This window comes from Rhizobium sp. AN6A, assembly GCF_900215635.1.
Classification (GTDB): domain Bacteria; phylum Pseudomonadota; class Alphaproteobacteria; order Rhizobiales; family Rhizobiaceae; genus Agrobacterium; species Agrobacterium tumefaciens.
Map to the genome: position 1 here is coordinate 1,400,560 of NZ_OCNC01000004.1, position 56,337 is coordinate 1,456,896.

The window sequence follows — 56,337 nt, forward strand, 5'->3', positions numbered from 1 at the left end:
GATGGATCTGGTTCTGACCGGCCGGATGATGGATGCGGCCGAGGCAGAGCGCGCCGGCCTCGTTTCGCGGATTGTCCCCGCGGCAAATCTCATGGACGAGGCGGTGGATGCCGCCACGCGCATCGCCTCGCTGTCGCGCGCTTCCGTTCTCATGGCCAAGGAAAGCGTCAATCGCTCCTTCGAGGTTCCTCTTTCGGAAGGGCTGAGATATGAAAGGCGATCCTTTCAGTCGCTCTTTGCAACAGCGGATCAGAAGGAGGGCATGGCGGCCTTCGTTGAAAAGCGCAAACCCGCTTTCCGGAATCGCTAAGGATTCGGAATATCGGCGTTTTCCGCCATTTGCGCGTTGACGGGCGTACGCTTTAGCGGTATATGCCCGCCCACGGTTAAGGAAAGCCATCCGGCTTGTCCGAAATTACTCCCGCATTCTTGGGTTAAGTGAGGTCTTCGAACGACCCGATCCTCTGGTTGCGGAATTTGGTTTGAATTCGAAGAGAGGCATACATGGCCAATACAACTTCGGCGAAAAAGGCGACCCGCAAGATCGCTCGCCGTACCGCAGTCAACAAGGCTCGCCGTTCGCGCGTTCGCGGCTTCATCCGCAAGGTCGAGGAAGCAATTGCTTCGGGCGATCTGGCAGTAGCCACCGAAGCTCTGAAGGCAGCTCAGCCTGAGATCCAGCGCGCAGCGACGCGTGGCGTTCTGCACGGCAACACGGCATCCCGTAAGGTGTCGCGTCTTGCCCAGCGCGTTAAGGCTCTTTCCGCCTAATCCGGCTAATCACAATTAACTATTCAAAAAGCCTGGTCTTTTGACCGGGCTTTTTGTGATTCTAACCCTCCGTTAATCATTCCTGCCGTAACGTGACAAACGCGTGTCAGATGAGCGACAAGAAAAACTGAATAAAAACAATGGATTGGCGGAGGTCTCCCGAAAAATGGGAAGCTTTCTCTACGGAAGTCGCAGCCAGTTTTGAGTCAAGAAGATTTTTATTTTTTTGCCAAAACGGGCTATCGAAAAATGCCAAAATTGAATCTCATTGATTCATAAGCGATTCTGCTTCGGACCTTGCCGGTGATGCAAAACGACCATTGCGAGTCAATGGTCGATCTGAGTTTTTGCAGAAAAAACGCCATTGATCTCTCCCCACGATCCTGCCTAAATGCATTTCAACAAGGGGTGCGGATCTCAGTCCACAGATTATCTCGATGATCGTATCGACGATATTCACCTTCTTGCTGGCGGGTCTTTCGAGGTCCGTTTTCTCAGGTCATTGAGCTTTTTGTGCCGTTTCGGTCTCGGAACGGGCGGAGCTTTTTGTCCTTAAGAATGCGCCTTACAGTTGTAGCGAAAGGAGCGTTTTTAGCGTGTCGCAGGCCTCTCCATGAAGGGGAGGGAAATGGGATAACCGGCTCGCAAACAAGTAGTAGTCTTTGACGCTCTTTCGAGGGGAGTGCTGGAGGCGGGAAATAATACGAGGGGGATCTCTGGCGATCGTTTTTTGATCGTCAGGCTATGATTGGCAATTTGAAAGGCGGCAATATGCAATTGAATTTGGCGATGGGTGCGGTGGCCGATGGGGACCGCGCACCACAGGCTCGTGATGCAGCTTGCTCAGAAGCGGCAGGGGATAAATCGGCAATGAAGCACGATGCGCTGTTTGAACGTTTTAGCGCGCGGCTGAAGGCACAGGTTGGTCCCGAGGTCTATGCAAGCTGGTTTGCACGGCTCAAACTCCACACCGTTTCGAAAAGCGTCGTCCGTTTTACCGTTCCGACGACCTTTCTGAAGTCCTGGATCAACAACCGTTATATGGATCTGATCACCAGTCTCGTCCAAAGCGAGGATCCGGACGTGCTGAAGGTGGAAATTCTTGTCCGCTCCGCCAGCCGCCCGGCCCGCCCCGCGCAGGTCGAGGAACGGGTGCAGCCCGTTCAGGACATGGGCGCTGTTGCGCGCAACAAGTCCTTCATTCCGTCGCAGCCGGCGACAGCACCTTCTGCACAGCCTGCGGCGGCGCAGGCGACGCTGCGGCAGGGTAGCTCCGGGCCGCTGTTCGGTTCGCCGCTCGATACACGTTTCACCTTTGACACTTTTGTCGAGGGCTCGTCCAACCGCGTCGCGCTTGCGGCGGCAAAGACGATCGCTGAAGCGGGTGCCGGTGCTGTGCGCTTCAATCCGCTGTTCATTCATGCGGGTGTCGGGCTTGGCAAGACACACCTTCTGCAGGCGATTGCCAATGCTGCTATCGACAGCCCGCGCAACCCGCGTGTGGTCTATCTGACGGCCGAATATTTCATGTGGCGTTTTGCGACCGCGATCCGCGACAATGATGCGCTGACGCTGAAGGACACACTGCGCAATATCGACCTTCTCGTCATCGACGACATGCAGTTCCTGCAGGGCAAGATGATCCAGCACGAATTCTGCCACCTGTTGAACATGCTGCTCGACAGCGCCAAGCAGGTTGTCGTGGCCGCTGACCGCGCGCCGTGGGAGCTGGAATCGCTTGATCCGCGTGTCCGTTCGCGCCTTCAGGGTGGCATGGCCATCGAGATCGAAGGTCCCGATTACGACATGCGCTACGAAATGCTCAACCGTCGCATGGGTTCTGCGCGTCAGGACGATCCGTCTTTCGAGATTTCGGACGAAATCCTGACCCACGTGGCCAAAAGCGTGACGGCGAGCGGACGCGAGCTTGAAGGCGCCTTCAACCAGCTGATGTTCCGGCGCTCTTTCGAGCCGAACCTCTCGGTTGACCGTGTCGATGAGCTGCTGTCGCACCTCGTCGGCAGTGGGGAGGCCAAGCGCGTCCGTATCGAGGATATTCAGCGCATCGTGGCCAGACATTATAATGTGTCGCGGCAGGAGCTGGTTTCCAATCGTCGCACCCGCGTCATCGTCAAGCCGCGCCAGATCGCCATGTATCTGGCGAAGATGCTGACACCGCGCTCATTTCCCGAGATCGGTCGCCGTTTCGGCGGTCGCGACCACACCACGGTTCTTCACGCGGTGCGCAAGATCGAGGATCTGATTTCTGGCGACACCAAGCTCGGCCACGAGGTTGAGCTGCTGAAGCGCCTGATCAACGAAAACAACGCATGAAAAAAGCGGCCTTCGGGCCGCTTTTTTATTGGTTTCTCGGTTGTTGATTGGCTCAGGACCAGCCAGTGCTGCCGGTCAGCAGGCGAGATCGGCGACCACGGCATCCAGAATAAGCATGCCGGAAGGGGTGCAGCGCAGGCGGGAATTGCCGATGCGTTCCACGAAGCCGTGTTGCAGGAGGAATTCCTCTTTCTCCGGGTCGAGTTCGCGGCCGGAAAGATCGCTCCAGCGAGCAAGATCGATGCCTTCGCGCAGGCGAAGACCCATCAATAGCAATTCGTCTGCCTGTTCGTCGACGCCGAGAAGCTCCTGATCGACCATGCCGTGGCCCTCGCGCTCGACGGTCTCGAGCCAGGTTTCCGGATGGCGCTCGGTGACGGTGGCGAGCTTGGAGGCGCCATTGGTCAGGCGTCCATGCGCACCGGGGCCAATACCTGCATAATCGCCATAACGCCAATAGGTCAGGTTATGGCGGCTTTCCGCACCGGGGCGGGCGTGATTGGAAACCTCGTACGCCGGCATGCCGTAACGCTCGGTGATTTCCTGTGTCGCTTCATAAAGCACCGCCGAATGCTCGCCATCCGGTACGATCAGCTTGCCAGCCTTGTGCAGCCCGTAGAACGGCGTGCCTTCCTCGATAGTGAGCTGATAGAGCGACAGATGGTCGACGGCGTAGGAGACGGCTTCCTTCAGCTCAGCGTCCCATTCGGCCACCGTCTGGTTCGGGCGGGCGTAAATGAGATCGAAGGACATGCGCGGAAAAATCTCCCGCGCCAGCCGGATGGCTTTCAGCGCATCGGCAACATCATGTAGACGGCCAAGGAACTTCAGGTCCCGGTCGTTCAGCGCCTGAACGCCGAGCGAGACGCGGTTGACGCCGGCTGCCCGGTAACCGCGAAACCGCTCCGCCTCGACGCTTGAAGGATTGGCCTCCATGGTGATCTCGATACCATCAGGCACATGCCAGAAGCGCGAAACGCCATCAAGAAGCGCGCCGACGGTCTGCGGGTCCATCAGCGAAGGTGTGCCGCCGCCCATGAAAATGCTGGTGACGACACGCGGACCGCTGAGCGCTCGCATCTTTGCCATTTCGCTGAGGAACGCAGCAGTGAACCGTTCCTGATCCACCGGGCGATGGCGGACATGGCTGTTGAAATCGCAATAGGGGCATTTGGCCGCACAGAAGGGCCAGTGCAGATAGATCCCGAAACCGGGATCGCCCGTATCCGGCAGAAGCGACGCGCCAGGGGCAGAAAGTTGGTGCTCCCCGGTCATCGGGTTCATGCCTCCAGGCAGGTTTCTACGAATTTTTTAAAGGCGCGGGCACGGTGGGAGAGCGCAAACGCATCGCCGTGCTTCCAGCCGTGTTTTTCGTCTGCGGTCATTTCACCGAATGTGGTGTCGTAACCTTCCGGTTTGAAGATGGGGTCATAGCCGAAACCGCTCGTTCCGCGCGGGGGCCACGCCACCGTGCCCTCCACCTCGCCGCGAAAATATTCGACATGCCCGTCCGGCCAAGCAAGGCACAGCACGCTGACGAAGCGGCCCGTGCGGTCTTCCGGCTTCGTTGCACCGCGTTCGGCAAGCGCATCCTCGACCTTCTGCATGGCCATGGCGAAGTCGCGCGTACCGTCAGCCGTTTCCGCCCAATTGGCGGTGTAAACGCCCGGCGCGCCATCCAGCGCATCGATCACCAGACCGGAATCGTCAGACAGAGCCGGCAGGCCGGACGCCTTCGCAGACGCAAGCGCCTTGATGGCAGCATTTTCCTCAAAGGTGGTGCCTGTCTCGTCCGGCTCCACGAAGTTCAGCTCCGCAGCCGATTTGGCTGAAAAGCCGAAAGGCCCGATCAGGTCGGCGATTTCGGCGATCTTGCCCTTGTTGTGGCTGGCGACGACGATCGTTCTGGTATCGAGCTTGCGCATGACGTTTTCCTGTCGGCTCAGGCGATTGCCTGTTTCTGAAGGGCGACCAGTTCGCTGCATCCGGCCTTTGCAAGACCGAGCAGCGTCAGGAACTCCTCTTCGGAGAAGGGGGCGCCTTCCGCGGTTCCCTGCACCTCGACGATGCCGCCGGAGCCGGTGATGACGAAATTCGCATCGGTCTCGGCGGAGGAATCCTCGAGATAATCGAGATCGATGACGGGCTGTTTTGCAAAGATGCCGCAGGAGATCGCGGCGATATGGTCTTTCAGGACCTTCTCGACCTTGATCATGTTGCGGGTTTCCATCCACTTCAGGCAATCATGCAGGGCGATCCATGCGCCGGTGATGGAAGCCGTGCGCGTGCCGCCATCGGCCTGAATGACGTCGCAGTCGATGCTGATCTGGCGCTCGCCGAGCGCCTGCAGGTCGACCACTGCACGCAGCGAGCGGCCGATGAGGCGCTGGATTTCCTGCGTGCGTCCGCCCTGCTTGCCAGCTGAGGCCTCGCGTTTCATGCGTTCGTGGGTGGAACGCGGCAGCATGCCGTATTCGGCAGTGACCCAGCCCTTGCCGCTGTTGCGCAGCCACGGCGGCGTCTTTTCCTCAAGGCTTGCGGTGACGAGCACATGCGTATCGCCGAATTTGACCAGACAGGAACCTTCGGCATGTTTCGAGAAATTGCGCTCGAAGGAAACCTTGCGCATCTGATCGGTTTTTCTGCCTGAAGGCCGCATATGATCCACTCTCCATGTTGGTTCCTGCCTTCTAAGGTGCGCCCCGGGCTTTTGCAAAGCCAATTTCCATTTTGCCGCAGCGGTGCAACGCATTATATTGGTAAGGACAAGGTTTTTACGATAAAGAACGGATGATATGGGCTTTTCCGCACCGCTTTCAAAAGATCAGGCATCGTTGCTGGATGAACGGTCGCGGGAGATTTTCCGGCGCATCGTCGAAGGCTATCTCGACACCGGCGAACCCTTGGGGTCGCGCAGCCTGTCGCGGCTGTTGCCGATGTCGCTTTCACCGGCCTCCGTTCGCAACGTCATGAGCGATCTCGAGGAACTGGGTCTCATCTATTCGCCGCACATCAGCGCCGGTCGACTGCCCACCCAGACGGGGCTGCGCTTTTTCGTGGACGCATTCATGCAGGTGGGCGATCTGCCCGCCGACGAGAGAGCCAGCATCGACCGCCAGATCGGTCCGGTCGCCGGCCACGAGCAATCGCTGGAAGGGTTGCTGACAGAGGCAAGCCGCATGCTTTCAGGCATGTCGCGCGGTGCGGGCCTGGTGCTGACGGCCAAGAGCGACGTCATTCTCAAGCATGTTGAATTCATCCGGCTGGAGCCCACCAAGGCGCTTGCCGTGCTGGTAGGGGACCACAATCAGGTCGAAAACCGTATCATCGAATTGCCGGCCGGCATTTCGTCATCGCAATTGACCGAGGCGGCGAATTTCATCAATGCCCATCTTTCCGGGCAGACGCTGCAGGAACTGCGGGGCCAGTTTCAGACGCAGCGTGCCGAATTGCAGTCGGAACTCGGCACGCTCGCGCAGGACCTCATCGAACGTGGTCTCGCCATATGGGCGGGCGACAATGAAGAGGGTAAGCTCGGCCGCCTCATTGTGCGCGGACGCTCCAACCTGCTGGAAGGTCTGGCCGGTGAGGAAGATATCGATCGTGTGCGCCTGCTGTTCGACGATCTGGAACGCAAGGAAAATCTCATCGAGATCCTCAACCTTGCAGAAAGTGGCTCAGGTGTCAGGATTTTCATTGGCTCGGAAAACAAGCTCTTCTCGCTGTCAGGCTCGTCACTGATCGTGGCACCTTATCGGGATGAGGAAAATCGCGTTGTGGGTGCGGTCGGCGTCATCGGTCCCACGAGGCTCAATTACGCCCGTATCGTGCCTATGGTGGACTACACCGCACAAATTATGGCCCGCCTTTCCCGAAAGCAGAGATAGGACAAGCCCGCAAGGTTAGAGAATGCGGCAAGCTTTTCGCCGCAAGCCTTGATTTTTGCCCTTCAAACCTCGATATCGGGCGCAACCAACAATATTCAAATCTGGAGAACGTCATGACCGACGATACGAAAAAGCCCGGACCTGACGCGGACGTCGCCGAAGAGTTTGTCGAACCCGCATTTACAGGGGAAGAGACGGCGGAAGCTGCCGAGCCCGATCCGATCGAACTGCTCAGGGCCGAAAATGCCGATCTGCGCGACAAGTTCCTGCGTCTTGCAGCAGAAATGGACAATCTTCGTCGCCGCACCGAGCGCGAAGTCAAGGATGCGAAGGCCTATTCTCTCGCCGCTTTCGCGCGCGACATGCTTGCCGTTTCCGACAATCTTCGCCGCGCTCTTGAAGCCATTCCGGACGAACTCAAGACCAACGGCGAAGCCGGTCTCAACGGCCTGATCGAAGGTGTCGAGATGACAGAGCGCTCGATGCTCTCGACGCTGGAGCGCCATGGCGTCAAAAAGATCGATGCGGAAGGCCAGAAATTCGATCCGAATTTCCACCAGGCGATGTTCGAAATTCCGAACACGGCGGTTCCGAACAACACGGTACTGCAGGTGGTTCAGGCCGGTTTCACCATCGGTGACCGGGTGCTGCGCCCCGCCATGGTTGGCGTCTCCAAGGGTGGCCCGAAGGTGGAGACCGCCGCAACGCCCGAGCCGGGCACCGCCTCCGTCAATGAGAAGGATGCGTGAGGCATTCTCTCACCTAAAGCGCGTCCAGATGTAAAACCGGGACGCGCTTTTGTTTGAAATGCTCCAATAAAAAACGCGCCTCAAGGGCGCGTTTTTTTGTCCATGGAAAGGACCGTCGGCAGCCTTTGATCAGGCAGCGGTCGCCTGCTCCTGATTGAGGAAGGCGTAAATTGCCGTGTCGGAATCGGTGGCGCGCAGCTTGGCCACCAGCTCGGGGTCGCGCAAAGCTCGGGCAATTCTCGACAGCGCCTTCAGGTGATCCGCGCCGGCGCCTTCGGGTGCAAGCAGCAGGAAAACCAGATCTACCGGCTGGTCATCCAGCGCCTCGAAATCAACAGGTGTTTCAAGACGTGCGAAGACGCCGGTGATCTGATGGATGCTGCTCAGCTTGCCATGCGGAATGGCAATGCCGTGCCCCACACCGGTGGAGCCGAGTTTCTCACGCTGGAGGATGACGTCGAAAACTTCCCGTTCCGAGACTCCGGTAATTCTGGCTGCCTTTGCGGCCAGCTCCTGAAGCAATTGCTTTTTGGAATTCACCTTGAGGGCGGGAATAATCGCATCTTGTTGCAGCAAATCTGCCAACGCCATTCTCTTTTTCCTTCATGCCATCGAGACGATGCAGGAGGCAGATACGCTTTCGCGCTCTGCCTCCCATGTCTTGTCAGACTGTTCAGCTCTTGATCGTTTCCGCGTCGATCCAGCCAATATTGCCGTCATGTCGTCGGTAGACGATGTTGAGATATTCCTTGCCGGGGCTGCGGAACAGCAGAACCGGTTCGTCCGTCATGTCGAGCGCCATCACGGCGCTGGCGACGGACATCGTCTTTATCTGTTTCGAACTTTCCGCAACGATCGTGGGTGCGTAGTCTTCCGGAACCTCGTGGTCCTCATCGGGGACAGCATCCATTACCGTATAGGCGATTTCCGACATCGCGCCGTTCACCGCGGAACCATTGTGGTGATGGTCCTTCAGCTTCCGTTTGTAGCGACGCAGGCGCTTCTCGATACGCTCGGCGGCGGCATCGAAACTCGCTTGCGGATCATTTGCCTGACCCGCCGCATGCAATACAACGCCCGTATCGAGATGCAGTTTGCAATCGGCTGCAAAACGCGATCCGGACTTCTCTACGGTCACTTGGCCTGAATACCCCCCATCGAAGTATTTGGTAACTGCCAGACCTATATTGTCCTCAATCCGCTGCCGGAAAGATTCGCCGATCTCCATATGTTTACCAGATACACGCACACTCATGGAAAATTTCCTTTTTGTAGTGATTTGCGAGTACCAGCTTACGTCAAGCCGCGCGCGCATCCAAGCGTTTCGAAGGCCTTTAAAAGCCCCCATTCGAATTTTACGCCCATGGACGGTGGAGGTGAATCCGTTACAAATGACCTTGCTTACGTGTGCGGCGGGCTTCTAGCCCTTGCCGTAGCAAGAGTCAATGGTGCGGCTGGAAAGCCCTGAAAACGTGACCAGCGCCACCGCTCAGAACGCCGACAGTCTGGCCAGGGCCTTCTTCTCGCGCCGTCTCTGAACGGAGGATGGGATGTTCATCGCCTCGCGATATTTGGCCACGGTGCGGCGGGCAAGATCGATACCACTCTTTTTCAGATTATCGACGATATCGTCATCGGAAAGCACTGCGTCGGCGGCCTCCTGCGCGATCATCGCCTTGATGCGATGACGCACCGCTTCTGCCGAATGGCTGTCACCGCCTTCCACCGAACTGATGGAAACACTGAAGAAATATTTCAGCTCGAACAGGCCGCGCGGCGTCAGCATGTATTTTTTCGACGTCACCCGGCTGACGGTGGATTCGTGCATCTTGATGGCGTCGGCCACCGTCTTGAGGTTCAGCGGGCGCAGGTGATCCACGCCATTGACGAGAAAGGCGTCCTGCTGGCGCACGATTTCGGTCGCCACCTTCATGATCGTTCTGGCGCGCTGGTCGAGGCTGCGGGTCAGCCAATGGGCCGTCTGCATGCATTCGGAAAGGAAATCCTGATCCTCTCCCTCGCGCGACTTGTGCCTTGAAACCTCTGCGAAATAGGTCTGGTTGATGAGCACGCGCGGCAGGGTCTCGGGGTTGATTTCCACAAGCCAGCCGCCGGCAGAGGAGGGGCGAATGATGATATCAGGAACGATTGTCTCGGAAACGGTCGAATCGTAACCAGCGCCCGGACGCGGATTGAGCGTGCGGATTTCCGCCAGCATGTCGAGAAGGTCTTCCTCATCCACGCCGCAGAGCTTTTTTAGAGAAGCGAAATCCCGTTTCGCCAGAAGCTCCAGATTGTCGATAAAAGCCCGCATTGCCGGATCAAGCCTGTCCTTCTGGGCAAGCTGGATCGCCAGACATTCGCTCAGCGAGCGGGAAAACACGCCGGGAGGATCAAAGCCCTGAAGCGTCTCCAGAATGCGCTCCACTGCCGAAGGCGCCGCCCCCAGCCGTTCAGCGACGTCTTCGACAGCATCTACGGCGATATATCCGGTCTCGTCGAGCTGGCCGATCAGCGCATCGGCGATCATCCTGTCTTCCACAGAGGATATGGCGAGAGGCAATTGCTGATTGAGATGGTCGCTGAGGGTCTGTTTCGCGGCAACGAAGTCGTCGAGATCGTAACTTTCGCCGGACTCCTGCCCGGGCATGGATTTCCACTGCCCCGCCAGTTCGGGTGCGTCGGGCTTTCTGGGTTCGGTATCGTCGGGAAAGACATTTTCGAAGCTGGTGTCGAGCTGCTCGCCGAGATTTGCCGCGCGGTCGCCGTACCAGTCGTCGCTGTCGGCCGTTACCGGCGCAGACTTGTCGGACCCTTCGCTGTCGGCATCGCCGAAATTCTCCGCATCAACAGGGCTATCGCTGCTCAAATCGCCGTCGTTTGCCGCAATTTCGAGCAAAGGATTGCGCTCCACCTCCTGCGCGATGAACTGCGTCAGTTCGAAATGCGTCATCTGAAGCAGCTGGATGGACTGCATCAGTTGCGGTGTCATCACGAGAGACTGGTTTTGACGCAGCAAAAGGCTGGCAGATAATGCCATGGCGGACGCGAAACTCCCCTTACAGCTTCTTCGTCGCCACAAATTTCATAAATTTTGCGCAGGCAACGAAACTTGGCCCAAAAATTGCTTTTTTATTATGTTTGGTCAAGCGTCACTGCGGGGCGCGATGAAGAATCTTTCGCGCCCGGGAGCTTAAAGGCTGAAATTATTGCCGAGATAGAGCCGGCGCACATCCGGATTGTTGACGATATCGTCCGCACGGCCATGGGTCAGAACCTCACCGGCATGGATGATATAGGCGCGGTCGATGAGGCCTAGCGTTTCGCGAACATTGTGGTCGGTGATGAGAACGCCGATCCCGCGTGCGGTCAAATGTCTGACGAGGTTCTGAATGTCGCTGACGGAGATCGGATCGACGCCGGCAAAAGGTTCGTCCAGAAGCATGAAGGTCGGATCGGTCGCGAGAGCACGGGCGATTTCCAGACGGCGACGTTCGCCGCCCGACAGCGCGACAGCGGGCGATTTGCGCAGCTGCGCAATGTGGAACTCTTCCAGCAACTCATCGAGCTTGCGGCTGCGCTTGGCGCTGTCAGGTTCGTGCACTTCCAGCACGGCGCGGATGTTTTCCTCGACTGTCAGTCCGCGGAAAATGGAGGCTTCCTGCGGCAGATAGCCGACACCGAGGCGGGCACGCCTGTACATCGGCATGGTAGTGACGTCGTTGCCGTTGATGGCGATCTTGCCGCTATCGACAGGTACGAGGCCCGTGATCATGTAGAAACAGGTGGTTTTGCCCGCGCCATTCGGGCCAAGCAGCCCCACGGCTTCACCACGGCGCACGACCAGCGAAACGCCGTTGACAACCCGGCGCGTATTATAGGTCTTCGTCAGACCATGCGCGATCAGGGTGCCGTCATAGCGAGCCTTGTCGGCCTGCGACGCAGCGTCCACAGGTCGGTCGCGCCCACCGCCAAATATTTTTGAGATCGAGGCTATCTTCACGAGGTGAGACTACTGTTTCTTCTGCTGCGATTTCGGATCGAGCATGATCCGGACAGGGCCGCCGCAGCTTTCGAGCTTTGCCTGCCCTGAATTCATCAGAACAGTGAGCTTGCAGCCGGTGAAGACATTCGCGCCCTCGGACAGCACAACCTGCTTGCCGGTCAGAATGAAGGTCTGCGCCGCCATGTCGAATTCGCCGTGATCGGCCGTGGCCTTCTGCGTCTCGGACGTCAGGTAGACGTTATTGTCGACGAAGATTTTTTCGATGTTGGCGTCACCGCTGGTGAGCGAGGAACCTTCACCCTTGTAATTGACCGTCATCTTGCCGGCCTGAAGGGTGGTGGTGCCCTGCACAACTTTTACGTTACCTGTGAAATAGGCCTTGCGCTCTTGGTCCCGAATCTCGAGCTGATCGCTTTCGATAGCGATCGGCTGGTCGCCGGAGAGCTTGACGCCTGTCATGTTGCTGGTGGTGTTCTGAGCGAAAGCCACGGTTGCAAGACAGGAAAAAGCAAAAGCTGCGACTGTAACGCCTGCGGATTTGCCAAGGGAAACGGGACGGGAAATTTGCATCATCTGGACCGGGCTCTCACTTGCCTTCATTCTTGATATTGGATGCAGCGATACGTGCGCGTACCTGCCCCGAAAATGTAATAGTCTTGCCATTATCCGCGATATCAATCGATTGCGCAACAATGGCGCCGTCGTTTGTTTTGATCGAAACCGGCTCTTTGCTGCTCATTTTTCCAGCCTTCAGATCGACATCCGCAGATTGGAACTTCGCTTGTATGCCATTGCTGAGATTGATGTCAAAAGGGGCGGTCATCTTCAGCGTGTTGGTGGCCCGGTCGAAAATGCCTTCCTTGGCGATCACCTGGGCGACGCTGTCGTTCACAGGCACCGCAGCCAGAACCCTTTCGAGCGTCATGAGGTTGGGGTTGGCGATGTCCTGCAACGCACGGTCTGCGTTCATGGAGTAGTCGATCCCCTTCTCGTTGCGGCCCGCAACGGCCGGCTTTTCCATCACGATCTTGCCGTCTTCGATCCTTGCGCTTTCAAGCGAGACCTCTTCGGGCGCCCAGGTGCGAATGAGCGAAACGGCGACGAAGGCAAACGAGATGATCGCCGCACCGAGCGGCAGAATGATTTTCAGCCGCTTCACGCGCGCGGAATGCCTCAGCGCGCGCTCGTAAGCGCCGTTCTGGTCATTGGGCAGCGGAAACGCTGGCGCGGGTTGGCGGAGTCTTTCGAGCATAAGAGTGGGTCCGGAAAACTTCCTAGGCGCCACTTTGGCGCGCAACTGAAGCTTATATGTTTATCTTGATGTCTTTGGCATGAGTGCTGTGTCCTGCCAATATGGTTTTTGTCTGGAAAGGTGCAAGGGAAATGCGAATTTAATCGTAATTCTGGTTTCCTTATTGTTTCCTTGCGGCTTCGCGCTAGAAGAACCATATGGCCATGATGCTTACATTACGCTTCAAATGCCGGAAGGCAGGGGTTTTCGATGGATAATATGGCGATAGCGGATCGCAGACAATTGCGCCGCAAGCTGACTTTCTGGCGGATTGCCGCTGTTTTTCTGTTTATCGCCGGCATTTTCGGCCTCTACCGGTTTTTATGGGCCGCCCCGCAACAAAGCGAGAGACCCCATATTGCCCGTGTCCAGATCTCCGGGCTGATCCAGGACAATACCGAACTTCTGGAGCGGCTCGACAAGATTGCCAAGAGCGACAATGTCAAAGGGCTGATCGTGTCGATTTCATCGCCCGGTGGCACCACCTATGGCGGCGAGCGCATCTTCAAGGCCATTCGCGGCGTTGCGGAAAAGAAGCCGGTGGTGTCCGATGTCCGCACGCTTGCCGCCTCCGCTGGATATATGATCGCATCTGCAGGTGACGTCATCGTCGCTGGCGAAACCTCGATCACCGGCTCGATCGGCGTGATCTTTCAATATCCCCAGATCGGCCAGCTGATGGATAAGCTCGGCGTCTCGCTGCAGGAAATAAAGTCCTCTCCGATGAAGGCGGAGCCTTCGCCTTTCCATGAGGCGCCCGAAGAGGCGAAGACGATGATCCGTTCCATGGTGATGGACAGCTACGGCTGGTTCGTCGACCTTGTGGCCGATCGCCGCAAATTGCCGCGCGAGGATGTGTTGAAACTGGCGGACGGATCGATTTTCACGGGCAGACAGGCGCTCGCCAACAAGCTGGTCGACACGCTTGGCGGCGAAAAGGAAATTCGCGGCTATTTCGAAACGCGCGGTGTTGCCAAGGATCTGCCGATCGTGGAATGGCGCGCACCGTCTTCCAGTTCGCCTTTTTCGCTTTTCAGTGTTGCGCAAATAGCGAAGCTTCTGGGATATGACGATTTAATTCCGTTTGCGGGCTCCGGTCAGCTCGGTGCGGACAAGTTGTTTCTTGACGGTCTTGTTTCCGTTTGGCAGGTTGAGCCGCATTAAAAATCCAATTCTTTCAGGGGGCAACCGTGATCAAGTCTGAACTGGTGCAGATCGTTGCTGCGCGTAACCCGCACCTTTATCACCGTGACGTGGAAAATATCGTCAATGCGGTGCTGGATGAAATCACCGATGCCTTGGCAGCGGGAAATCGCGTCGAGCTTCGTGGTTTCGGCGCATTTTCGGTGAAAAACCGTCCTTCGCGATCCGGTCGGAACCCGCGTACGGGTGAATCGGTTTTCGTCGAGGAAAAATGGGTGCCTTTCTTCAAGACGGGCAAGGAACTGCGTGAGCGCCTGAACCCCGGTATGGGTGACGAAGAGGACGATTGATCGTTCTCACCCGCCGCGCCGGAAACGGAGTCGGCGGAATGCACGCCGCGATGGAGTAATGTCGGATGTCGAAAAAAATCATCAACCTCATCATCCTGCTTCCGCTGGCGATTATCCTCGTCATCCTGTGCGTGGCCAATCGTCAGTCCGTGACACTCGCGCTCAATCCGTTCCGACCGGAGGATGGTGTACTTTCCTTCACCGCGCCGTTTTTCGTGTTCCTGTTTCTGGCCGTCATTTTCGGTGTGCTTCTGGGATCTTCCGCCACATGGTTTGCGCAGGGCAAGCATCGCAAGCGCGCCCGGATCGAGGCGAAGGAAGCCGTTCGCTGGCATGACGAGGCGAACCGGCACAAAGCGGCAACAGCCGCGCAGCTTCCGAATGCGGGCCAACTCCCGGCAAAGTGATGGTGCCGACATTCGTTGCGGCTCTAGTCGAGCGACGCTTGGAATGCTATTTGCTGGCGCGATAAGACGCGGGCAGAAGCGGAAAGATTTCCATTGAAGAAAAAAGACAGCCGGCCGGGCAATCGCGTGCGTGCCGGGAGCGAGAAAAAACAGGTTCATGCCGCAAAGTCGGCACGGCGGACGGACGCGGCACCGAAAAAGCGCGAGCCGGACGCGGTGCGTAGCGCGCCGAAACCTGCGCCGAGGGAAAAGATAGCCCCAGTACCGGCCGTTGAGCAGGTGCCTGCGCGGCCCCTCAAGCATCGCACCGGCGAGCGTCCCGCAGAACAGGTTCCGGTTATTCTGGAATCGAGTGGCGCGGGTGATTTTCATCTCATCGACAGCGGCAATGGCCTGAAGCTTGAACAATACGGCGAATATCGCGTTGTCCGTCCCGAGGCACAGGCTCTCTGGCAGCCGTCGGTTCCCGACCGCGTATGGCAGAATGCCGACGCCATTTTTACCGGCGACACGGATGAGGACGGCATGGGCCGTTGGCGTTTTCCAAAGGCAGCACTCGGCGAAACCTGGCCCCTGTCGCTGCTCGGCGTCGAATTTCTCGGTCGTTTCACCGCCTTCCGGCATGTCGGCGTCTTCCCGGAGCAGATCGTCCACTGGGAATGGCTGAAACATGCCGTCGAAACGGCTGACCGGCCGCTGAAAGTCCTGAACCTGTTTGGTTACACCGGCGTCGCTTCGCTGGTCGCCGCTGCTGCAGGCGCTGAAGTGACCCATGTCGACGCCTCCAAGAAAGCGATCGGCTGGGCAAAGGAGAACCAGGCGCTTGCCGGGCTCGAACAGACGCCGATCCGCTGGATTTGCGAAGACGCGATGAAGTTCATCCAGCGCGAGGAGCGTCGCGGCAGCACCTACGACATCATTCTCACCGACCCGCCGAAATTCGGCCGCGGCACCCATGGTGAAATCTGGCAGTTGTTCGACCATCTTCCGTTGATGCTGGATATCTGCCGGGAAATCCTGTCGCCCAAAGCGCTCGGTCTGGTGCTGACGGCCTATTCTATCAGGGCCAGCTTCTATTCGATGCATGAATTGATGCGCGAAATCATGCGCGGCGCCGGTGGCGTCGTTGCCTCCGGCGAGCTCGTCATTCGCGAGGCCGGGCTTGATGGCAAGACGCCGGGCCGGGTGCTTTCCACATCGCTGTTCAGCCGCTGGGAGCCGAAATGACGAACGACATGCGCGAAAACACGACGCGCCGGGTTGGCCAGGTGAAGGAAGTCACCAGCCTTGCCAATCCTATCATCAAGGATATCAAGGCGCTTACCCAGAAAAAGGGCAGGGAAGAGACCGGCACCTTCATGGCGGAAGGCTTGAAGCTGGTTATCGACGCGCTCGAACTGGGCTGGACCATCCGCACCCTGGTTTACGCCAAGGCGGCCAAGGGCAAGCCGCTGGTGGAGCAGGCGGCGGTAAAAACGGTCGCTTCCGGCGGGCTGGTGCTCGAAGTCAGCGAAAAAGTCATCGCCTCGATCACCCGCCGCGACAATCCGCAAATGGTCGTTGGCATCTTTGACCAGAGATGGAAGCCATTGAAGGATATCCGTCCGGAAAAAGGCGAGACCTATATCGCGCTCGATCGGGTGCGTGATCCCGGCAATCTCGGCACCATCATCCGCACGGCGGATGCGGCGGGTGCCTCAGGCGTCATTCTGGTCGGCGATTGCACCGATCCGTTTTCGCTGGAAACGGTGCGTGCGACCATGGGTTCGGTCTTCGCTACGCCCGTTGCCCGCGCCTCGGTTGAGGAATTCCTCTCATGGAAAAAATCGGCGAATGTCAGTGTCGTTGCCACCCATCTTGCCGGGTCCGTGGATTATCGAAAAATCGATTATGCCGGAAAGCCCGTCGTGCTTTTGATGGGTAACGAGCAATCCGGCCTGCCACCTGAACTGGCTGGCAAGGCAGACCAACTGGCGCGCATTCCCCAACAGGGCCGTGCCGATAGTCTCAATCTCGCCATCGCAACCGCTGTCATGCTTTTCGAGGCGCGGCGACATCTCCTCGAACTGGCACCGGTGAAGTAATGGCCAAAGCGGCGTTGTTTTCGAAATTTGGCCCGGCTTTCGCGCTTATCGTTGCTGCTCTTGTGCTGGACCAAATCGTCAAGCAACTGGTCGAGACCTATCTGCCGTTGCAGGAGATGGTGCCGGTCATTCCGTTCCTGGCGCTTTACCGCACCTATAATCTCGGTGTGGCGTTTTCGATGCTGGCGGACATGCACGGCTGGTTCATCGTCAGCATGCGGCTCGTCATCGTGGTCTTCGTGCTGTGGCTCTGGCGCAAGACGGCGGCGGACCGGACTTTTGCCCATCTTGGCTTCGCCTTCATCATCGCTGGCGCGGCCGGCAATCTTCTCGACCGCTTTTTCTACGGTCACGTCATCGACTACATCCTGTTTCACACCGATACATGGTCGTTCGCGGTCTTCAATCTGGCCGACACTTTCATAACCATCGGTGCCGGTTGCGTCATTCTCGATGAGTTTCTGCACGCCCGGGCGGCTAAAAAGTAAAATTTTAGCGTTTGAGCCAAACATATCAAAACCGCTGCCGTGGTAGCGGTTGTGCATGAGCGAACTGGCACGACTGCGGGAAAAATTATCAGATGGCCTCGCCGCCACCCCGGCGCAGCCGGCGGATCGCATCGACACGACATCTCACCATGTCGGTGCGGAGCGCGGGATAGATGGCAGATCGATCACGCTATACGTTGCCGCGTCATTGTCGGTGGGTGCCTTCTCCGCGGCCTTGATCGCGCTTGCGGTGCCTTATGCGGTCACCGTCGCCTTGGCATCCTTCTTTGGTGCGGTGCTGGTCGGTCTCCTGTCCTACGCCATGTTCGGCAAATCCTTCCAGTATTCCGACAAGCTATCTGCAGATGATCTGGATGTACGGCTACGCCAAACTCAAAACCGATCGCTGATTGCCGAGATCCAGGAGGCCATGGGCGATATCATCGTCATCCGCAATATGGATCGGCGCATCGTCGAGGCGAATGCGGTTTTTCGTGAAGTGACGGGCTGCTCGACCCCCGAAGGGCTGATCTGTGAGGAAATCGGCATCGCTTTCCGGCCGGGCGACAAGGCCCACGCTTATGATGTGGAAATCGCGACCCCGTTCGGTCAGCGCATTTTCTCCTGGCACGATGTCGTCACCCGCGATCTGGCAAGCAGTCGTCTTCTCATCAGCAGCATCGCGAGAGATGTCACCGAGGAGCGACTGGCACTCGGCGAGCGGGAAGACGCCCGGTTACGCGCTGAAAAGGCCGATGCCGAAAAGGCAAGGCTGCTTGCCACGGTTAGCCACGAGATCCGCCTGCCGCTTTCCGGCATGCTTGGCATGAACCATCTTTTGTCGCAGACGAAGCTCAACCAGGAGCAACGTAATTATCTCGACGGCATGAAGCAGTCCGGTCAGTCGCTGGTACAGCTGGTCGAGGACCTGCTGGATTATTCGACCATGGAGGCGGGCCGTTTCAAACTCAATCCGCGTGCGGAAAACCTGCGCCGGCTGATCGAGAGCATTGTCGAGATGCTGGCGCATCGTGCCCACGAAAAGGGCATCGAAATCACCTCCTTCGTCACGCCGGATGTGCCCGATTATCTGGATTTCGATCCGGCAAGGCTGCGTCAGGTTCTGTTCAACCTCCTCGGCAATGCCGTCAAATTCACGCAGGTGGGTGGGGTCGTCATCCGGGCGCGCATGGTTGAAGGCGAATTGCATATCACCGTCGAGGACACCGGCCCCGGCATGAGCCAAGCGGAACAGGCCCGTATCTTTGGCGAATTCGAACAGGCAGGCCCGATGTCGCAGCAAAGTGGGGGAACAGGGCTTGGGCTTGCGATTTCCGCCCGCATCGTGCGGGAATTCGGCGGCAGCCTCACGGTCTTCAGCCGCAAGGGTGAGGGCAGCACCTTCACGCTGGCATTCCGTCCGGGCAGTTCGTCCACCGGCACGCCGGACCCGGACCGGCGCCATTGCCTGCAGCATACCAATGTCCTGCTGATCGCGCCGAGGGGCGTGGCAGCGGCGGTGACGATGGAGGCGATCGAGGCTTTCGGCGGTAAATGCGCTCTTATCCACGAACCGGAGGATTTGGAAAGGCTGCACGATAAAGCTGCCGATCTCACCGATATCATTGTCGACAAGCGTATTTCACCTCTGTTCAGAGACGCGCTAAGGGACTGGCCGCAACAGAATGTCCGCCGCACGTTGCTGGTCAGTCCCGAAGAGCGGGCGTCGACCATGCATGTGTCCTTCGACGCCTGGTTGATACGGCCGCTGCGCGAAAAGTCCCTGATTGACGTCCTCTGCGGCCGTCTGCGCGGCATAGAACGGCGCGATGCCATCAACGACAACCATCCGGATGTGGGGTTTTCTTCACGGGTGACGGAGGGGGTAAGCGGCATCGATATCCTCGTGGCCGAGGACGACGCCGTCAATGCGCGCATCATCCGGGCCGTTCTGGAAAAAAGCGGTTACATCGTGCGCGGTGTCGACGATTTTCAGGCCCTGCAGCAAGCCGTGGCGCCGGGCACAACCCGCCTGCCGCACCTCATCATATCCGATCTCAATATGCCGGGTGGCGAGGGGCTTGAGGTGCTGCCGGAGCTTCTCGGCACGCTGAAGGGTGGAAGAAATATTCCGCTCATCGTGCTCAGCGGCGATGCGAGCGTTGAGACCGCCGAAATCCTGCTGAATGCCGGTGCGGCCAAGGTTTTGAACAAGCCTGCCGACCCGAGACGACTGGTCGAGGAAATCCGCCGCTTGCTGGAGGCGAAACGCCTGTTGCCATCATGACTTGAGAGACTCGCAATGGCTGCATTTTGTCACTATTCTGTCGTCAATTAGTGATTTATGACAGGAAAAATCTTTTGGTGGCGGAGCGATTCCCCATGGTTGCCGAAATCTACAGTCACGACATTTGTGAAAACAAAGTTGTTATTCATCCTCGTCCAGACACCGCTCAGGACAATGAGGGGCTTTTCGGCCGTATCGGCTCGCTGGAAACACGGCTCGCAAGAAACGAGCGGGAGATCGACGCGGCGCAGTCCGTGCGTTACCGGGTTTTCGTTGATGAAATGAAGGCGCGCCTTCCCGCAGACGCCATGCGCCGCAAGCGCGACATCGATGCCTGGGACAGTGTCTGCGACCATCTGCTCGTGCTCGACAAGGCGATTGAAGGCGACAGCGAAGACCAGATCGTCGGCACGTACCGTTTGCTGCGGCAGGAAACGGCGCTTGCCAATAACGGGTTCTATTCCGCAAGCGAGTTCGACATCGCCGGGCTGGTGGCGCGCCATCCGGGCAAGCGCTTCATGGAGCTTGGCCGCTCCTGCGTGCTGCCGGAATATCGCACCAAGCGGACGGTTGAGCTTTTGTGGCAGGGCAACTGGGCCTATGCCGTGAAACACCGCATGGATGCCATGATCGGTTGCGCCTCGTTCCCCGGCGTGCAGCCGGAAGCCCACGCGCTTGCTCTGTCCTTCCTGCATCACAATTGCGTTGCAAAGGGCGAATGGGCGGCTTCCGCTCTTCCCGAGCTTTATCACGAGATGGACCTGGTGCCGGCTGAGGCGCTGAACGCCCGCAAGGCGCTGAACGCCATGCCGCCGCTGATCAAGGGCTATATGCGTCTCGGCGCCATGTTCGGCTCCGGCGCCGTGGTGGACCATGCCTTCAACACGACAGATGTTCTCGTGGTCCTGCCGGTTTCCTCTATCGCCGGCCGCTACATCAGCTATTACGGCGGTGAGACCGAGCGCATCAACGGCTGACCGGTTTTAACTCGGATTTAGCGGGATGTTCCTGTGGGCAGCGGTCCCGTGTGTGTTGTCTTGGTGCGGCCATTGCCGCTAGTGTCGGCGCTCCCTTTCCGCAACACGATATGACATCGGCAAGCCATTGACGGACGTTTTGACCACCGCTTCCCTGATCTCGGAAGAGAGCCGCGCTACGGCCACTCCGATGATGGAGCAATATATCGAGATCAAGGCGAACAATCCCGGTTCGCTGCTGTTTTATCGCATGGGCGATTTTTACGAATTGTTCTTTGACGATGCGGTGGAAGCCTCGCGGTCGCTCGGCATCACGCTGACGAAACGCGGCCAGCATATGGGGCAGGATATTCCCATGTGCGGCGTTCCCGTTCACGCCGCCGATGATTATCTCCAGAAGCTCATCCTGCGCGGTTATCGCGTCGCCGTCTGCGAGCAGGTGGAGGACCCGGCCGAGGCGAAGAAGCGCGGATCGAAATCCGTGGTGAAGCGCGATGTGGTGCGGCTTGTCACACCAGGCACGCTCACCGAAGAAAAACTGTTGTCGCCGACGGAATCCAACTATCTGATGGCGCTTGCCCGTATCCGCGGCAGTGCCGAAGCGCAGTTCGCGCTCGCCTGGATCGATATTTCCACCGGCGTCTTCCGTCTGGCGGAAACCACCCTGACACGGCTTCTCGCCGATATCTGGCGTATCGACCCACGCGAGTTGATCGTGGCCGACAGCCTGTTCCACGACGAAGAGCTGAGGCCTGTTTTCGATGTCCTCGGCCGCGTGGCGGTGCCGCAACCGGCTATCCTATTCGACAGCGCGGTCGCGGAAGGGCGTATCGCACGTTATTTCAATGTCTCGACGCTGGACGGTTTTGGCGCTTTTTCACGCGTGGAAATGGCAGCAGCCGCAGCAGCCGTGGCCTATGTCGAAAAGACCCAAATTGCCGAGCGCCCGCCCCTTGGCGCACCGGAGCGCGAAAGCGCCGCCTCGACCCTCTTCATCGATCCCGCCACCCGCGCCAATCTGGAACTGGTAAAGACGTTATCGGGTGAAAGAGACGGATCGCTGCTGCATGCCCTTAACCGCACGGTAACCGGCGGCGGCGCGCGGCTTCTGGCGGAGCGGCTGATGTCGCCTTTGACCGACCCGGAAAAGATCAATGCCCGCCTCGATGCGGTTGGTTATCTCATCGATGACGTATCCCTCTGCGATGGCCTGCGCGATGCCTTGAAACACGTCGCGGATATGCCGCGTGCGCTTTCACGTCTGGCGCTGGAACGCGGTGGTCCGCGTGATCTCGGCGCTATAAGGCAGGGGCTGGTTTCGGCCGAAAAAATTGCAGCTATTCTCGATGATGGGCTGCTGCCGGATGAGCTGGCGACAGCTCTCAAGGATTTGAAAGCCTTGCCGGGCGGGCTTGAAGCGATGCTTGGCTCGATGCTCGCCGACGATCTGCCGCTTTTGAAGCGTGATGGCGGTTTTCTGCGTGAGGGCGCCAATCCAGAACTCGACGAGGTACGCGCGTTGCGCGACCAGTCGCGTCGTGTGATCGCCGGGCTGCAATTGAAATACGCCGATGAAACCGGCATCAAGTCGCTCAAGATCAAGCACAACAATGTGCTTGGTTACTTCATCGAGGTGACGGCGGGCAATGCCGATGTGATGATGGCGACGGACGAGGCCAAGGCGCGCTTCATCCACCGCCAGACCATGGCGGGTGCCATGCGCTTCACCACCACCGAGCTTGCCGATCTCGAAAGCCGCATCGCCAATGCCGCCGCACAGGCATTGACCATGGAGCTGGAGGCCTTCGCACGCATGGTTGAGGCCGTGGTGCAGCAGGCGGAAGCAATCAAGGCCGGCGCGGCGGCACTTGCAGTTATCGACGTTGCCTCGAGCCTTGCCTATCTGGCGACGGAGCACGCCTATTGCCGACCGATCGTCGATGCCTCCATGACCTTCCAGATCAAAGGCGGGCGCCATCCGGTGGTGGAACAGGCCCTGCGGCGCCAGTCGGCTGGGCCATTCATCGCCAATAATTGCGATCTGTCGGCTGCTGAGGGCGGCAAAAATGGCGCGATCTGGCTGCTCACCGGCCCGAACATGGGCGGTAAGTCGACTTTCCTGCGTCAGAATGCGCTCATTGCCATCCTTGCACAGATCGGCTCCTTCGTTCCGGCAGAAGCCGCCCATATCGGCATCGTAGACCGGCTGTTTTCCCGCGTCGGCGCATCGGATGACCTGGCGCGTGGCCGCTCGACCTTCATGGTGGAAATGGTGGAAACGGCCGCCATCCTCAATCAGGCGACGGATCGCTCGCTGGTCATTCTGGATGAGATCGGTCGTGGCACGGCAACCTTCGACGGCCTTTCGATCGCCTGGGCGGCGGTCGAGCATCTGCACGAGGTCAATCGTTGCCGTGGCCTCTTCGCCACGCATTTCCACGAACTGACGGTGCTGTCGGAAAAGCTTGGTCGCCTTTCCAATGCCACGATGCGGGTGAAGGAATGGGAAGGTGACGTCATCTTCCTGCACGAGGTCGGACCGGGTGCTGCGGATCGTTCCTACGGTATTCAGGTGGCAAGGCTCGCCGGACTTCCGGCATCGGTGGTGGAGCGCGCCCGTGAGGTGCTGACGAAGCTCGAAGATGCCGATCGCAAGAACCCGGCCAGTCAGCTGATCGACGATCTTCCGCTGTTCCAGATCGCGGTTCGCCGTGAGGAAACCCGCAAGGCTGGACCATCGAAGGTGGAAGAAGCTTTGAAAGCGTTCAACCCGGACGAAATGACGCCGCGTGAGGCATTGGACGCGCTCTATGCGTTAAAGAAAGAACTTGGCAAGGCTTAAGAGGATAGACTGCCTGTCCATCGCCTTTGAAACTCGCTATAGGACAATCCCATCGCAAGCGGTGGCTTTCCCACAGGACATGGATAACGGCATAAATGGCCATCAAGGACCTGGATTTTTCCGAAATTCTCGATGTTTCGGCGCTGAAGCGCGAATGCGACATCATCTTCAAGAACGACGGCAAGCGCATAGCCGATGTCAGGTCCGACCTGCTGCCGATCTTTCGCAAGGCCAGCACGGAAGGCCGGGAAAAGGCTCGCGAACTGCTGAAATCTGACGGCAGCGGCATCGACTGCGCCCGACGTATCTCCTGGCTCCAGGACCGGCTGATCGAAATCCTCTATGATCTCGCCTGCCAATATGTCTATCCGAAAGACGCACCGCAGATCGCCGTTGCAGCGGTGGGCGGTTACGGTCGCGGCACGCTGGCGCCGGGATCGGATATCGACCTTCTGTTCCTGCTGCCGGCCAAGAACACGCCGGATATGCACAAGGCCGTGGAGTTCGTGCTTTATCTGCTCTGGGATCTCGGCTTCAAGGTTGGCCACGCCACGCGAACGGTGGATGAGTGCGTCCGCCTGTCGAAATCCGATATGACCATCCGCACCGCCATTCTGGAAGTGCGGGCAATCTGCGGCAAAAAATCCCTGACCGATGATCTCGAAAAACGTTTCGAGTCGGAAGTCGTCACCGGTACCGGACCGGAATTCATCGCCGCCAAGCTGGCCGAGCGCGACCAGCGTCACCGCAAGGCGGGCGATACGCGCTATCTGGTGGAGCCGAACGTCAAGGAAGGCAAGGGTGGCCTGCGCGACCTGCACACGCTGTTCTGGATCGCCAAATATTATTACCATGTCCGCGATACGGCCGATCTCGTCAAGCTTGGCGTCCTGTCTAAGCGCGAACTCAGGCTGTTCGAAAAGGCCGATGATTTTCTCTGGGCCGTCCGTTGCCAGATGCATTTCATCACCAACAAGGCAGAAGAGCGCCTGTCCTTCGACATTCAGCGCGAGATCGCCGATGCGCTGGGCTACCAGCCACGCCCCGGGCTTTCCGCCGTCGAACGTTTCATGAAGCATTATTTCCTGGTGGCGAAGGATGTAGGTGACCTGACCCGCATCGTCTGCGCCGCACTGGAGGACAGGCAGGCAAAGGACGTGCCGGGCCTGTCGGGTGTTCTCAGCCGCTTTGCCCACCGCGTCCGCAAAATTCCCGGTTCTGTTGAATTCGTCGAGGATCGCGGACGCATCGCGCTGGCCAAGCCGGACGTGTTCAAAAACGATCCGGTCAATCTGATCCGGCTCTTTCACATCGCCGATATCAACAATCTCGAACTTCACCCGGATGCGCTGCGTGTCGTTACCCGGTCGCTGTCGCTGATCAACGACGGGCTTCGCGAGAACGAGGAGGCGAACCGGCTGTTTCTGGCGATCCTCACCTCGAGGCGGGATCCGGCGCTCACCTTGCGGCGCATGAACGAGGCTGGCGTCCTCGGCAAGTTCATTCCCGAATTCGGCAAGATCGTCGCGATGATGCAGTTCAACATGTATCATCACTATACCGTGGACGAACATCTGATCCGCTCGGTCGGCGTACTGTCGGAGGTGGACAAGGGAACGGCTGTGGATGCCCATCCGCTTGCCAACCAGCTGATGCCGGGTGTCGAGGAGCGTGAGGCACTTTATGTGGCCGTTCTGCTGCACGATGTGGCCAAGGGCCGGCAGGAGGATCACTCGATTGCCGGCGCGCGCGTGGCCCGCAAGCTTTGCCAGCGTTTCCGGCTGACCGGCAAGCAGACCGAAATGGTCGTCTGGCTGATCGAACAGCATCTTCTGATGTCGATGGTCGCCCAGACGCGCGACCTGCACGACCGCAAGACCATCACCGATTTCGCCGACAAGGTGCAATCCATGGAGCGGCTGAAGATGCTGCTTATCCTGACGGTCTGCGATATCCGCGCGGTCGGTCCGGGTGTCTGGAACGGCTGGAAGGGTCAGTTGCTCCGCTCGCTTTATTACGAGACCGAGCTGCTTCTCTCCGGTGGCTTTTCGGAAGTCTCACGCAAGGAAAGGGCGCATATTGCCCGTCAGGCGCTTTACGACGCGCTGGAAGACTGGGGCCAGAAGGCGAGGCGCAAATACACCAAGCTGCATTATGAGCCCTATCTGCTGACGGTGGCGCTGGAAGATCAGGTGCGTCACACCCGCTTCATCCGCGAGGCCGACAAGCAGGAAAAAGCGCTGTCGACCATGGTGCGCACACATTCCTTCCACGCCATCACCGAAATCACCGTGCTGGCGCCCGACCATCCGCGCCTGCTGTCGATCATTACCGGCGCCTGCGCTGCGGCCGGCGCCAACATTGCCGACGCGCAAATCTTCACCACATCCGATGGGCGGGCGCTCGATACCATCCTGATCAACCGCGAATTTCCGATCGACGAAGACGAGACGCGGCGCGGCAACAATGTCGGCAAGCTGATCGAAGAGGTTCTGTCCGGTCGTCAGCGCCTGCCGGAAATGATTGCCACTCGCACCAAGAGCCGGAGGAAGAAAAGCGCCTTCACCATTCCGCCCTCCGTCATCATTTCCAACGGGCTTTCGAACAAGTTCACCGTTATCGAGGTCGAGTGCCTGGACCGGCCGGGGCTTCTGGCGGATATGACGGCTGTCATTGCCGATCTGTCGCTGGATATTCATTCCGCACGCATCACCACCTTCGGCGAGAAGGTCATCGACACATTCTACGTGACTGATCTCTTCGGCCAGAAGGTCACCAACGACAACCGGCAGGCCAGCATTGCCACGCGCCTGAAGGCCGTGATGAGCGAGCAGGAAGACGAATTGCGCGATCGCATGCCAAACGGCATCATCGCCCATCCCGATGTGGCGGCGTTGCCGGCCACGCGCACGGCAAAGGCTTGAAATTCCCATGAGCTTGATCGGAAAGTTCGCCACGGTCGGCACGGCCACGCTCGGAAGCCGTATCTTCGGTTTCCTCCGCGAGACCCTGATGGCCGCAGCCGTCGGTACCGGCCCGGTCGCCGATGCCTTCAATGCTGCCTTCCGGTTCCCGAACACCTTCCGGCGCCTTTTTGCCGAAGGCGCGTTCAACTCGGCCTTCGTGCCGCTTTTTGCCAAGGAAATCGAGGCGAACGGCATGGAGGGTGCAAGACGCTTTTCCGAAGAAGTTTTCGGCGTTCTGTTCACCGTACTTCTGGCTTTGACGATCCTGATGGAACTGTCGATGCCGTTCATCGTGCGCACCGTTATTGCGCCGGGCTTTCTGGAAGACCCGGTGAAATTCGACAACACCGTCCGTCTCGCGACCATCATGTTTCCCTATCTCGCCTGCATGTCGCTGGCGGCGATGATGGGTGGCATGCTGAATTCGCTGCACCGTTATTTCGCTGCCGCGATTGCGCCGGTCTTCCTGAACATCATTCTCATTGGTGTTCTGATGCTGGCCTGGTGGAAGCACTACGACCCGCTTCAAGTGGGTTATGCCCTGTCCTGGGGTGTCATGGCGGCGGGTGTGGTGCAGCTTGGCATCGTCTGGATCGCCGTGCGCAATGCCGGCATGCGGATCGGTTTCCGCAGACCCCGGCTGACGAAGAATGTCCAGCGCCTGCTGGTCCTTGCTTTGCCGGCCGCGATCACCGGCGGCATCACCCAGATCAATCTCCTGATCAACACCAATATCGCGTCTGCCGGCGAGGGTGTGATCTCCTCGCTTGCCTATGCCGACCGGATTTACCAGCTGCCGCTCGGTGTCGTCGGCATCGCCGTTGCCACCGTGCTTTTGCCGGAACTGGCGCGGGCTTTGCGTGGCGGACATATGGTCGAGGCGGGAAGCCTGCAAAACCGCTCGGTCGAATTCGTGCTGTTTTTGACATTGCCCGCCGCCGCTGCCCTTCTCGTCATGGCGGAACCCATCGTGCGCTTTCTGTACGAGCGCGGCAATTTCGCGCCTTCGGCCACCGTCACCGTTGCGCAGATCCTCGGTATTTATGGCCTCGGCCTGCCGGCTTTCGTGCTGATAAAGGCGTTCATTCCCGGCTTCTTTGCCCGCGAGGACACCCGCACCCCGATGATTTTCGCGGCGATTTCCGTGGTTGTGAACGTCTCTCTGGCGCTGACGTTGTTTCCGCGTCTCGGCGGTCCGGGCATCGCCATTGCCGAGATCACCGCCGGCTGGGTCAATGCCGCCCTGCTGTTCGGCATGCTGTTGTGGCGGGGTCACTGGCATGTGGACATTCCGCTCCTCACCCGCATTCCGCGCTTGCTGCTGGCCGCCGCCCTTATGGCGGGCTTCGTTCACTATGCGCTGACCTATCTGAGCTTCGAGCTGTCCTCCGCCTCCTCCATTTTCGTTCGCGCGGGAACCATCATGGGCCTCGTGCTCTCCGCCATGCTCGTTTATTTCGTGCTGGCCTTCGTTTCCGGCGGTGCCGATCTCGGCATGGTCAAGAGAGCCATCAAAAAGCGCCGCAACAAGAATGCCCAGACGGAGACAAGCTGATGTCCTTTGCCGAAAACCGTCGCATCGCCCTCATTACCCTTGTTGTGGACGATTACGACCGGGCAAAGGCGTTTTATTGCGGGGTTCTGGGGTTCGATTGCATTTCCGACCAACCTCTTGATGACGGTAAACGCTGGCTGGTGGTGAAGCCTCAAGGGACCGACGGCTGCGCCCTCTTGCTTGCCGAGGCGGATGGTGAGGCGCAGCGTCTTGCCATCGGCAACCAGACCGGCGGCCGTGTCGGGTTTTTCCTGCATACCGACGATTTCGGCCGTGACTACGAGACGATGCTTGCGCGGGGCGTGCGCTTTCTGGAAGAACCGCGCCATGAGGTTTATGGCTCCGTCGCGGTCTTTGCGGATCCTTATGGAAATCACTGGGATCTTCTTCAGCCGCGCGGCTGACGCGCCCTGAAACCGCTTGATTGCGAGGGGCTGTAGGTGCATAAGCGCGCGTGCAATTCCAACCACGGGGCGGGGCCCTCCACAAGCCTTTTCGAGGACGACAATGAACGCATTCAAGCCGCTGGTTTTCTCGGGCGTCCAGCCGACCGGCAATCTGCATCTCGGCAATTATCTCGGCGCCATTCGCAAATTCGTGGCTTTGCAGGAAGATAACGACTGCATCTATTGCGTAGTCGACATGCATGCCATCACCGCCCAGCTCGTTCATTCGGACCTGAAGGCGCAGACCCGCTCGATCGCTGCCGCCTTCATTGCCGCAGGCATCGATCCGGTGAAGCATATCGTCTTCAACCAGTCGGCTGTGCCGCAGCATGCCGAACTCGCCTGGATCTTCAATTGCGTGGCGCGCATCGGCTGGATGGAGCGCATGACGCAGTTCAAGGACAAGTCCGGCAAGAATGCCGAGCAGGTGTCCCTTGGGCTACTTGCCTATCCGAGCCTGATGGCTGCTGACATTCTCGTCTACCGCGCGACCCACGTTCCTGTCGGCGACGACCAGAAGCAGCATCTGGAACTGGCCCGCGACATCGCCCAGAAATTCAACATCGATTTCGGCGACCATATCCGCAACGCCGGTCTCGGCCTCGACATCACGGTGGGCAATGAGCCGGTGCATGCCTATTTCCCGATGGTGGAGCCGCTGATCGGTGGTCCGGCACCGCGGGTGATGTCGTTGAAGGACGGCACCAAGAAGATGTCGAAGTCCGATCCGTCGGATCTGTCGCGCATCAACCTCATGGACGATGTCGACGCCATTTCGAGAAAGATCAAGAAGGCGAAGACGGACCCGGATGCACTGCCGAGCGAAGTGGAAGGCCTGAAGGGCCGCCCGGAGGCCGAAAACCTCGTTGGTATCTATGCGGCACTGTCTGACAAGACGAAAGCGGAGGTTCTTGCCGAATTCGGCGGACAGCAGTTCTCGGCCTTCAAGCCGGCTCTCGTCGAGCTTGCCGTCAATGTGCTTGCTCCGGTCAACAACGAGATGCGCCGCCTTCTCGACGATCCCACCCACATCGATGCCATCCTCACACAGGGTGGTGAGCGCGCGCGCGCGATCGCCGAAAACACGATGAACGAGGTGCGCGACATCATCGGGTTCCTGCGCTGACCAGGTATCGCCTTGCGGATCACGGCGGGCGGTTTGCGCCTGTCGTGATTTGATATAATCTCCGCCCGAACCGTCGGGCGGTTTTTCGGATCGCGGCGGACACAGGGAGTGCGGAATGGTTTCAAAACGGCTGTCGCGTCTGGAAGGGCATCGTCGCAAATTTCTCGCTGTTATCGATGACACACCGGAATGCGAAAGGGCCGTGCATTATGCCGGTCGTCGCGCCAAGAACTCCAATGGCGGACTGGTTCTGCTCTACATGATACCGGAAGGCGATTTCCAGCAGTGGCTGGGCGTCGAGCAGATCATGCGGGCCGAGGCACGCGAGGAGGCGGAAGCAACGCTTGCCAAGATCGCCCAGAAGGTCCGTGAGACCATCGGCATCGAGCCGGAGGCAGTGATCCGTGAAGGCGGCGCAACCGAACAGATCCACGGGCTTATCGAGGAAGACCGCGATATTGCCATTCTGGTTTTGGCGGCAGGATCAACGAAGGAAGGGCCGGGACCGCTCGTCTCCTCCATCTCAGGACGCGGTGCGGCCTTCCCCATCCCCGTCACCGTGCTGCCGGATACGCTGACGGATGAGGAAATCGACGCCCTTTGCTGACCTTTGTCCGGCCCTGAAAGGCAGGGACGGATTCGGGCAAGAAGTTGGGGCTGACGATTTCTTGAATGTAATTATCATGTCAGGGCTTGAAGTAAGGCTTCGCCAGGCGTATTTTTTGGAAGAATTCTAAATTGCGGGGCGTGAACGGCGACCTCGAAGGAGACAGATAATGTTCATTCAGACGGAAGCCACGCCGAACCCCGCGACCCTCAAGTTCCTGCCGGGCAAGGTGGTGCTGGAAAGCGGCACGGCTGAGTTTCTCAACCCAGCGCAGGCGCAGGCCTCGCCGCTGGCAGAGCGTCTCTTCACCATTCCGGGTGTCACCGGCGTTTATTTCGGCTTCGATTTCATTACCGTCACCAAGGATGACGCCGAATGGCAGCATCTGAAGCCCGCCATTCTCGGTTCGATCATGGAGCATTTCATGTCCGGCCGCCCCATCATGGGCAGCGCCATTGCGGCTGAAGTGTCGGATGAGGAAGGCGAGTTCTTTGAAGCGGGTGACGAAACCATCGTCGCCACCATCAAGGAACTGCTGGATACCCGCGTCCGCCCCGCCGTGGCGCAGGATGGCGGCGATATCACTTTCCGTGGTTTCCGCGACGGCACCGTGTTCCTGAACATGAAGGGCGCCTGCTCCGGTTGCCCGTCCTCCACCGCCACGCTGAAGCACGGCGTCCAGAACCTGCTTCGCCATTTCGTGCCGGAAGTGCGCGAAGTCGAAGCTGTATGACGTTATAAGCCAGGCCGCGCCATGATTGCTCTCGCACTCGATACCTCAGGTGTGGACTGTTCCGCCTGCGTCTATGACAGCGCCTCCGACACGGTGCTTGGCGAGGTATGCGAAACCATCGGAAAAGGTCATGCCGAGCGGCTGATGGCTGTGATTGATGGTGCTCTGCAGCAGGCGCAGCTGCCGCTTCAGAAAGTCGGGCGCATCGCGGTAACGATCGGACCAGGTTCCTTTACCGGCATTCGCGTCGGCGTTGCCGCAGCGCGTGGTTTTGCCCTGTCACTCGGCATAGAGGCAGTCGGCGTAACCACGCTCGAGACTATCGCCTTGCATCATCTGATGGAAAATCCCGGTCGGCCAGTGGCTGTCGGGCTCGACGCAAAACGGGGCGAAGCCTACCTCCAGACATTTGCAGAGGATGGATCGCCGCTCCGCGAGGCCGCGCTTTTGTCTCTGGAGGATGCCAAAACGGCTCTCTCCGGTTTCGATGGTGCCATTGTCGGTTCCGCCGCACCCCTTTTTCAGGGTTTCGACGCGGGGTCAGGGCCTGATCATTTTCCGATTTCCACTGTCGCGCGGGCGGGTGGACGCAAGCCGAAAGGCATGCCGAAACCCGCACCGCTTTACCTTCGCGGCCCGGATGCCCGGCCGCAGACGGGTTTTGCGCTGGCACGCCAGAGCGTTGCCTGATAGGTGGCACCCGTAAATGCGTGCGGATGATTCCTTGTTATGTTTGACGAATATCTAAGCTGGAAGCCCTATTTCGAGATTGTGCCGATGCAGCATGAGGATTGCGCCGGCGTGGCGGAGTTGCATGCGCTGCGCTTTCCGCGCCCCTGGAATGACGGGGAGTTTTCCGGGCTGTTGACGCAAGGCTCGGTTTTCGGTGCCGTCGCGCGGCAGACGAACGCATTTTTCAGCAAACCGCTTGGTGGTTTCGTGCTTGCGCGCGAAGTGGCCGGCGAGGCGGAAATCCTGACCGTTGCGGTGGCCGACAAGTTCGCGCGCACCGGCCTCGGCTGGCGCCTGATGCAATCGGCCGTCCGTGAGGCGATGATGCGCGGTGCCGAAACGATGTTCCTGGAAGTGGACAGCAACAATGCCTCCGCTCTGGGACTTTATAAAAAGCTCGGCTTCAAAACGGTCGCTGAGCGCAAGGCCTATTACACCGCCAGGGATGGCGCGAAGTCGACGGCGCTTGTCATGCGCCGCGATCTTCGCTAGTTCCCTGCGACAGGCATTTTTCGGCGACAGCCCCGAAATTCAACCGGAATACTCAAAAGGCCAGAAGACGTGATAGACCTTTCGAAAACGCTGGAGGAACTTTGTGCCGAACGCGGCATGCGGATGACGGACCAGCGCCGTGTCATCGCCCGTGTGCTGCAGGAATCGGCAGACCATCCGGATGTCGAGGAGCTTTACCGCCGTTCCTCCGCCGTTGATCCGCGCATCTCGATTTCTACCGTTTACAGAACGGTGAAGCTGTTCGAGGACGCCGGCATCATCGAGCGTCATGATTTTCGCGATGGCCGCTCGCGTTACGAGACCGTGCCTGAGGAACATCACGATCATCTGATCGATCTGAAGAACAGTGTGGTCATCGAGTTTCATTCACCCGAGATCGAGGCGCTTCAGGAAAAGATCGCCAGGGAACATGGCTTCAAGCTCGTTGATCACCGGCTCGAACTCTACGGTGTACCGTTGAAGCCCGGCGAACATTGAGACGCTGGTGAGCAAGCGCACGGTTCAATCATGATGTGGCTTCGGACAGCCTATATTGCGGTCGTTCTCCTGATCGTCACGCTTATATTGCTGCCGCTGCAACTGTTGGGCCTTGCCTTCGACTTGCGGCTTCGTCGCCGTATTCCCCGCATCTGGCACCGCATAGCCTGCCATGTTCTTGGCATCCGCGTGCATGTCCATGGGGATGTGGAGCGGGCAAAACCGCTCATGCTGGCGGTCAACCACGCCTCGTGGAAGGACATTCTCGTTCTCGGCAGTATTGCCGACGTGGTGTTCATCGCCAAGACGGAAGTGCGTGACTGGCCCGTCTTCGGCTGGCTCGCCCGTCTGCAGAAAAGTATCTTCGTCCAGCGCGAGCAGAAGCGCAGCACCGGTGCGCAGGTCGGCGAGATCGCCGCCCGCATGGCCGATGGCGAGATCGTCGTGTTGTTCCCGGAAGGCACCACCTCTGACGGTAACCGCATGCTTGCCGTCAAATCCTCGCTGTTTGGCGCAGCCTCCACGGCTGCCGAGCAGGTTCCGGGCAAGCTCGTTTATGTGCAGCCGGTCGCGATCGCCTACACGCGGGTGCAGGGCATGGCCATGGGGCGGTATCACCGGGTCATTGCGGCATGGCCGGGCAGCATAACTCTGGTGCCGCATCTGCTCGGTATCATCAGGGCAGGTGCTATCGACGTCGACGTTACATTCGGCGACAGCGTTCCGTTTCACAGCACGGATAACCGCAAGCGTCTGGCGACCGATATCGCCGCTTCTATCCGTTCCATGTTGGCTTTCAGCCTGCGTGGTGGCTGGCGGAAATAGAGCATTGCAGCTTTTCCGGTATTTTTCTGTTTAATCCGGGCGTGAAAAACACTAGATAACCGCCATGACCCAGGAAACGCTTGGCCTCGACGCCCCCGAAATGATTGCCCGCGAGGGCTCTAACAGCAGGAAGGTCTTCATCAAGACCTATGGCTGTCAGATGAACGTGTACGATTCCGTCCGCATGAGCGATGCGCTTGCGAAGGACGGTTACGTTCAGACGGAGGATATGGGCGAGGCGGATCTGGTGCTTCTGAACACCTGTCACATCCGCGAGAAGGCCGCTGAAAAGGTCTATTCGGCGCTCGGTCGCCTGCGCGACATGAAAAAATCGCGCGAAGAACAGGGCCGCGAATTCGTGATCGGCGTTGCCGGATGCGTGGCGCAGGCGGAAGGCGAGGAAATCCTTCGCCGTGCGCCTGCCGTCGATGTCGTCATCGGCCCGCAGACCTATCACCGCCTGCCTGACGCCCTGAAGCGGGTGCGCGGCGGCGAGCGCGTCATCGAGACCGAATATGCGGTCGAGGACAAGTTCGAACATCTGCCGGTGGCCGAAAAGGCAACACTGCGTACGCGCGGCGTCACGGCATTTTTGACGGTGCAGGAAGGCTGCGACAAGTTTTGCACCTTCTGTGTTGTGCCCTATACGCGTGGTTCGGAAGTTTCGCGCCCCGTGCGCCAGATCGTCGATGAGGCGATGAAACTGGTGGATGCCGGCGTGCGCGAGATCACGCTGCTTGGCCAGAACGTCAATGCCTGGCAGGGCGAAGGCCCGAAGGGCGAAAAATGGGGACTTGCCGAGCTTCTTTACCGGCTGGCGGAAATTCCCGGTCTTGCCCGCCTTCGTTATACCACGAGCCATCCGCGCGACATGGATGACCGCTTGATTGGCGCACATCGCGATCTGCGCATTCTGATGCCCTATCTGCATCTGCCTGTTCAGTCCGGGTCGGATCGCATTCTGAAGGCGATGAACCGTCGCCACACGGGTGAGGAATATATCCAGCTCATTGAAAAAATCCGGGCCGTCCGCCCTGATATCGCCATGTCCGGGGATTTTATTGTTGGCTTCCCCGGCGAGACGGATCGTGATTTCGAAGACACGATGGCGATCATCGAAAAGGTGAAATATGCGCAGGCCTTTTCATTCAAATATTCCACACGCCCCGGAACGCCGGGCGCCGATCTGACGGATCAGGTTGCGGAAGAGGTCAAGGCCGAGCGGCTGGAACGATTGCAGGCGCTGCTCTTGCGGCAGCAGAAGGAATTTGCGGAATCGCTGGTCGGAAAGACGATGGATGTGTTGCTGGAAAAGCCCGGCCGCATGCCTGAACAGTTGATAGGTCGCTCTCCCTGGCTGCAATCTGTGAATCTTGATGCAAAGACTTTGAAAATCGGTGACATTGTTAATGTACGAATCACCGCAACGGGTCCAAACAGCTTGTTTGCCGAGGTGGCAGAGAGTTAGAGTGAGGAGCCGACACTGATTGGGACAGGAGCCTGACCGCTTGAACGCACATGAATTGGTATCACCTTCATCGCGCCAGCCACGCCAAGCCGCGACCGACGCCAATCACTTCGTCCTCACGTTCGAGAATAACAGGATAGCGGGAGAGCTATTCGGTCAGTTCGATCAGAACCTCAAATTGCTGGAACAACGCCTCAACATCGATGCGCGCCCGCGCGGCAATTCCGTTGCCATCACCGGCGATGTCGTTGCCACCAATCAGGCTCGCCGGGCGCTGGATTTCCTTTACGAGCGTCTGCTCAAGGGCGGAACCGCCGAGGTTTCCGACGTGGAGGGCGCGATCCGCATGGCCATGGCGGCAGACGACCAGCTGACCTTGCCGACGATGGAGCGCAAGGCGAAGATCTCCATGGCGCAGATTTCCACGCGCAAGAAGACCGTCGCTGCCCGCACGCCGACGCAGGATGTCTACATGCGGGCGCTGGAGCAATCCGAACTGGTTTTCGGCGTCGGCCCCGCCGGCACCGGCAAGACCTATCTTGCCGTGGCGCATGCGGCGCAACTTCTGGAGCGTGGTGCGGTCGACCGCATCATCCTCTCGCGTCCCGCAGTGGAGGCGGGCGAACGCCTTGGCTTCCTGCCGGGCGACATGAAGGAGAAGGTCGATCCTTATCTGCGCCCGCTTTACGACGCGCTTTACGACATGATGCCGGGTGACAAGGTGGAGCGCGCCATTCAGGCGGGCGTCATCGAAATCGCTCCGCTGGCCTTCATGCGCGGACGCACGCTTGCCAACGCCGCCGTCATTCTGGACGAAGCCCAGAACACCACGACCATGCAGATGAAAATGTTCCTCACCCGTCTCGGTGAGAAAGGCCGCATGATCGTGACCGGCGACCCAAGCCAGGTGGACCTTCCGCGCGGTGTGAAGTCAGGCCTTGTCGAGGCCCTGCAAATCCTCACCGACGTGGAAGGTGTATCCGTCGTGCGCTTCAAGGATGTGGACGTCGTGCGCCATCCGATGGTGGCGCGCATCGTGCGGGCGTACGAATCCCACACGGCGGTGCCGGATGAAAGCCTCGTGAAGGGCAACTGACGCAAGACAATGACAGCTCTGGATATTCAAATCAGCGTCGAGGCCGAAGGCTGGTCCTCGGAAGAGGACCTTCTTGCCTTCGCCACCAAGGCGCTGGATGCAGCGGTTGATTTTTTGAAGCGGGAAGAGAAACAACCCTTCCCGAAAATGCCGGTGGAACTGTCGCTGGTCTTTACCGACGATGAAAATATCCGGGAAATCAATGCCGAATGGCGCGACAAGGACAAGGCAACCAATGTCTTGTCTTTCCCCGCTTTTCCGCTGGAACCGGGCGGCATGCCCGGCCCGATGCTGGGCGATATCGTCATCGCGCGCGAGACGGTTGAACGCGAGGCTCTTGAACTTGAGAAGAGTTTCGAGGATCATCTGACCCATCTTCTTGTTCATGGGTTCCTGCACCTGTTCGGTTATGACCACATGGATGAGGAGGAGGCGGAAGAAATGGAGTCGCTTGAGACTCGCATTTTGGCGGTGCTTGGCCTATCTGATCCTTACGCGGGACAGGAACCGCTTTGAATATTGTCTGGAGCCATGAACGAACATTCTGCACGACCTGCCAATGAGGGCAGAGAAAACGGCGAGCAGTCCTCCTCGGAGGAGGGCAGTAGTCATTTACGGAACGACTCCAATGCAAAGCCGAGATCGACGATCTGGTCGCGCATTGGACGGTTGCTGAAACCGTCACAGGGCGAGCGCCTGCGCGAGGATTTGACCGACGCGCTGATGGACGACACCGAAATCGGTGCCGCCTTTTCGCCCGAAGAGCGGGCGATGCTGAACAATATCCTGCGTTTCCGGGAGGTTCGGGTCGAAGATATCATGATCCCACGCGTGGATATCGACGGTCTCGACCAGAATATGACCATCGGCGAAGCTCTGATCCTCTTTGAGGAAACCGGGCGCTCCCGCATGCCGGTCTACGATGAGACGCTGGATAATCCGAAGGGCATGATCCACATTCGCGATCTGCTGGCCTATGTCGCCAAGCAGGCGCGCAACAAGCGCCGGGTGGGATCGCGTGGCGTTGCTTATGGCGAGGCGAAGGCTTCGCGCTCGCCGCGACCGAATTTTGACCTGGCACGGGTGGATCTGGAACAGACGGTCGCCGATGCCGGGCTGGTGCGTAAAATTCTTTTTGCACCCCCCTCCATGCTGGCCTCAGATCTTCTGAAGACCATGCAGGCACAGAGAACACAGCTTGCCCTGGTGATCGATGAATATGGTGGCACGGACGGTCTCGTCAGCCATGAGGACATCGTCGAGATGGTCGTGGGTGACATTGATGACGAGCATGACAAGGACGAGACGATGTTTTCGCGTCTGTCCGCTGACGTGCTGGTGGCGGATGCCCGCGCCGAACTTACGGAACTTGCCGAGGCAATCGGACCGGAATTCGATGTCCGCGAGCATCTTGAAGAAATCGATACGCTCGGCGGCCTGATATTCTTCGCGCTCGGCCGCATTCCGGCCAAGGGTGAAGTGGTCCGGGCCGTACCCGGTTTCGAGTTCCAGATCCTCGATGCGGATACGAGGCGTATCAAGGGTGTCCGTATCGTCCGCAATCACGGCTCGGAAGGGCAGGATGACCGCGCGCCGGGTGATGCCGATGAGGTTATTCCGCTGCCCGCGCCGGATGTTCGCCTCATCACCCACCAGCAAAACGCTGACTGAGGTGGGCGACGGGATGCTCCCCGTCGCCTCCGCTCCTTGAACGCGTCATCAAGAGTCCAAAAGGACGCACGGTGCTCCGGCGACCATCCCTTCTGTGGACTGCGAATCTTTTTTCCTTTACGTCGAGTCTAAAGGGAAATTCCTTTGCGCGGCCATGCCGGGGTTGGGCTTTTCCGGGTGGGCATTAAACGGAGATGGCATGGAGCGTCTTGCAGGCAGGGTAATGCTGGCCGGCGGCAAAAGCCGCGCAGTGATGGCGATTGCCGCAGGCGCGGTTGGAGCGCTGGCCTTGCCTCCGGTCGGCTTTTTCGCGGCGCTTTTTTTGTCGTTCACCCTGCTTGTCTGGTTGGTCGATGGCTGCACCGGCAAGCCGGGCGGCGGCATCTTCAGCCGCATCATGCCCGCTTTCGGCATCGGTTGGTGTTTCGGACTTGGTTATTTCGTGGCGGGCCTGTGGTGGCTGGGCAATGCGCTCCTGTTGGAAGCTGACGAGTTCGCCTGGGCGCTACCGCTCGCCATCCTCGGCCTTCCGGCTTTTCTCGCCGTGTTTTACGGTTTTGCGGTCGCAGCCGCCAATATCGTCTGGTCGGACGGTCTCGGCCGTATAGCCGCACTTGCGGCCGCATTCGGCCTTTTGGAATGGCTCCGCAGCTTCATAGCAACTGGCTTTCCCTGGAACGCCATCGGTTACGGCATCATGCCTGTGCCGATCATGATGCAGTCGGCGCATCTGCTTGGTCTTTTTGGTGTCACCACGCTTGCCGTTTTCATCTTCGCCGCGCCTGCCTTGATCGGCACGAAAAAAGGCATGTGGCCGGGTCTCATTGTGGCGGGCCTGCTGCTGGCTGGCCATTTTGGTTATGGCTCTTACCGCCTTCAGACACCGTTGGAGACACCTGCGGATGCGCTGACCGTGAGGATCGTGCAGCCGTCGATCGACCAGTCCCGCAAGATGCTGAATGCAGACAGGGCCGAGATTTTCAGCGAGCATCTGCGCTTGACGGGCCTGCAGCCCGGCGAAGGAAAAAAACGCCCAGATATCATCGTCTGGCCGGAGACCTCCGTGCCTTTCATCCTGACGCAAAATCCGGACGCTCTGGCGGAAATCGCCAAGACGCTGGAAGACGGGCAGGTCCTGTTTACCGGTGCGGTCAGAATGGAAGATGCCGGTGCCGGCCGGCCTCCGCGTTACTACAATTCGGTCTATGCGATTGACAGTCAGGGCGAGATCATCGGCGCGACCGACAAGGTCCATCTGACACCCTTTGGAGAATATGTTCCTTTCGAAGATATTCTACGGGGATTCGGCATCAATAATGTCATCAGCCTGCCGGGCGGCTTTTCAGCCGCCTCTTCGCGCACGCCTTTGACGCTTCCTTCCGGTAAAACCTTCTATCCCCTGATCTGCTACGAGATCATTTTTCCCGAAGAGATGACCCCTGGTCTGGCGGGTGCCGCAGCGATCCTGAACGTCACGAATGATGGCTGGTTCGGCGATACGCCCGGCCCTTATCAGCATTTTCTGCAGGCAAGAGTACGGGCCGTTGAAACGGGAGTGCCGGTGATTCGCGGCGCTAATACCGGAATTTCCGCCGTTATAGACCCCTATGGTCGTATTATTGCCGGGTTGGACTACGGCCGGGTCGGAATTGTTGACGCCACCTTGAGTGGTGGGTCAAATGATGCTGTTACTTACGACATACATCGGACGTATTTCTGGTTGATTTTTTCTATCATGCTGACCGTTGCGGTATTTTCTGCCTGGCGTTTTGCCCGGCGCCAGAATTGACCGGGAACCCCTACAATTGCATAGTGAATACGTCAGTCGTAAAACAAGTTTAGACGTTGTCGAAATGCCAGCTCATTTCTTCGAATAAGCAATGAAACGAGATATCAACCCTTTCCGAGTGTCAGGACCGCATGATGACCGAAAATAAGAAAAAGCCTAACCCCATCGACATTCATGTCGGAAGCCGAATTCGTCTTCGCAGAACCATGCTGGGCATGAGCCAGGAAAAGCTGGGTGAAAGCCTCGGAATTACCTTTCAGCAAATTCAGAAGTATGAAAAGGGCACGAACCGCGTGGGCGCCAGCCGCCTGCAGAATATCTCCGCGATCCTGAATGTGCCGGTTTCCTTCTTCTTCGAGGACGCGCCGGGCGACCAGGCCGTCGGCACGACGGGCATGGCAGAAGCATCGAGTTCCAATTACGTGGTGGATTTCCTGTCGTCTGCCGAAGGCTTGCAGCTGAACCGCGCTTTCGTGAAGATCGCCGACCCGAAGGTTCGCCGCCGCCTCGTTGATCTCGTCAAGTCGCTCGCCGCCGAAGGGGATGCCGAGTAGCACTCGCAGGCGACTCCTTTATTTTCCAGCGTGCGGCGCTGGACACTCAACGGTCCGCAAGGGCCGTTTTTTTGTGCCCAATTAGAAAGGAATTCTCACATAAAGATATATTTATGTGGTTGTGTCCTTGTCTTTCATGGCCGAAATGACTAACAAACTCGAAGACCGTTCTTTGAGGGGAATCCCGCATGCGTGCCAATTACCTGTTCACCAGCGAGTCCGTGGCCGAAGGTCATCCGGACAAGGTTTGTGACCGTATTTCCGATGAAATCGTGGATCTCATCTATCGTGAGGCATCCAAGACGGGTGTCGACCCCTGGACCGTGCGCATCGCATGCGAAACGCTTGCGACGACGAACCGCGTCATTATCGCCGGTGAGGTTCGGGTTCCCGATACCCTGCTGAAAAAGGACAAGGACGGCAAGGTTCTCAAGGATGCTGCCGGCCACCCGGTCATCAATCCCTCGAAGTTCAAGTCTGCTGCCCGCAAGGCGATCCGCGACATCGGCTACGAGCAGGACGGTTTCCACTGGAAGACGGCGAAGATCGACGTCCTCCTGCATCCGCAGTCGGCGGATATCGCGCAGGGCGTGGACAACGCCTCCGACAAGCAGGGCGACGAGGGTGCCGGCGACCAGGGCATCATGTTCGGTTACGCCTGCAAGGAAACGCCGGACCTGATGCCGGCTCCGATCTATTATTCCCACCGTATTCTGCAGCTGCTCGCGACCGCCCGTAAAAGCGGCGAAGGCGAAGCTGCGAAACTCGGTCCGGACGCCAAGAGCCAGGTGACCGTTCGTTACGTCGACGGCAAGGCTTCGGAAGCCGTGTCCATCGTTTTGTCCACGCAGCATCTCGATGCCAGCTGGGATTCGAAGAAGGTTCGCGAAGTTGTCGAACCTTATATCCGCGAAGCTCTGGGTGACCTGAAGATCGCCGATGATTGCCAGTGGTATATTAACCCGACGGGCAAATTCGTCATCGGTGGTCCCGATGGCGATGCGGGTCTGACCGGCCGCAAGATCATCGTGGACACCTATGGCGGTGCTGCGCCCCATGGCGGCGGCGCATTCTCCGGCAAGGACACGACCAAGGTCGACCGTTCCGCGGCCTATGCTGCCCGCTATCTGGCCAAGAACGTGGTGGCTGCCGGTCTGGCCGAGCGCTGCACCATTCAGATCTCCTACGCGATCGGCATCGCCCAGCCTTTGTCGATCTATGTCGATCTGCACGGTACCGGCAAGGTCAGCGAAGATCAGGTCGAAGGCGCCATCCGCAAGGTCATGGATCTGTCGCCGTCGGGCATTCGCCGTCATCTCGATCTCAACAAGCCGATCTATGCCAAGACGTCCTCCTACGGCCATTTCGGTCGCAAGGCGGGTCGTGACGGTTCCTTCTCCTGGGAGAAGCTCGATCTGGTGAAGCCGCTCAAGGAAGCTTTGAGCGCTTGAAGCATTTCCAGTAAAATTGCGTAGCGATTTTACGTCCGGAAAATGCGGGGACTTGTTCTAAGTCTTGTCATTCGACGGGGATTGAGAGATACCGGTTGCACCATTTGTAACCCGCATAGTGCCATGCAAGTGGCCCTGTGCGGGTTTAGTCTATTTGTTCTTGAGAGTATGACATGACGGAAGAGCGGCGTTCGCGCGCAACGGAAGCGTTTTTTGGCCGACGCAAGGGCAAGCCCCTGCGCAATCAGCAGATCGATACGATCGAAAACCTGCTGCCTTTGCTGAAAATCGATCTGGAAAGCGCGCCTCCGAAAAATCTCGTCGCTCTCTTTCCGGCGGATGTGAAATCGGTCCGTCTGGAAATCGGTTTCGGCGGCGGCGAGCACCTTGCCCACCGCGCGGTTGAAAATCCTGAGACCGGCTTTATCGGCGTCGAGCCCTTCGTCAATTCCATGGCCAAGCTGCTGGCAAGCGTGCGTGAAGGCGAGTTGATGAATATCCGCCTTTACGATGATGACGCGACGCAATTGCTGGATTGGCTGCCGGATGGGTCGATCGATCACATCGATCTTCTCTATCCCGATCCCTGGCCGAAGAAGAAGCACTGGAAGCGCCGTTTCGTTTCCGACGTCAATCTTGCCCGTTTCCATCGCGTCCTGAAACCCGGTGGCAAGTTCTGCTTTGCTTCCGATATCGATACCTACGTCAACTGGACGCTACAGCATTGCACCCGCCACGGCGGTTTCGAGTGGACGGCGGCAAGTGCCGAGGACTGGCACACCCCCTATGCCAACTGGCCGGGCACGCGTTATGAGAACAAGGCGAAAAGAGAAGGCCGCAGCTCGGCCTATCTCACTTTCATTCGCATTTAACAGCTCGAACCGTCAGATATTCGCGTCCACTTCGGCTGCGACCGGAATGGAAGGCTGGGCGCCGGTGCGGGTGCAGGCGAGCGAGCCTGCGACGGCGGCGCGCTTCAGCGCCTTTTCGAAATCCATACCCTGATCGAGGCTGGCGGCGAGATAACCGCAGAACGTATCGCCAGCGCCAACGGTATCGACCGGCTCGATCCTGAGACCGGACGCCTTGAAGACCTTGCCGTTGCGAATGGCGATCACGCCATCAGCACCAAGCGTCACGATCAATGTCTGGCCGGTCTGCTCATGCAGGGATTTGAGTTCGTTTTCCCGTTCGGAGGCTGAAAGCCCGTTTTTGCCGATCAGCAGTTCGAACTCTGTTTCATTGGCGATGACGATATCGGCAAGGCTAGCAAGGCGCGGCCCGTCCGCGGTCAGCGGCGCAGTATTGATGATAGTGGTGATGCGTTTAGCCTTCGCGGCCGTCAGTGCTGCTTCGATTGAGGGTGCGGGCACCTCGAACTGAAGCATCAGAATATCACCCGCTGCCATCTCCGCCACGGCTCTTGCCGCGTCGGATGCGGAAACTTCGCCATTGGCGGCGGGAATGACCGAGATCATGTTCTCCCCGCCTTCACCGATCAGGATTACGGCGGTTCCCGTGGGGCCTGGCGCGGTCTTGACGAGCGACAGGTCGGTGCCGGCATCGCGCAGCAATGTCAGCGCTGGCGCGGCAAAGGTGTCATCACCCGTAGCGCCCGCCATTTTGACCGTTGCACCTGCGCGCCGTGCGGCAAGCGCCTGATTGGCTCCCTTTCCGCCGGCCGCCGTGGAAAAGGTGTCTCCCGTTACGGTTTCACCGGGTTTGGGCAGGCGTTTGGCGGTGGCGACGAGATCCATGTTGATGGAGCCGAAAACAGTAATCATCAGGGCATGTCCGTATGAAATTCAAAGCAAGGCGGCGACTTTGCCCGACGGGATCACTCGTCGTCAACCACCCGCAACTTGGCCGTTCCCGCCCTGTTCTCCGCAAATCGTCGCGCCTGCTCGATTTCGCTATGGGAGGTCTCTTTTTCCGTCGGCGAAAAATCAAGACCCTCGATCTTCTGGCCACGCGCCAGCACCTTGTCGGAGGAAATCAGCATCATGTCGACGTCTTTCTGCGCCAGCCCGAAATGGGCTTGCAGCTTGCGCGTCCGGTCGTCCAGCCGCCGCACGTCATCCATGAGAAGCGCGACTTCACCCTGAATGAGATGCGCCTGCTCGCGCATGCGCTGGTCCTTCAGCACCGACTGGATAACCTGCACCGACAGCATCAAAAGCGATGGCGAGACAATAACGACACGGGCGCGATGGGCACGCTGCACCAGATATTCGAAATGCTGGTGAATGTCGGCAAAGATCGATTCCGACGGCACGAAGATGAAGGCGGTATCCTGCGTTTCTCCGCGTATCAGATATTTCTCCGCCACGTCGCGAATATGAACTTCCATATCGCGGCGGAACTGCTGGGTCGCAGCCCGTTTGCCCTCGGGCGTTTCATCCGCCTTCAGCGCATTCCACGCCTCCAGCGGAAACTTGGCGTCGATGACGAGGGACGGCGCATTGTTCGGCATCCTGATGATGCAGTCCGGTCGGTAGCCGTTGGAAAGTGTGGGCTGAAGCTGAAAGGCCCCGGCGGGAAGCGCATCGGCGATCAGCGCTTCCATGCGCGCCTGTCCGAAAGCGCCGCGCGTCTGCTTGTTGGAGAGGATCGCCTGAAGCCCCACCACGTCCTTTGCCAGATCCTGAATATTGCCCTGCGCCGCATCGATAACCGCAAGCCGCTCCTGCAGGCGGCTTAGATTCTCGTGCGTCGACCGGGTCTGCTCGGTTAGCGTTTCACCCAGCCGCTGCGACATGCCGTCGAGGCGCTGGTTGATCGTCTGGCCCATCTCGCTCTGGCGTGTGCCGAGCGTCTCGGCCATCGCCGCGATCCGGCCGTGCAGTTCCGACTGGGTTTTCAACAGATCGGAAATTTCACCATCGGCTTCCGCTTTTTTCCCACGACTTTTCGTGACCATCCAGAAAGCGGAAAGGCCGAAAACGAGAGCCGCAAGAAGCCCGCCGAAGCTGATGTCGACGGAGCCGGCCCGCAAGGCGGGATCGAGGAGAAAAGAGAAGTCGATGCTCATGGCTAAATCTAGCAGATTTCCAGTGATTCGTAAGATCAAAACAAGAACATTCATGCGGCGGAATTGAGTCGGACAAAACCGGACGAAGGTCCCATTTCGACCGCGTATTTTTTATTTCCTCAGCGCAAGAGATACGTTATGGGAAGCCATGACTATCAAACCGCTTATCATTTTGCCCGATCCCGTGCTGCGCCAGCAATCAAGGCCCATCGAACAGGTGGATGCCGAAGTGTTGCGCCTTGCCGACGATATGCTTGAAACCATGTATGATGCGCCGGGTATCGGCCTTGCCGCCATTCAGGTGGGCGTGCCGCGCCGCATGCTGGTGATCGACGTTTCGCGCGAGGACGAGGAGAAAAAGCCGGTCGTCTTCATCAATCCGGAAATCCTCAAAGTGTCGGACGACGTCTCGGCCTATGAGGAAGGGTGCCTCTCCATTCCCGATTATTATGCCGAGGTGGAGCGTCCCGCATCCCTGACGGTGCGATATGTCGATCGTGACGGCAAGCAGCAGACGGTCGATGCGGACGGGCTTCTGGCGACGTGTCTGCAGCATGAGATCGACCACCTGAACGGCATTCTGTTCATCGACCATATTTCGCGGCTGAAGCGAGAAATGGTCATCAAGAAATTCACCAAAGCAGCCCGCGCTAAGGTCTGATTCGTCTTAAATATGTAGACGGAACGACATAGAGGGCAGGGGGCGATATGGCTCTTCGCATCATTTTCATGGGCACGCCGGATTTTTCCGTTCCCACGCTGCGTGCATTGGTGGAGGCTGGTCACGAGGTCGTTGCCGTTTATACGCAGCCGCCGCGTCCAGGCGGTCGCCGTGGCCTCGATCTGCAGAAATCGCCGGTGCATCAGGCGGCCGAACTGCTGGGTCTGCCCGTGCTGACGCCGGCGAATTTCAAGGCCGAGGAAGACCGGCAGCAATTCAGGGAATTCAACGCCGATGTCGCTGTTGTCGTTGCCTATGGGCTGCTACTGCCCGAGGCGATCCTGAGCGGTACGCGCCTTGGCTGCTATAACGGCCACGCCTCGTTGCTGCCGCGCTGGCGCGGTGCGGCACCCATTCAGCGGGCGATCATGGCTGGCGATGCCGAGACCGGCATGATGGTCATGAAAATGGAAAAGGGGCTGGATACCGGCCCGGTGGCGCTGACCGCCAAGGTCACGATCGGTGAGAATACCACGGCAGGTGAATTGCACGACAGCCTGATGCTGACAGGCGCGCGGCTGATGCGGCAGGCGATGGACAAGCTGGAAGCAGACGATCTTCCTCTCGTTGCACAGCCGGAAGAAGGCGTCGTTTATGCATCGAAAATCGACAAGGGCGAGACCAGGATTAATTTTTCCCGGCCGGCACAGGACGTCCATAACCATATTCGCGGCCTTTCGCCTTTTCCCGGCGCATGGCTAGAAATGGAGATCGGCGGCAAGGCGGAGCGCGTGAAGGTTCTGGCGTCAGAACTGGCGAGCGGTATGGGCGAGGCAGGCGCTGTGCTCGATGACGCCCTGACCATCGCCTGCGGCAGTGGCGCGGTGCGGCTTACCCGTTTGCAGAAGGCAGGTGGCAAGTCGCTGTCGGCTGCCGATTTCGTTCGTGGCACACCCGTTCCGGCCAGAACGAGGCTCGGCTGATGCCGCGTTTCCGCATGACCGTCGAATATGACGGCACGCCTTACTTCGGCTGGCAGAGACAGGACAATGGCCCTTCGGTTCAGGGCGCGCTTGAAGCTGCCGTCCGGTCGCTGACTGGCGAGACCGTGTCCATTCGAGGCGCTGGCCGCACCGATTCCGGTGTGCATGCGGTGGGACAGGTAGCCCATGTCGATCTTTCTCGCGATTGGGCGCCATATAAGCTTCGCAATGCTCTCAACGCCCATCTGGCCATGGCGAAAGAGGCCGTCTCGGTTGTCGACGTAACGGCTGTGACCGAGGACTTCGACGCGCGCTTCTCCGCGCTGCGCCGCCATTATCTGTACCGCATCATTTGCCGGAAAGCGCGGCTGGCACTCGAGCACAAGCGCGCATGGTGGGTATCGAAAGATCTGGACCATGAGCGCATGCATGAAGCTGCACAGATGCTCGTCGGCCGGCACGATTTTACCACTTTCCGCTCAGTCCATTGTCAGGCGAGCAGCCCGGTCAGAACGCTCGACCGGCTGGATGTGACGCGCAATGGCGATCTTATCGAGATACGCGCCACCGCGCAGAGCTTTCTGCACAACCAGATACGCTCTTTTGCCGGAACGCTGAAAATGGCCGGTGAAGGCAGCATGACACCGGAAGACGTGCGCGCGGCACTGGAAGCACGGGATCGCAAAGCCTGCGGCCCTGTCGCGCCGCCAGATGGTCTCTATTTCATGCAGGTCGATTATCCCGACGTCATTCCGCCGCGTGTCTATTCAAAGGTCGAGACGGTCGAAGACACGGACTGAAGTCCGTCTCGTTTCTCAGGCCGGATAAACGCCGAGAAAACGCTGCAGCGCCTCGGACAGAAGCATGCCCGGCACCAGCAGGGTCATGACGATCGCCGATACAAGCAACGACTGGTCGCGGATGAAGAAGCGCACGATCCGCGAAAAGGCGAAGACCAGCGACAGCAGGAGTGCCAGCCAGAGGATGGCTATCAGCCCCTGCAAGGGCGGCAGAAAGAACGCGATCAGGATCAGAACCGCATAGGCATAGGAAAACGGCAGCGACAGCCAGTTCATGGTGGTGACCAGTGCGGTGAATTTTTCCCTCGCGCCAAAGGCAAACAGCAGCATGCCGATCAACAGCAGCGGCACGATCCAGCAGATAGCCTCGACCATCGCAAGGCGGAAAAAGAAGATGAACCCCGTTCCTGTTCCGGGCGGATAGCTTGCCAGGAACGCAGCGCGCAGCCACAGCCAGGACACCAGCATGGCCGGCAGGCACCAGAGGGCGGAGTAGAAGGACCGCCACATGCCGCGCTCGGACAGATCCAGATAGCGCGCACCGGTGTGGTCGCCGAGCAGCAGCAGCCAGAGGCCTTTCAGATAGAGCCTTACTTCACTTGCCGTCGGCATGGGAGAACCAGCGTTCGATGAAGGTCTCGTAGATGCGTGTCAGCGTCTCCAGATCGGCGACTTCCACGCGCTCATCGACCATATGCATGGTCTGCCCGACGAGGCCGAATTCCACGACGGGGCAATAATCCTTGATGAAACGCGCATCCGACGTGCCACCGGTGGTCGAAAGCTTGGGCTCCTTGCCTGTCACGGCTTCCACGGCGCCGGAAAGCGATGAGATGAGCGCATTGTTCCGCGTCAGGAAAACATGGGCCGGCCGGTCCGCCCAGACGATATCATATTTGACCGGGCTGCGGTCGGGACGAAGTTCTCCTTCGGCAGCGGCGGCATCGAGGCGACGGATGATTTCCGCCCGCAGGCTCTCCACCGTCCAGCTGTCATTGAAACGGATGTTGAACGACGCCGTCGCCCGCGCCGGAATGACATTTGTGGCGGCATTGCCGGTGTCTATGGTCGTCACTTCCAGATTGGACGGCTGGAAGTCGTCCGTACCGTGATCGAAGGGCGGATGCATCAGCGCGTGGGTCAGTTGCAGCAGCCCGCGAATGGGGTTGTCGGCCAGATGCGGATAGGCGGCATGACCCTGCACGCCATGCACGGTGATGCGGCCCGAAATCGATCCCCGGCGGCCGATCTTGATCATGTCGCCCAGCTGGTCGGGGTTGGTCGGTTCACCCACCACGCAGGCATCCCATGTCTCGCCTTTGGCGGCGGCCCATTCCAGCAACTTGGAGGTGCCGTTGATCGAGGGGCCTTCCTCGTCACCGGTGATCAGGAAAGAAACGGAACCTTTCGGTTTTCCGTGTTTCTCGATGTAGCGGGCAATGGCGGCAACGAAACAGGCAATGCCACCCTTCATGTCCACCGCACCACGTCCGAACATTTCGCCGCCCGCAATTTCAGCGGCAAAGGGCGGATGGCTCCATGCCGCCTCGTCGCCTACCGGAACGACATCGGTATGGCCCGCAAACATCAGGTGCGGACCTTCCGTGCCAAGCCGGGCGTAGAGGTTTTCCACGTCAGGCGTTCCCGCTTCCGTCGCCACCATCTTTTCCACCGCAAAGCCAAGCGGTGAAAGCAGGGTGTCTAGCAGGGATAGCGCGCCACCTTCGGCGGGCGTCACCGAAGGGCAACGGATGAGGGCGGCAAGATTGGCAACGGGATCGGTCGTGGTCATGGTATCAGCTTATCAGTCGCGCAGAAGCTCGTTGATGCCGGTCTTGGAGCGGGTCTTTTCATCGACGCGCTTGACGATGACGGCGCAATAAAGGCTCGGGCCCGGCTCGCCGTTCGGGAACGGCTTGCCCGGCATGGTGCCAGCAACGACGACGGAATAGGGTGGCACTTCGCCATAGGTGATCTCGCCGGTGGCGCGATCGACGATCTTGGTCGACTTGCCGATGAAGACGCCCATGCCGAGAACCGCGCCTTCGCGCACGATGCAGCCTTCTACGACTTCCGAACGGGCACCGATGAAGCAATTGTCCTCGATGATGGTCGGGCCAGCCTGAAGCGGCTCCAGAACGCCGCCGATGCCGACGCCACCGGACAGATGCACGTTCTTGCCGATCTGCGCGCAGGAGCCGACCGTCGCCCAGGTGTCGACCATCGTGCCTTCATCGACATAGGCGCCGAGATTGACGAAGGAAGGCATCAGCACCACGTTCTTGGCCACATAGGCCGAGCGGCGCACGACGGCGTTCGGCACGGCGCGGAAGCCGGCAGCGCGGAACTGGTTTTCACCCCAGTTCTCGAACTTCGACGGCACCTTGTCCCACCAGGTCGATTCACCGGGGCCGCCGGTGACGATTTCCATGTCGTTCAGACGGAAGGAGAGGAGCACGGCCTTTTTCAGCCACTGGTTCACCTTCCAGTTCCCGTCCGCCTGCTTTTCGGCGACACGGACCTTGCCGCTGTCTAGAAGTTGAAGAGATGTGTTCACCGCGTCGCGAACCTCGCCCTTTGTCGATACGTTCACACCGTCACGGTTGTCAAAGGCTGTTTCGATGATGGTTTCGAGGGAGATGAGATCCGTAAGGCTCATGGAAAATTCCTTAAAGTCGCGTGTGTTCGTGGTCACGGATGGTCCCGCGCCGCTGGAAGGCTCTGGCCATTTGATCTAAGGGAGTGTTGGAAAGGCGTCAATGTGATTTGGGTGATTTGGCGCACCAGACGAAAGGCTTGGAAATGACACGACTGAAAAACGGCAAATTGCGGCGCAAGGATGGGGTGTGGGACCCGTTGAAGCGTAGCTCTGCGGACAAGCAGCAGGCCGAAGTCGTTCAGAAGACGCCGCAGTCGGATTCCGCGTCCTACCGGCTTGCCTATGTGGACATGGATTTTCTCTGCCGCGAGGAGTTGCGCCCCGTCAGGCTGCAACTGGAACTTCTGAAGACGGAGATGGCGCTGAGCGAGCGCGGGATCAAATCTACCGTCGTCCTGTTCGGCGGCGCCCGCATTCCCGAACCGGGCGGCGCGGCCTGGGCGGCGCGCAACGAGACGCAGAAGCGCAATCTGGAGCAGGCCTCTGTTTATTACGAGGAAGCGCGCAAGTTCGCCCGGCTTTGCACCGACTATGGCGCGAAATCCGACCACCTGGAATATGTGGTGGTTACCGGCGGCGGTCCGGGTGTCATGGAAGCGGGCAATCGCGGCGCTGCCGATGTGGGAGGCCCGTCGATCGGTCTCAACATCGTTCTGCCGCATGAGCAGGCGCCCAACCCCTATGTCACGCCGGAGCTGAGCTTCAACTTCCACTATTTCGCCATCCGCAAGATGCATTTCCTGATGCGCGCGAAGGCCGTGGTGATCTTCCCCGGCGGTTTCGGCACGCTCGATGAACTCTTCGAGACGCTGACGCTGATCCAGACGAAGCGCATGGCGCCCATTCCGCTCATCCTGTTCGGAGAGAAATTCTGGCGCTCCGTCGTCAACTTCGAATTCCTCGCGGACTTCGGAACCATTGCGCCCGAAGATATGGAGCTGCTACATTTCGCCGAAACGGCCGACGATGCATGGAACATCGTCTCCGCCTATTACGAACATTGATTTTTTGCTTGGCGCGACGAAGTAATTTTAGGGGTTAATTAGCAAACATAACCTAATTTTGCCTCGTCGCGATGCAGCACACTGTCCCATTCTGGACGGGCCTCCATGACGGAGATTTCTCATCCGTTGACGCCAGCCTTTTCGGCCGGCGATTTGATCGAGGCCAAAATGTTCAATTTCAAAGTGAAGTCGCTTGCGACCAAGCTGATCCTTGTAACCGGCTGTGCAATCACCACGGTCCTTGTCGCATCGAATTCCTTCCTCATTTCCCAGACCAGCGACCGTGTCCATTCGCTGACCATGGATCAGGCGAACACCGAGGCACGCGCCATCGCCAACGTCATCGCCGCCGATGTCGGTGAACTCGGTAGCGCCGCCCGCTCCATGGCCGGTATCATCGGCCGTGCGCATCAGGCGAAATCGATGGACCGCCCCGGCATCGTCAACATCCTCAAGGCCAATGTCGAGCAGAATGCTTTTGCTTTCGGAAGCTGGTTCTGTGAGCAGCTGGGCCTTTTCGACGGACAAAGCACCGAGATCGCCAACAGGCTCGATCTCGGCACCAATGCAACAGGTGCATTTGCCCCCTACTGGTCGAAGACCCAGAAGGGCGACATCCAGTTTTCGACCTTCAAGAACGATTATGCAGCGGAATGGTATTCGCTTGCTGCCAAATCCGGCAAGGGCGCCATTACCCAGCCCTATCTGGCTGAAGGCACGGAAGTGCCCACCACAATGACCTCGCTTGCCTATCCCGTCATGTCGGACGGCAAGATGATCGGTGTGGCGGGGGTCGATATCTCGCTGGCAGCCCTGTCGCAGAAGCTGCAGGCGCTGCATCCTTTCGAAACCGGCCGTGTGACACTCATTTCGCAGGGCGGCCAATGGCTGGTACCGCCGACGCCCCAGCAGAACATGAAGGCCTATGACGGGGAGGGTGCGAGCACCGTTCAGGCCGCGATCACATCCGGCAAGCAGGGCCTGATCGAAAATCTCGGCCTTGATACCGACGCGCCCTATAACCGCCTTGTCTATCCGTTTGCGGTTCCGGGCCTCAATGCCACCTGGGTGGTTCTGGTGGATATCCCGCATCAGGCGTTGAATGCGCCGGTGCAGGAGCAGACTTATCTGATGATCCTTGGGGCGATCGTCATTCTTGCGGCGGTTATTGCCGCGCTATATTTCTCCGTCCGCTATTTCGTCCGCAATCCGCTCGCCTCGCTGGTCTCCGATGTGAAAACACTGAGCGACGGTCGTTACGATGTGCCGGTTTCCGGACAGGAACGCAGGGATGAGACGGGCGCGGTGGCAACGGCTCTGGAAGGCTTCCGTGCGAAGCTTGCCGGTATCCGCGAAATGGAAGCGGATGCCGCCGTGCAGCGTGGCAATGCGGAAACGGAGCGCCACAGGTCCGAATCCGAGCGCAATGAGAACAGCCGGATGCAGCAACATATCGTGAGCGTACTCGGCGCGGGTCTCAATGCGCTCTCGCAGGGCAATCTGACCTATCGCATCGAGGACCAGTTCCCCGGTGAATATGCAAAGCTGCGCAACGACTTCAACTCGGCGCTCGCCAGCCTCGAGGAGACCGTCTCCACCGTCAACGGAACCGTTGCCAGCATCGGCAACGGCACCGGCGAGATCACCCGCGCTGCGAGCGATCTCTCCCACCGCACGGAACAGCAGGCTGCAAGCCTGGAAGAAACCGCTGCCGCCCTCAACCAGCTGACTGCGCAGGTCAATTCCAGTGCGGAAAACGCAGCGCAGGCGGCGACAGCTGTCAGCAATGCCTGCGACGACGCCGGCAAGTCGGGCGAGGTCGTGCAGCAGGCCGTCAGTTCCATGGAAGGCATCGCTCAATCCTCGGCGGAAATCTCCCGCATCATCGGGGTAATCGACGAAATCGCTTTCCAGACCAACCTTCTGGCGCTGAATGCCGGCGTGGAAGCCGCCCGCGCGGGCGAGGCTGGCAAGGGTTTTGCCGTCGTCGCGCAGGAAGTACGTGAACTGGCGCAACGTTCCGCGACAGCCGCGAAGGAGATCAAAGGTCTGATCAACACCTCATCAAGGCAGGTGGGCGAGGGCGTCCAGCTGGTCGGCAAGGCCGGCGAGACGATGAGAAAGATCGCCGATCAGGTTCTGCAGATCAACCAGCTGATACGGCAGATTTCGGCCTCCGCCAGCGAGCAGGCGGTCGGTCTCAAGGAAATCAATTCCGCCGTCACCCAGATGGATCAGGTCACCCAGCAGAATGCGGCCATGGTGGAAGAAACAACGGCGGCAAGCGTGACGCTGAACAGCGAGGCGGAAACGCTGAAATCGCTCGTTGCCGGCTTCTCCGTATCCGGCGGTCATTCCAGCCAGTCCGGCCAGCAATTGCGCGCCACCGCGGCGGCAATGCGTGCGCCTGTCGCCCCGCCACAGGCATCGGGCCGCTCGGCTGCGACCCAACGTGTCCGCCCAAGAACCAGCGGCGCAAACGCGCTGGCACAGGACGACTGGACCGAGTTCTGAGAATATCCCGTGGTTCCAAATGAAAGGGCCGCTGGCCATGCCAGCGGCCCTTTTTCATGTCTGCGTTCCCATCAGAGGCGGGCGAAACGTTCCGTCAGCAACTCGAAGAAGCCGTCCGCATCCACATTTCGCATCACGCGGGCGTTGACCGGGCGCTCGGTCACCCGCCACCAGTCCACCACCGTCATGCCCATGGTGAGTTCGGAATTGACCTCGATTTCGACATTGCAATCGCGGCCCTGAAACAGCTCGGGCTTGAGGAGATAGGCGATGACGCTTGGATCGTGCAGGGGGCCGCCGTCCGAACCGTATTTCTCGATGTCGAAACGTTCGAAGAATTCCAGCATTTCCGCCATGGCGATTGCCGGGCGTGTGCCGATATCGCGAATGCGGCTGACACGCGCCTTGGTGGTCAGCAGCTGGTGGGTTACGTCAAGCGGCATCACGACGATGGGCACGCCGGAACGGAAGACGATATCGGCAGCCTGCGGATCGACATAGATGTTGAATTCCGCAGCCGGTGTGATGTTGCCGCCTTCAAAGAAGCCGCCACCCATCATCACCAGTTCCTTGACGCGACCGGCAATCTCTGGGGCCTTCTGCAAAGCCAGCGCCACATTGGTCAGCGCGCCGAGCGTGCAGAGCGTCACGGTGCCCGCAGGCTCTCGCAGCAGCGTTTCGATGATGAAATCGACGGCGTGCTGCTTTTGTGTTTCCATCGTCGGCTCGTCGAGAACCGGGCCATCAAGGCCGGTGCTGCCGTGAACATGCTCGGCAGTGATGGGCTTTCGCACCAGTGGCCGCTCGGCACCCTCATAGACGGGAATATCGGTGCGGTCGCACAATTCGCAGATGATGCGGATGTTGCGGCTGGTCAGTTTCAGCGGAACATTGCCGGCGACGGCGCATAGACCGAGAATTTCAATTTCTTCCGGGCTTGCGAAAGCCAGCATGATCGCTGCCGCGTCGTCCTGACCTGGATCCGTGTCGATGATGATTTTTCTGCGTTCTGCCATGTCTTGCCCGCCGTTGAGATAAGGCGCTTTTTTCGAGCGGCGGACGCTCACTTGTCAAGTCTCATTCCTCGGCGTGCCCGCCTTTGCCTTGTGGCCCCGCCTTGCGCATCGTGGTTTTGCTTCCCATATTGCGTAGAGCCGGTAAGATTGACCGGCAGGGTTGCCGGAAGCGGGACCGCGAAACGTCGCTTGGTTGCAAGGACAGAGACGATATGAGCCGCATGACGCCATTCACCCACCCGCTTTTGCTGGGTTTTGATGCCATGGAAAAAACGCTGGAGCGTATGGCGAAGGCCAATGATGGCTATCCTCCATACAACATCGAGCGCCTGCCCGGCGGTGAAGACGTGCCGGAACGCCTGCGTATCACGATTGCAGTCGCCGGTTTTTCGCAGGACGATCTGGATGTGACAACGGCCGACAACCAGCTCGTCATTCGCGGTCGCCAGCAGGAGCAGGAAAAGCGGGATTTTCTCTACCGGGGTATCGCTGCCCGACAATTCCAGCGGGTCTTCGTGCTTGCAGACGGCATGCAGGTGAGGGACGCGCGCCTGCGCAATGGCCTTCTTGCCATCGATCTGGTGAAGCCCGAAATTTCAAACGTGGTAAAGAAAATTAATATTTCCGTCTCAGAGTAGAACGTGAACGCCGGAATCCGACACGAATCGCTCGGCGTGAAGAAGGAGGCTGAAATATGCTTTTAAAAGAAGCGCATGCGCGTCTCACCCGGTCCCAGCTCGCCCATATCGGCGAGGGAGAAGTGGGCTATATCCGTAAAATCCGTGCGGAAGACGTAAGCCGCTGTTTCCCGGAAGCGCCTGATCTCGATCCGCAACTCGATCTCTGGGCCCTGTTTGGCGCGGATGGCACGCCGATCCTCCTGACAGACAATCGTTCCAGCACGTTTTTCAAGGCTGCCGAAGACGATCTGAAAACCGTCAGCCTGCATTGAAAGGAAAAAGCCCGCCGCTTGAGCGGGCTTTTTCTTGTGTGATTAAAGGAACGGGCGGTCTGGCATATCATCGATGGAGATGACGCCGTCCTTGTTCCTGTCCAGCCGTTCGAACATTTTTTCGCCGGCCGCGGTGAATTCGGCCTTGCTGACCTGGCCGTTTTCATCAGTGTCGGCCATGCGCATCATCGCAAACGCCCCACCCTTGCCGCCATGCTTGCCCCAGCCCTGACGTCCGCCATGTTCGCGTTCGGCGCGCTTGCCCTCAGGTCCCTTCCCTTCGCCCGCTTTGGCGTCAGCAGCCTCTGGGCGCGGATGAGCCGCACGGAACGCCTCCATTTTGGCCTGGCGGTATTCACGCATTTCCTTTGGCGTGATCGAACCGTCCTTGTCCTTGTCGATCTCGGCAAAAAGCGCGTCCTGACGTGCGGCGAACTCTTCCTTGGTAATCTTGCCGTCCTTGTTGGTGTCGGCCACCTTCAGCAGCTGAACGAACGCCAGTTCCGGGCGGAACGGCATGCGCTCGCCGTGGCCTTTGCCGTGCGCTGGCGGGGCGGCAAAGCTGGCTGTAGCGGCCGAGCCGAGCAAGAGGGCTGCGCCAAGAGCAGAGAGTGCGATCTTTCGTGTAGACATCGTCATTACCTTCCGTTGGTGTCCCTGAGGAGGAAGATAGTGGCGCAGGCGGCAGTCCACTACTTAAACATCCGTAAGGTGCATGAAGCTTCGGTAATGTCGCCTGCGCTCGATTTCGATGTTGCCGGTCAGCGGGTGATCGTTTTGGTCAGGAAACCGGTCAGATCGTCAGTGATGTAGTCGATATGCGCATCCGTCGCAGCGGGGATCTCCCAGCGCTCCATGATGACGCCTTCGAGGTTCGAAGGAACGAGCAGCACGGTCTTCATGCCGAGTGCCTTGGGTGCGGCGAGATTGCGTGGCAGGTCCTCGAACATGGCGGCTTTTCTGGTGTCGAGCTTTGCAAGTGCCGCAAACTTCTCATAGGTCGCGCTGGCCGGTTTTGGCAGATAGTTCGCGGCGACGATATCGAATATATCCTCGAAATGGTCGAGAATGCCGAGTGCGCCCGCCGCTGCC

General features: G+C 59.0%; 56 protein-coding genes (2 of these 56 cut by a window edge). 39 read left to right on the top strand and 17 right to left on the bottom strand.

Features of this window, described 5'->3' with window-relative positions; all coding sequences use genetic code 11:
• From CRO62_RS19380 to dnaA, 3 genes are all read left to right on the top strand, one after another.
• On the top strand, positions 1-310 hold the end of the coding sequence (locus CRO62_RS19380; RefSeq protein ID WP_003514743.1) for an enoyl-CoA hydratase. The gene continues 464 nt to the left of window position 1, outside the view; 310 of the gene's 774 nt are visible here — the last part of the coding sequence; the start codon falls outside the window, past its left edge; it ends in the stop codon at positions 308-310.
• A gap of 194 nt (positions 311-504) precedes the next feature.
• A complete protein-coding gene (rpsT, locus tag CRO62_RS19385; protein ID WP_003493474.1) occupies positions 505-771 on the top strand; it encodes a 30S ribosomal protein S20 in 267 nt (88 codons plus the stop codon).
• An 870-nt stretch (positions 772-1,641) separates the two neighbouring features.
• Positions 1,642-3,105, top strand: a complete 1,464-nt coding sequence (gene dnaA / locus CRO62_RS19390) for a chromosomal replication initiator protein DnaA (protein ID WP_003514748.1) — start codon at positions 1,642-1,644, stop codon at positions 3,103-3,105.
• A gap of 75 nt (positions 3,106-3,180) precedes the next feature.
• Here dnaA and hemW read toward each other — a convergent pair whose 3' ends face one another.
• Genes hemW through rph form a run of 3 tightly spaced genes read right to left on the bottom strand, consistent with a single transcriptional unit; the run spans position 3,181 to position 5,764 of the window.
• Complete coding sequence (gene hemW / locus CRO62_RS19395; protein ID WP_003514749.1) at positions 3,181-4,380, bottom strand: radical SAM family heme chaperone HemW; 1,200 nt, start codon at positions 4,378-4,380, stop codon at positions 3,181-3,183.
• A 5-nt stretch (positions 4,381-4,385) separates the two neighbouring features.
• The gene (rdgB, locus tag CRO62_RS19400) at positions 4,386-5,030 is read right to left on the bottom strand and encodes an RdgB/HAM1 family non-canonical purine NTP pyrophosphatase (protein WP_003514751.1); all 645 of its coding nucleotides are present in this window, start codon (positions 5,028-5,030) and stop codon (positions 4,386-4,388) included.
• Positions 5,031-5,047: 17 nt separating this feature from the next.
• A complete protein-coding gene (gene rph / locus CRO62_RS19405) occupies positions 5,048-5,764 on the bottom strand; it encodes a ribonuclease PH (protein WP_003514752.1) in 717 nt (238 codons plus the stop codon).
• A 136-nt stretch (positions 5,765-5,900) separates the two neighbouring features.
• On the opposite strand from rph, the gene hrcA reads away from it, so the two are divergent.
• Together hrcA and grpE are read left to right on the top strand one after the other, a co-directional pair.
• Positions 5,901-6,992 carry a heat-inducible transcriptional repressor HrcA gene (gene hrcA, locus CRO62_RS19410; RefSeq protein ID WP_097101329.1) on the top strand — a complete coding sequence of 364 codons (1,092 nt, stop codon included), beginning with the start codon at positions 5,901-5,903 and terminating at the stop codon, positions 6,990-6,992.
• A 113-nt stretch (positions 6,993-7,105) separates the two neighbouring features.
• Positions 7,106-7,741: a nucleotide exchange factor GrpE gene (grpE, locus tag CRO62_RS19415; protein WP_097101331.1), complete on the top strand. Its 636-nt coding sequence runs from the start codon at positions 7,106-7,108 to the stop codon at positions 7,739-7,741.
• A 129-nt stretch (positions 7,742-7,870) separates the two neighbouring features.
• Here the strand turns inward: grpE and ptsN are convergent, their stop codons facing one another.
• From ptsN to lptC, 6 genes are all read right to left on the bottom strand, one after another.
• Positions 7,871-8,332, bottom strand: coding sequence for a PTS IIA-like nitrogen regulatory protein PtsN (gene ptsN / locus CRO62_RS19420; protein ID WP_003493488.1), 462 nt, complete (start codon positions 8,330-8,332; stop codon positions 7,871-7,873).
• Between the two features lie 82 nt (positions 8,333-8,414).
• Positions 8,415-8,996, bottom strand: a complete 582-nt coding sequence (gene hpf / locus CRO62_RS19425; protein WP_097101333.1) for a ribosome hibernation-promoting factor, HPF/YfiA family — start codon at positions 8,994-8,996, stop codon at positions 8,415-8,417.
• 234 nt (positions 8,997-9,230) lie between these two features.
• Positions 9,231-10,781 carry an RNA polymerase factor sigma-54 gene (gene rpoN, locus CRO62_RS19430; RefSeq protein ID WP_026330653.1) on the bottom strand — a complete coding sequence of 517 codons (1,551 nt, stop codon included), beginning with the start codon at positions 10,779-10,781 and terminating at the stop codon, positions 9,231-9,233.
• Positions 10,782-10,934: 153 nt separating this feature from the next.
• Positions 10,935-11,744, bottom strand: a complete 810-nt coding sequence (gene lptB, locus CRO62_RS19435; protein ID WP_003514762.1) for an LPS export ABC transporter ATP-binding protein — start codon at positions 11,742-11,744, stop codon at positions 10,935-10,937.
• Between the two features lie 9 nt (positions 11,745-11,753).
• The gene (locus tag CRO62_RS19440) at positions 11,754-12,320 is read right to left on the bottom strand and encodes an LptA/OstA family protein (protein WP_097101335.1); all 567 of its coding nucleotides are present in this window, start codon (positions 12,318-12,320) and stop codon (positions 11,754-11,756) included.
• Between the two features lie 13 nt (positions 12,321-12,333).
• A complete protein-coding gene (gene lptC / locus CRO62_RS19445; RefSeq protein ID WP_003514764.1) occupies positions 12,334-12,999 on the bottom strand; it encodes an LPS export ABC transporter periplasmic protein LptC in 666 nt (221 codons plus the stop codon).
• Positions 13,000-13,248: 249 nt separating this feature from the next.
• On the opposite strand from lptC, the gene sppA reads away from it, so the two are divergent.
• The 27 genes from sppA (at position 13,249) to trmB (ending at position 42,497) form a co-directional block, all read left to right on the top strand.
• Positions 13,249-14,202, top strand: coding sequence for a signal peptide peptidase SppA (gene sppA, locus CRO62_RS19450; protein ID WP_097101337.1), 954 nt, complete (start codon positions 13,249-13,251; stop codon positions 14,200-14,202).
• 2 nt (positions 14,203-14,204) lie between these two features.
• A complete protein-coding gene (locus tag CRO62_RS19455) occupies positions 14,205-14,531 on the top strand; it encodes an integration host factor subunit beta (RefSeq protein WP_219256707.1) in 327 nt (108 codons plus the stop codon).
• A 65-nt stretch (positions 14,532-14,596) separates the two neighbouring features.
• Positions 14,597-14,938, top strand: a complete 342-nt coding sequence (locus CRO62_RS19460) for a LapA family protein (protein WP_003514766.1) — start codon at positions 14,597-14,599, stop codon at positions 14,936-14,938.
• 93 nt (positions 14,939-15,031) lie between these two features.
• Positions 15,032-16,165 carry a class I SAM-dependent methyltransferase gene (locus CRO62_RS19465; RefSeq protein ID WP_097101339.1) on the top strand — a complete coding sequence of 378 codons (1,134 nt, stop codon included), beginning with the start codon at positions 15,032-15,034 and terminating at the stop codon, positions 16,163-16,165.
• Entirely contained in the window at positions 16,162-17,022 is an 861-nt protein-coding gene (locus CRO62_RS19470; RefSeq protein WP_003514768.1) for a TrmH family RNA methyltransferase, read from the top strand. The genes CRO62_RS19465 and CRO62_RS19470 overlap by 4 nt, the downstream gene beginning before the upstream one ends.
• Complete coding sequence (gene lspA, locus CRO62_RS19475; RefSeq protein WP_097101342.1) at positions 17,022-17,510, top strand: signal peptidase II; 489 nt, start codon at positions 17,022-17,024, stop codon at positions 17,508-17,510. Before CRO62_RS19470 ends, lspA begins: the two co-directional genes overlap by 1 nt.
• 55 nt (positions 17,511-17,565) lie before the next feature.
• Complete coding sequence (locus CRO62_RS19480) at positions 17,566-19,797, top strand: hybrid sensor histidine kinase/response regulator (RefSeq protein WP_097101344.1); 2,232 nt, start codon at positions 17,566-17,568, stop codon at positions 19,795-19,797.
• Between the two features lie 95 nt (positions 19,798-19,892).
• On the top strand, positions 19,893-20,774 hold the full coding sequence (locus CRO62_RS19485) for a GNAT family N-acetyltransferase (RefSeq protein WP_003514771.1): 882 nt from the start codon (positions 19,893-19,895) through the stop codon (positions 20,772-20,774).
• 190 nt (positions 20,775-20,964) lie between these two features.
• Positions 20,965-23,616, top strand: coding sequence for a DNA mismatch repair protein MutS (gene mutS, locus CRO62_RS19490; RefSeq protein WP_097101345.1), 2,652 nt, complete (start codon positions 20,965-20,967; stop codon positions 23,614-23,616).
• A gap of 95 nt (positions 23,617-23,711) precedes the next feature.
• Positions 23,712-26,540 (top strand): [protein-PII] uridylyltransferase, encoded by a 2,829-nt coding sequence (locus tag CRO62_RS19495; RefSeq protein ID WP_003514778.1) that lies wholly within the window; start codon positions 23,712-23,714, stop codon positions 26,538-26,540.
• Positions 26,541-26,547: 7 nt separating this feature from the next.
• Complete coding sequence (gene murJ, locus CRO62_RS19500; RefSeq protein ID WP_003514779.1) at positions 26,548-28,137, top strand: murein biosynthesis integral membrane protein MurJ; 1,590 nt, start codon at positions 26,548-26,550, stop codon at positions 28,135-28,137.
• The gene (locus CRO62_RS19505) at positions 28,137-28,541 is read left to right on the top strand and encodes a VOC family protein (RefSeq protein ID WP_097101348.1); all 405 of its coding nucleotides are present in this window, start codon (positions 28,137-28,139) and stop codon (positions 28,539-28,541) included. The genes murJ and CRO62_RS19505 overlap by 1 nt, the downstream gene beginning before the upstream one ends.
• 103 nt (positions 28,542-28,644) lie before the next feature.
• The gene (gene trpS, locus CRO62_RS19510) at positions 28,645-29,709 is read left to right on the top strand and encodes a tryptophan--tRNA ligase (protein ID WP_097101350.1); all 1,065 of its coding nucleotides are present in this window, start codon (positions 28,645-28,647) and stop codon (positions 29,707-29,709) included.
• 115 nt (positions 29,710-29,824) lie between these two features.
• Positions 29,825-30,316 (top strand): universal stress protein, encoded by a 492-nt coding sequence (locus CRO62_RS19515; RefSeq protein ID WP_003514782.1) that lies wholly within the window; start codon positions 29,825-29,827, stop codon positions 30,314-30,316.
• Between the two features lie 169 nt (positions 30,317-30,485).
• A complete protein-coding gene (locus tag CRO62_RS19520) occupies positions 30,486-31,049 on the top strand; it encodes a NifU family protein (RefSeq protein WP_097101352.1) in 564 nt (187 codons plus the stop codon).
• 21 nt (positions 31,050-31,070) lie between these two features.
• On the top strand, positions 31,071-31,739 hold the full coding sequence (gene tsaB / locus CRO62_RS19525) for a tRNA (adenosine(37)-N6)-threonylcarbamoyltransferase complex dimerization subunit type 1 TsaB (protein ID WP_097101354.1): 669 nt from the start codon (positions 31,071-31,073) through the stop codon (positions 31,737-31,739).
• Positions 31,740-31,778: 39 nt separating this feature from the next.
• Positions 31,779-32,273 carry a GNAT family N-acetyltransferase gene (locus CRO62_RS19530; RefSeq protein ID WP_097101356.1) on the top strand — a complete coding sequence of 165 codons (495 nt, stop codon included), beginning with the start codon at positions 31,779-31,781 and terminating at the stop codon, positions 32,271-32,273.
• 69 nt (positions 32,274-32,342) lie between these two features.
• Entirely contained in the window at positions 32,343-32,771 is a 429-nt protein-coding gene (locus CRO62_RS19535) for a Fur family transcriptional regulator (RefSeq protein WP_003514787.1), read from the top strand.
• 30 nt (positions 32,772-32,801) lie between these two features.
• Positions 32,802-33,596 carry a lysophospholipid acyltransferase family protein gene (locus CRO62_RS19540; RefSeq protein ID WP_097101358.1) on the top strand — a complete coding sequence of 265 codons (795 nt, stop codon included), beginning with the start codon at positions 32,802-32,804 and terminating at the stop codon, positions 33,594-33,596.
• 64 nt (positions 33,597-33,660) lie between these two features.
• Positions 33,661-35,064 (top strand): tRNA (N6-isopentenyl adenosine(37)-C2)-methylthiotransferase MiaB, encoded by a 1,404-nt coding sequence (miaB, locus tag CRO62_RS19545; protein WP_179784579.1) that lies wholly within the window; start codon positions 33,661-33,663, stop codon positions 35,062-35,064.
• Positions 35,065-35,104: 40 nt separating this feature from the next.
• Entirely contained in the window at positions 35,105-36,160 is a 1,056-nt protein-coding gene (locus CRO62_RS19550) for a PhoH family protein (protein WP_003514799.1), read from the top strand.
• Between the two features lie 9 nt (positions 36,161-36,169).
• The gene (gene ybeY, locus CRO62_RS19555) at positions 36,170-36,676 is read left to right on the top strand and encodes an rRNA maturation RNase YbeY (protein WP_019564421.1); all 507 of its coding nucleotides are present in this window, start codon (positions 36,170-36,172) and stop codon (positions 36,674-36,676) included.
• A 15-nt stretch (positions 36,677-36,691) separates the two neighbouring features.
• Positions 36,692-37,831 (top strand): hemolysin family protein, encoded by a 1,140-nt coding sequence (locus CRO62_RS19560; protein ID WP_097101360.1) that lies wholly within the window; start codon positions 36,692-36,694, stop codon positions 37,829-37,831.
• Positions 37,832-38,030: 199 nt separating this feature from the next.
• A complete protein-coding gene (gene lnt / locus CRO62_RS19565) occupies positions 38,031-39,620 on the top strand; it encodes an apolipoprotein N-acyltransferase (RefSeq protein WP_097101362.1) in 1,590 nt (529 codons plus the stop codon).
• Positions 39,621-39,754: 134 nt separating this feature from the next.
• A complete protein-coding gene (locus CRO62_RS19570) occupies positions 39,755-40,174 on the top strand; it encodes a helix-turn-helix domain-containing protein (RefSeq protein ID WP_003514807.1) in 420 nt (139 codons plus the stop codon).
• A 188-nt stretch (positions 40,175-40,362) separates the two neighbouring features.
• Entirely contained in the window at positions 40,363-41,625 is a 1,263-nt protein-coding gene (metK, locus tag CRO62_RS19575; RefSeq protein ID WP_003514808.1) for a methionine adenosyltransferase, read from the top strand.
• 173 nt (positions 41,626-41,798) lie between these two features.
• Positions 41,799-42,497: a tRNA (guanosine(46)-N7)-methyltransferase TrmB gene (gene trmB / locus CRO62_RS19580; protein ID WP_097101364.1), complete on the top strand. Its 699-nt coding sequence runs from the start codon at positions 41,799-41,801 to the stop codon at positions 42,495-42,497.
• A gap of 12 nt (positions 42,498-42,509) precedes the next feature.
• Here trmB and CRO62_RS19585 read toward each other — a convergent pair whose 3' ends face one another.
• Together CRO62_RS19585 and CRO62_RS19590 are read right to left on the bottom strand one after the other, a co-directional pair.
• Positions 42,510-43,409 carry a ribokinase gene (locus CRO62_RS19585; protein WP_097101366.1) on the bottom strand — a complete coding sequence of 300 codons (900 nt, stop codon included), beginning with the start codon at positions 43,407-43,409 and terminating at the stop codon, positions 42,510-42,512.
• Positions 43,410-43,462: 53 nt separating this feature from the next.
• Complete coding sequence (locus tag CRO62_RS19590) at positions 43,463-44,656, bottom strand: DNA recombination protein RmuC (RefSeq protein WP_003514811.1); 1,194 nt, start codon at positions 44,654-44,656, stop codon at positions 43,463-43,465.
• A 148-nt stretch (positions 44,657-44,804) separates the two neighbouring features.
• Between CRO62_RS19590 and def the strand changes: the two genes are divergently transcribed.
• The 3 genes from def to truA are packed head-to-tail and all read left to right on the top strand — an operon-like array spanning position 44,805 to position 47,100.
• Entirely contained in the window at positions 44,805-45,317 is a 513-nt protein-coding gene (gene def, locus CRO62_RS19595) for a peptide deformylase (protein ID WP_003514812.1), read from the top strand.
• A 47-nt stretch (positions 45,318-45,364) separates the two neighbouring features.
• Positions 45,365-46,300: a methionyl-tRNA formyltransferase gene (gene fmt, locus CRO62_RS19600; protein ID WP_097101368.1), complete on the top strand. Its 936-nt coding sequence runs from the start codon at positions 45,365-45,367 to the stop codon at positions 46,298-46,300.
• Positions 46,300-47,100, top strand: coding sequence for a tRNA pseudouridine(38-40) synthase TruA (truA, locus tag CRO62_RS19605; RefSeq protein WP_019564416.1), 801 nt, complete (start codon positions 46,300-46,302; stop codon positions 47,098-47,100). Before fmt ends, truA begins: the two co-directional genes overlap by 1 nt.
• A 15-nt stretch (positions 47,101-47,115) precedes the next feature.
• Here the strand turns inward: truA and CRO62_RS19610 are convergent, their stop codons facing one another.
• Genes CRO62_RS19610 through dapD form a run of 3 tightly spaced genes read right to left on the bottom strand, consistent with a single transcriptional unit; the run spans position 47,116 to position 49,759 of the window.
• Positions 47,116-47,712, bottom strand: a complete 597-nt coding sequence (locus CRO62_RS19610; RefSeq protein ID WP_019564415.1) for a hypothetical protein — start codon at positions 47,710-47,712, stop codon at positions 47,116-47,118.
• Complete coding sequence (gene dapE / locus CRO62_RS19615; RefSeq protein ID WP_097101370.1) at positions 47,696-48,892, bottom strand: succinyl-diaminopimelate desuccinylase; 1,197 nt, start codon at positions 48,890-48,892, stop codon at positions 47,696-47,698. Before dapE ends, CRO62_RS19610 begins: the two co-directional genes overlap by 17 nt.
• A gap of 12 nt (positions 48,893-48,904) precedes the next feature.
• The gene (dapD, locus tag CRO62_RS19620) at positions 48,905-49,759 is read right to left on the bottom strand and encodes a 2,3,4,5-tetrahydropyridine-2,6-dicarboxylate N-succinyltransferase (protein ID WP_097101372.1); all 855 of its coding nucleotides are present in this window, start codon (positions 49,757-49,759) and stop codon (positions 48,905-48,907) included.
• Positions 49,760-49,902: 143 nt separating this feature from the next.
• Here dapD and CRO62_RS19625 point away from each other — a divergent pair, with 143 nt between their 5' ends.
• Positions 49,903-50,763: an LOG family protein gene (locus tag CRO62_RS19625; RefSeq protein ID WP_097103145.1), complete on the top strand. Its 861-nt coding sequence runs from the start codon at positions 49,903-49,905 to the stop codon at positions 50,761-50,763.
• 168 nt (positions 50,764-50,931) lie between these two features.
• On the top strand, positions 50,932-53,277 hold the full coding sequence (locus CRO62_RS19630) for a methyl-accepting chemotaxis protein (RefSeq protein WP_097103147.1): 2,346 nt from the start codon (positions 50,932-50,934) through the stop codon (positions 53,275-53,277).
• Positions 53,278-53,348: 71 nt separating this feature from the next.
• Here the strand turns inward: CRO62_RS19630 and CRO62_RS19635 are convergent, their stop codons facing one another.
• Positions 53,349-54,293: a nucleoside hydrolase gene (locus CRO62_RS19635; protein WP_097103149.1), complete on the bottom strand. Its 945-nt coding sequence runs from the start codon at positions 54,291-54,293 to the stop codon at positions 53,349-53,351.
• A gap of 212 nt (positions 54,294-54,505) precedes the next feature.
• On the opposite strand from CRO62_RS19635, the gene CRO62_RS19640 reads away from it, so the two are divergent.
• Both CRO62_RS19640 and CRO62_RS19645 read left to right on the top strand, forming a co-directional pair.
• Entirely contained in the window at positions 54,506-54,931 is a 426-nt protein-coding gene (locus CRO62_RS19640) for an Hsp20 family protein (RefSeq protein ID WP_013635387.1), read from the top strand.
• Positions 54,932-54,987: 56 nt separating this feature from the next.
• Entirely contained in the window at positions 54,988-55,245 is a 258-nt protein-coding gene (locus CRO62_RS19645) for a DUF1150 family protein (RefSeq protein WP_003493591.1), read from the top strand.
• Between the two features lie 42 nt (positions 55,246-55,287).
• On the opposite strand, the gene CRO62_RS19650 is transcribed toward CRO62_RS19645, so the two are convergent.
• Complete coding sequence (locus tag CRO62_RS19650) at positions 55,288-55,884, bottom strand: EF-hand domain-containing protein (protein ID WP_025592284.1); 597 nt, start codon at positions 55,882-55,884, stop codon at positions 55,288-55,290.
• 122 nt (positions 55,885-56,006) lie between these two features.
• Positions 56,007-56,337, bottom strand: partial view of a pyrimidine 5'-nucleotidase gene (locus CRO62_RS19655; RefSeq protein WP_097101374.1) — the end only. It continues 383 nt past the right edge of the window; only the last 331 of its 714 coding nucleotides appear in the window; its start codon lies off the right edge, out of view — the gene reads right to left on this strand; it ends in the stop codon at positions 56,007-56,009.

Bases quoted from the DNA above. Each gene is read 5' to 3' on its own strand.
- rdgB (WP_003514751.1), bottom strand. From the start codon at position 5,030: ATGCGCAAGCTCGATACCAGAACGATCGTCGTCGCCAGCCACAACAAG.
- ybeY (WP_019564421.1), top strand. From the start codon at position 36,170: ATGACAGCTCTGGATATTCAAATCAGCGTCGAGGCCGAAGGCTGGTCC.
- sppA (WP_097101337.1), top strand. From the start codon at position 13,249: ATGGATAATATGGCGATAGCGGATCGCAGACAATTGCGCCGCAAGCTG.
- fmt (WP_097101368.1), top strand. From the start codon at position 45,365: ATGGCTCTTCGCATCATTTTCATGGGCACGCCGGATTTTTCCGTTCCC.
- CRO62_RS19470 (WP_003514768.1), top strand. From the start codon at position 16,162: ATGACGAACGACATGCGCGAAAACACGACGCGCCGGGTTGGCCAGGTG.
- lnt (WP_097101362.1), top strand. From the start codon at position 38,031: ATGGAGCGTCTTGCAGGCAGGGTAATGCTGGCCGGCGGCAAAAGCCGC.
- lspA (WP_097101342.1), top strand. From the start codon at position 17,022: ATGGCCAAAGCGGCGTTGTTTTCGAAATTTGGCCCGGCTTTCGCGCTT.
- rpsT (WP_003493474.1), top strand. From the start codon at position 505: ATGGCCAATACAACTTCGGCGAAAAAGGCGACCCGCAAGATCGCTCGC.
- CRO62_RS19635 (WP_097103149.1), bottom strand. From the start codon at position 54,293: ATGGCAGAACGCAGAAAAATCATCATCGACACGGATCCAGGTCAGGAC.
- mutS (WP_097101345.1), top strand. From the start codon at position 20,965: ATGATGGAGCAATATATCGAGATCAAGGCGAACAATCCCGGTTCGCTG.
- CRO62_RS19610 (WP_019564415.1), bottom strand. From the start codon at position 47,712: ATGCCGACGGCAAGTGAAGTAAGGCTCTATCTGAAAGGCCTCTGGCTG.
- rph (WP_003514752.1), bottom strand. From the start codon at position 5,764: ATGCGGCCTTCAGGCAGAAAAACCGATCAGATGCGCAAGGTTTCCTTC.
- dapE (WP_097101370.1), bottom strand. From the start codon at position 48,892: ATGACCACGACCGATCCCGTTGCCAATCTTGCCGCCCTCATCCGTTGC.
- CRO62_RS19585 (WP_097101366.1), bottom strand. From the start codon at position 43,409: ATGATTACTGTTTTCGGCTCCATCAACATGGATCTCGTCGCCACCGCC.
- hrcA (WP_097101329.1), top strand. From the start codon at position 5,901: ATGGGCTTTTCCGCACCGCTTTCAAAAGATCAGGCATCGTTGCTGGAT.
- miaB (WP_179784579.1), top strand. From the start codon at position 33,661: ATGACCCAGGAAACGCTTGGCCTCGACGCCCCCGAAATGATTGCCCGC.
- trpS (WP_097101350.1), top strand. From the start codon at position 28,645: ATGAACGCATTCAAGCCGCTGGTTTTCTCGGGCGTCCAGCCGACCGGC.
- hemW (WP_003514749.1), bottom strand. From the start codon at position 4,380: ATGACCGGGGAGCACCAACTTTCTGCCCCTGGCGCGTCGCTTCTGCCG.
- CRO62_RS19625 (WP_097103145.1), top strand. From the start codon at position 49,903: ATGACACGACTGAAAAACGGCAAATTGCGGCGCAAGGATGGGGTGTGG.
- rpoN (WP_026330653.1), bottom strand. From the start codon at position 10,781: ATGGCATTATCTGCCAGCCTTTTGCTGCGTCAAAACCAGTCTCTCGTG.
- trmB (WP_097101364.1), top strand. From the start codon at position 41,799: ATGACGGAAGAGCGGCGTTCGCGCGCAACGGAAGCGTTTTTTGGCCGA.
- CRO62_RS19440 (WP_097101335.1), bottom strand. From the start codon at position 12,320: ATGATGCAAATTTCCCGTCCCGTTTCCCTTGGCAAATCCGCAGGCGTT.
- CRO62_RS19640 (WP_013635387.1), top strand. From the start codon at position 54,506: ATGAGCCGCATGACGCCATTCACCCACCCGCTTTTGCTGGGTTTTGAT.
- CRO62_RS19480 (WP_097101344.1), top strand. From the start codon at position 17,566: ATGAGCGAACTGGCACGACTGCGGGAAAAATTATCAGATGGCCTCGCC.
- truA (WP_019564416.1), top strand. From the start codon at position 46,300: ATGCCGCGTTTCCGCATGACCGTCGAATATGACGGCACGCCTTACTTC.
- CRO62_RS19530 (WP_097101356.1), top strand. From the start codon at position 31,779: ATGTTTGACGAATATCTAAGCTGGAAGCCCTATTTCGAGATTGTGCCG.
- CRO62_RS19630 (WP_097103147.1), top strand. From the start codon at position 50,932: ATGTTCAATTTCAAAGTGAAGTCGCTTGCGACCAAGCTGATCCTTGTA.
- grpE (WP_097101331.1), top strand. From the start codon at position 7,106: ATGACCGACGATACGAAAAAGCCCGGACCTGACGCGGACGTCGCCGAA.
- CRO62_RS19520 (WP_097101352.1), top strand. From the start codon at position 30,486: ATGTTCATTCAGACGGAAGCCACGCCGAACCCCGCGACCCTCAAGTTC.
- CRO62_RS19485 (WP_003514771.1), top strand. From the start codon at position 19,893: ATGGTTGCCGAAATCTACAGTCACGACATTTGTGAAAACAAAGTTGTT.
- CRO62_RS19540 (WP_097101358.1), top strand. From the start codon at position 32,802: ATGATGTGGCTTCGGACAGCCTATATTGCGGTCGTTCTCCTGATCGTC.
- murJ (WP_003514779.1), top strand. From the start codon at position 26,548: ATGAGCTTGATCGGAAAGTTCGCCACGGTCGGCACGGCCACGCTCGGA.
- metK (WP_003514808.1), top strand. From the start codon at position 40,363: ATGCGTGCCAATTACCTGTTCACCAGCGAGTCCGTGGCCGAAGGTCAT.
- hpf (WP_097101333.1), bottom strand. From the start codon at position 8,996: ATGAGTGTGCGTGTATCTGGTAAACATATGGAGATCGGCGAATCTTTC.
- tsaB (WP_097101354.1), top strand. From the start codon at position 31,071: ATGATTGCTCTCGCACTCGATACCTCAGGTGTGGACTGTTCCGCCTGC.
- dapD (WP_097101372.1), bottom strand. From the start codon at position 49,759: ATGAGCCTTACGGATCTCATCTCCCTCGAAACCATCATCGAAACAGCC.
- def (WP_003514812.1), top strand. From the start codon at position 44,805: ATGACTATCAAACCGCTTATCATTTTGCCCGATCCCGTGCTGCGCCAG.
- CRO62_RS19515 (WP_003514782.1), top strand. From the start codon at position 29,825: ATGGTTTCAAAACGGCTGTCGCGTCTGGAAGGGCATCGTCGCAAATTT.
- lptC (WP_003514764.1), bottom strand. From the start codon at position 12,999: ATGCTCGAAAGACTCCGCCAACCCGCGCCAGCGTTTCCGCTGCCCAAT.
- CRO62_RS19505 (WP_097101348.1), top strand. From the start codon at position 28,137: ATGTCCTTTGCCGAAAACCGTCGCATCGCCCTCATTACCCTTGTTGTG.
- ptsN (WP_003493488.1), bottom strand. From the start codon at position 8,332: ATGGCGTTGGCAGATTTGCTGCAACAAGATGCGATTATTCCCGCCCTC.
- CRO62_RS19560 (WP_097101360.1), top strand. From the start codon at position 36,692: ATGAACGAACATTCTGCACGACCTGCCAATGAGGGCAGAGAAAACGGC.
- CRO62_RS19590 (WP_003514811.1), bottom strand. From the start codon at position 44,656: ATGAGCATCGACTTCTCTTTTCTCCTCGATCCCGCCTTGCGGGCCGGC.
- dnaA (WP_003514748.1), top strand. From the start codon at position 1,642: ATGAAGCACGATGCGCTGTTTGAACGTTTTAGCGCGCGGCTGAAGGCA.
- CRO62_RS19645 (WP_003493591.1), top strand. From the start codon at position 54,988: ATGCTTTTAAAAGAAGCGCATGCGCGTCTCACCCGGTCCCAGCTCGCC.
- CRO62_RS19460 (WP_003514766.1), top strand. From the start codon at position 14,597: ATGTCGAAAAAAATCATCAACCTCATCATCCTGCTTCCGCTGGCGATT.
- CRO62_RS19495 (WP_003514778.1), top strand. From the start codon at position 23,712: ATGGCCATCAAGGACCTGGATTTTTCCGAAATTCTCGATGTTTCGGCG.
- CRO62_RS19650 (WP_025592284.1), bottom strand. From the start codon at position 55,884: ATGACGATGTCTACACGAAAGATCGCACTCTCTGCTCTTGGCGCAGCC.
- CRO62_RS19570 (WP_003514807.1), top strand. From the start codon at position 39,755: ATGACCGAAAATAAGAAAAAGCCTAACCCCATCGACATTCATGTCGGA.